Consider the following 55598-nt stretch of genomic DNA (forward strand, 5'->3'; position numbering starts at 1 on the left):
ATTGCTCGGCAGGGCCTGCAGGCTGGTGCGGCCGTTGTTGCCGGTCGTGCCGTAGGCGCTCGGTGTCGGGCCGTAGCGGTATTCGATGCCCTCGGCCTTGCCCATCTGGGCGGCCGTGGCCACGTAGGCAGCCGAACTCAGGGGTCCGGGGCTCTCCACCACCGTGCCGCTGCCAGCCGACGTGCCGCTGCCCGTCGTGGTCGAAGTCCCGACCGAGCCAGCTGCCGCGAGCGCGCCCAGGCCAGCGCCGCCCCCTCCGCCACCGCCACCGCCGCCACAGGCGGACAATCCACAAGCGGCGACAAGCAGAAGAACCGCGCATTTATATGGAACATTCAACAAAAAACACCTCCAAAATAACAAGTTGTGCTTTTTAGTGGGAGTGGTCCTACAGGGCAACTCTTATTTCAAATGCTTTCTTCATGTTCTTTACCCCCTATGGACTCGCTTACAAAGGTATCGAATAGTGACGTTATGACCGCAAATCATCAAGCCCCACGTCGAGTAGCTCTTTCTACTTATATAGGCGCCGACAGCATCGCCATCGTTCCGACCTCGCCGGAGCGCCAGCGCAACCGCGACAGCGATTTCCTGTACCGGCACGACAGCTACTTCTATTACCTGACCGGCTTCGCCGAGCCGAACGCGTGGCTGGTGCTGTCGGGCGACGGGCGCTCCACGCTGTTCTGCGCGCCCAAGGACCTGGAACGCGAGATCTGGGACGGCTACCGTCTGGGCCCGGAAGCGGCGCCCGCGGCTCTCGGAGTGGACGAGGCCTATTCGATCGACGAGCTCGACGCCCGGCTGCCGCGCCTGCTGGAGAACAAGCGCGTGGTCTGGTTCCCCTTCGCCACCCACAAGGGGCTCGAGACCCGGGTCGACGGCTGGCTGTCGGCGGTGCGCTCGCGGGTGCGCTACGGGGCCCTCTGTCCCGAGGAGCAGCGCGACCTCTGCGGCCCGCTCGACGAGATGCGGCTCGTGAAGGACGCCCACGAACAGGACGTGATGCGCCGCGCGGCCCAGATCAGCGCCCGGGCCCACATCCGCGCGATGCAGACCTCGGCCCGCATGCTGCGTGAAGGCCGGGAGGTGCGCGAATACCACCTCGACGCCGAACTGCTGCACGAATTCCGCCTCGGCGGCTCGCAATACCCGGCCTACGGCTCGATCGTCGCAGCGGGCGCCAATGCCTGCGTGCTGCACTACCGCGCCGATGCCGCGCCGGTGCGCGATGGCGAACTGGTGCTGATCGACGCCGGCTGCGAGCTCGACGGCTATGCCAGCGACATCACCCGAACCTTCCCGGCCAACGGGAAGTTCAGCGGTCCGCAGCGCGCCCTCTACGACCTCGTCCTGGCCAGCCAGGAAGCCGCCGTGGCCGCCACGCGGGCCGGGCAGCGGTTCACCGATCCCCACGAAGCCACCGTGCGGGTGCTGTCGCAGGGCATGCTCGACCTCGGCCTGCTGAACGCCGACAAGGTCGGCAGCGTCGACGACGTGATCGAAAAGCGCGCCTACTTCCCTTTCTACATGCACCGCACCGGCCACTGGCTGGGCATGGACGTGCACGACTGCGGCAGCTACATCGAGCCGACCCAGGTCGGCGAAGTGAGCGAGCGCCGGGATCCGCTGTCCAACGAGCTCATCCAGAACCGGCCCAGCCGGATCCTGCATCCGGGGATGGTGCTGACGATCGAACCCGGCATCTACGTGCGGCCGGGCGAGGGCGTGCCGGAACAGTTCCACAACATCGGCATCCGCATCGAGGACGATGCGATCGTCACCGAGACCGGATGCGAGCTGATTTCGCGCGGGGTACCGGTCGATGCCGACGAAATCGAGGCATTGATGCGCGCCTAGCGCAGGACCGACCCATGCGCGCACGTTTCTGGATTCCGCTCGTCCTGCTCTTGCTGGCCTGGTCCTACTTCGCCCGTCCGGTCTACGATTTCGCCTGGGTCGCCGCGGGCCGGCTCTGGGACATGGCCGGCGCAAGGATCGGGTCCCCGACCCTGCGCCCCTCGCGCGAGGCCGAGGTCGGCCGCAGCCTGGCGCAAGGGGAGGAGATCGCCGGCTATCTCCGCGGCCTGCGCCGCGCAGCGCCCGACGCGCTGACTGTTGCCGGCGCCCCCGAGGCCGCGCGTGAGCAGCTGCGCCGGAGCCTGCGTTACCCGCCGCCAGGTTTCGACACGCCGAGCACCGAAGCGGTGGTCGAAACCCTCGTTGGCGAGGATGAATTCGCGACCTACCGCGAGCTGAAGGTTCCGGTCCTGCCGGGCGTCTACGCGACCGGCATGTACCTGCGGCCCAAGACCGCGGACCCGGCGCAGAAGCTGCCGCTGGTCATTTCAGCGCATGGCCGGGGCGGGATGCCCTCCGAGACCGCGGATGGCAAGCTTCCGGGCCTGCGCAAGTCGCGCCGCGATCTCGCCTGGGATGCGCTGAAGCATGGCTACGCGGTCTGGCTGCCGGTCTACGTGCACTACAACCAAAACGGCAGCGATTTCCGCGATCGCCTGACGGCCCGGGCCTGGCAGGCGGGCACCTCGCTGCCGGCGATCGAGATCGCCAAGACGGTGAAGGTGCTGGACGCGCTGCTGAAGCGTCCTGACATCGATGCCGGGCGGGTCGCCATGATGGGCCATTCGTATGGCGGCTTCTACACGCTTTACACCACCGCCCTCGACCCGCGCATCCGCGTGGCGGTGGTGGCCGCCTATTTCAACGACCGCGAAGCGGTGCTGGACGGATCCGAGCCGACCGGCTTCCTGGACTGGCGCTTCCCCGACTCGCTGACGCTGTGGCGCGACCCGTCGGTCGCGGCGCTGGTGGCGCCGAGGCCGTTGCTGATCGAGGCCGGCAACCAAGACCAGCTGTTCCCGATCGCCGGCGCGCGCAAGGTGGCGCCGGAGGTCGAACGCGTCTACCAGCGCCTGGGCGTCGCCGATCGTTTCGAGTTCAGGGAGTTCGTCGCCCGGCACGACTTCGATGGCGAGGCGGCGATGAACTTCATCGACCTACACCTCAAGCCGTCCCCGCGAGGTGCCCGCGAGTGAAGGCCTCCTCGAAGATCGAATAGCCGGACCAGTCGGCGTGCGCAAACGCCAGGCGGCCAGCGACCACCCGCCGAGGCGCCCCCAGCGTCGCGAGCAGGCCCGGGGCCGGGATCGCCATCGCATGCCCGTAGCGCGTGATGTCGATGCGGGTCGCGAGCCCGGCCAGGTCCGGATGCGGCACCGACAGCTCGGCCAGCAGTTCGTCGCGCCAGCCGCTCCAGGGCCGTTCGAGCAGCAGGCGCCGGCTGTCGATGCCGTCCCAGCCGCTCGGGCCCAGCGGCCGGTACCAGCTCAGCACCGTGGGGCCCGGCGTCGGATCGAGCGCCTGGTGCCGGGCATCGACATAGCCGAGGCCGCGGCTGCCGTGGATCACGTTGTCCCATGACGGCGCGGCGCCCGGCCGGTCGGCGAGCGCCGCGCGAAGATGGATGTTGGCGACCAGCCAGGGCGCATGGCGCAGCGCCGCCGCGGCCTGGCGCAGCCGCTCGGGAGGAGCCTCCACCACCCGCGCGGCAACGAACACCGGCAGCGCGACGATGCACCGCTCGGCCTGCCAGCGCAGCCGCCTTCCGCTCGCGGCATCGACCGCATCGACCTCGACGCCGCTGCGCTGCTCGGCGATGCGCGTGACCGCGTGGCCGGTGCGCAGCCGGTCGCCGAGCGGCTGCGCGAGCCGGCGGGTCAGCCAGGCGTTGCCTTCGGGCCAGGTGAGCACCGCGTCGCGGACGCTGTCTTCATCGCCGGGCGCGTGGAAGCCGTGCCGGCTCGCGAAGTAGTGGATGCCGGCCCAGGCCGACACATGCGCCAGGCCGGCGCCGTAGTCGTCGCGGCAGCAATAGTCCAGATACCAGCGCAGCTGCGGGTCGGAGAAGCCTTCGCGCCCGAGCCAGGCCTCGAAGGACTGCGCGTCGAGTTCCAGCAATGCCGGTGCGACGGCCGTGCGCAGCGTCGGGATCGTGAAGCGCCCCTCGCGCCCCAGCGCCTCGACGCGCCTGGAGAAGCGCCGGTACTGGGCCAGCGTCGCTGCGCCCACGCCTTGCAGCGGCAGCAGGCCGTCCTGCCAGCTGCCCTGGAAGAACAGGCGTTCCTGCGGGCTGTGGCACAGCTGGCGCTCGTCGTACTCCCAGCGGCCCGACACGCGGCGGCGCAGGCCCAATTCCTCCAGCAGGTCCTGCACCTCGTGCGCGTCGTCGCCGGGCAGCGGCAGGTAGTGCGCGCCCAGCGGACAGGCGATGCCCTGCACGGCGCCGGCGCGGCTGTTGCCGCCGGCCGTGTCCTCGAGTTCGAGCAGCACGAAATCCTCGACGCCGGACAGCCGCAGCGCCCGTGCCGCCGCCAGGCCGGCCACGCCGCCGCCGGCGATCACGACGCGGGTGCGCCGCGCAGCCTCGGGCGCGGCACCGGCCGGCAGCGCGCCGTCGCGCCAGGCATGGCCACGCGCGACGTCGATCCCGGTGAACCCGCCCTCGATGTCGTGGCGCGCACTGCAGCCCGCCAGGACCGCGGCGGCCGGCATGCCGAGGAAGGCGCGCCGCTTCATCGGCCCCACTCGTGCTCGTAGGTCGTCACCAGGGTCTGGTTCGACAGCCGGTTGACCTCGGCCGGCACGCGCGCCATGTCGCGCGGGAAGTCGAACAGCAGCGGCAGCGTCGGGATCGACAGGAAGCGCAACCCTTCGGGCAGGGCCTCGGGCATCCGGAACGGCCGTCGGCTCGCGACGATGAAGCCCCACTCGCCGAAGCTCGGCACATGCGCGTGGTAGGGCGTCGCCGTGAGCCCGGTCGATTCGATGGTCGTCGCCACGGTCCAGAAACTCTTGCGCGCCACCAGCGGCGACGTGGTCTGCACGACCGCATAACCACTGGCCGCCAGCCGCTGGTCGAGCAGCGCATAGAACGAGTTCGTGTAGAGCTTGCCGATCGCGAAGTTGGTCGGATCGGGAAAGTCGACCACGATCACGTCGAAGAGCTCGCCCGGCTGCTGCAGCCACTGGAAGGCATCGGTGTTGACGATCGACAGCTTGGCGGAGCTCAGCGCGTGGCCGTTCAGCGCCGCCAGCGTCTCGTGCTCGCGGAACAGGCGGGTCATGTTGGGGTCGAGTTCGACCAGCGTCACGCGTTCGACCGACGGGTACTTGAGGATCTCGCGCACCGCCATGCCGTCGCCGCCGCCGAGCACTGCCACCTTGCGCGGCGCGCCGTGGGCGGCCATCACGGGATGCACCAGCGCCTCGTGGTAGCGGTACTCGTCGCGTTCGGCGAACTGCAGGTTGCCGTTGAGGAACAGCCGATGCCCGGCGGCGCCGCGCGTGACCACGATCCGCTGGTAGGGCGAACTCTCGCTGAAGACGATGCGGTCCTGGTAGAACTTGTCCTCGGCCAGCGTCGTGATGCGGTCGGCGAAGACGAAGGCCGCCAGCAGCGCGGCCAGTGCCAGGCCGCAGGCCACGGCATGCGCGCCGACGCGGCGCAGCTCATGGCGGAACAGCCACAGGGCCCAGAGCGCGACCGCGGCATTCATGAAGCCGAACAGGAGGCCCGTGCGGATCATGCCCAGCTGGGGCACCAGCAGCAGCGGAAAGGCAATCGAGACCGCCAGTGCGCCCAGGTAGTCGAAGGTCAGCACCTGCGACACCAGGTCCTTGAGCGCGACATTGCGCCGCAGGATCCGCATCACCAGCGGGATCTCGAGCCCGACCAGCGTGCCGACCACCAGCACCAGACCGTAGAGCAGCAGCCGGAACGCCCCGGGGACATAGGCGTTGGCGATGAACAGCAGCGCCGGCAGTGCGCCGCCGACCAGCGCCACCATGAGCTCGATGCGCAGGAAGTGCGCCGGCAGCTGGCGCTCGAAGTAGCGCGACAGCCACGAGCCCACGCCCATCGCGAACAGATAGGTGCCGATGATGGTGCTGAACTGCAGCACCGAGTCGCCCAGCAGGTAGGAGCTCAGCGCCGCCGCGCTGAGCTCGTACACCAGCCCGCAGGCCGCGATGACGAAAACGCTCGCGAGCAGCGCGATCTCGACCGGCTGGGGACCGCGCCGATCGACCGGAAGCGCGGACAAGGCCGCCCCCGTCAATGGATGGCCGCGGCGACGATGATGCAGATGCCGAGGCTCATCGCGGCCACCACCAGCCCCAGGGCCATGTTCTGCTTCTCGACGATCTCCTGCCACAGGTCATAGGGCGTGAGCTTGTCGATGAGCAGGAAGGCCAGCCAGAAGACCGCCAGGCCGATCACCGCATAGATCAGCGATCCAAAGATCACGTCCGGCTTCAACCATTCAATTCCCATGATGAGAACCTCCGAAAAAAATCGTCACTTGTGGCCGCCGCCACTCGAATAGCCGCCGTACGAGCCGCCCGCGCTGCGGGAGCCGCCGGAGCCGCTCCCGCTGCTGCAGGTGCTGAGGATGATCAGCAGCACGATGATCACCACCACGATCAGCACGATGGTGCCGCAGCCCAGGCTCGACGCCGCGCTCACCGGCAGCGCGTCGGCGCGCTTGAACATGTCCTTCCTGCGATCGAGCTTGAAGGCCGCGGCGACCGCGGCGCTGTCGATCCGGCTGCCGGACGACCAGGTCAGCTCATTGGCCGAGCGCTCCATCGACAGCAGCGCGCTGCCGTTGGCGAAATCGCGGTTGAAGGTTTTCTGGCCGCGCTCGACCTGCCAGTAGAACTCGCCCGCCACATAGCTGGTCTCGGCGTTGTAGGCGTATTGCTGCTGGTAGGTCTTGCCCAGGTAGGTCGCTCGCGCGCCGCTCTCGGCCATGGTGGGCGCGCCCGTGGTCGGCTTCACGAGGCTCCAGCCGTCTTCGGCATCGACCAGGAAGCTGAAGCCGCGCTTCTTGTTGTAGAGCAGGTATTCGCTCCAGCCGAAGTGCTCGTCGTCGCCGGGCGCGACGCCCATGCGGTGCTGGAAGCCGACCACTTGCCAGTCGGCGCCCTGCAGCTGGCCGATGCTGCCGAGGGCGATCAGCGGCTGCACCGGCTCGTGCTGGGCCGCATGCCGGAGTTCGCCGCCGATGCCCTGCGACAGGTCGATGATCTCGTTGCATGAGCGGCAGGTGATGCTCTTGCTGTCGGCCAGGTTGACCGTCACCGGCGAACCGCAGTTGGGGCAGTTGAAGCTGCGGCCCTTCTCGTCCTTGGCCGATTCGTCGCGCAGCCCGGTGAGCTGCAGGTCCTCCAGGCGCACCGAGCGGCCGAGCCAGGCGCTTGGCGGATGGGTGTCGTAGTCGAGGCTGAGCACCTGCCCCTGGTCGTTGCGCAGTTCCACCGCCGCGAACGACCGGCCGAGCTCGGGCAGGCGCGGCAGTTCGCCCTGGGCCGAGACCAGCGCCACCTGCTCGTTCGACGCCACCGTGTAGTTCCGGCCGTTGAACGCGGTGGTCGCGCCGACCCGCAGGTCGGCGGCCGCAGGCGCCGCGCGCTGCAGTTCGAACGGCGAAGCGAACACGAAGGCGCCGTTGTCCTCGCTCAGCAGCCCGGTGCGCTCGCCATCGAGCGCGGCGATCCACTCGGTCCATCGGCCGCCCGGCGCGCTGTACTGCAGCCGCCCGACCAAGGTGAAAGGCTGTCCGTCGATGCGGCCGGCGGCGAACAGCTGCAAGGGGCTGAAGTCGTCGAACAGCTCCGCCATCTTGCCGGTGCGCGCCAGCGTCTCGCCCTGGCGCACCACGGTGCTCTGGCAATAGGCGCAGACGGCATGCGTCGACTGCGCCGATCGGAACTCGACCGGCGCACCGCATCCGGGGCAGGGCGCGCGATAGTAGCGCTGGCTGCCGCTGTCCGTCACACGAGTTTTTTCAGCAGCTCCGCCTTCTTGGCGTCGAATTCTTCCTGCGTCAGGATGCCCTTGGCCTTGAGTTCACCGAGCTTCTCGAGCGTGGTCATGACGTCGGCCGGGTTGACCACCGCGATCGCCGGCTGCTGCTGCGCCGCCGCGGGCTGCGGCTGCAGGCCCTGGGCCAGGTTCTGCGCCAGCACCTGGCCCAGCGCGACGCCGGCGCCGAGTCCCATCGCATCGCCCGCGATCCCGCCGCCGCCGCCCGCGCCCTCGGCGAACTTCGGGATCGCCTGCGCGGTCTGGTACTGCATGAACTTGCCCATGTCGTTGCCGACCATGCCCATGCCGATCTTCTGATCAAGGATCTTCTGCAGTTCTTCCGGCAGCGAGACGTTCTGGACCGTGATGCTCTCCAGCTGGATCCCGATCCTGGCGAACTCGGGCACCAGTTGCTTCGCCAGCGCCTCGGCGAACTGGATCTGGTTGGCCGCCAAGTCGAGGAAAGGCACGCCGCTGGCCGCGATCGCATTGCTGATGTTCTGCAGCAGCAGGCCGCGCAGCTGGCCGTCGAGATCGGCCACCGTGTAGAGCTCGCGGGTGCCCGAGATCTCGGTATGGAACAGCTTGGCATCGCCGATGCGGAAGCTGTAGTTGCCGAAGGCGCGCAGCCGGACCGCGCCGAAGTCCTTGTCGCGCACCGTGATCGGCTGCGGCGTGCCCCATTTCTGGTCGACCTGCTGGCGCGTGCTGAAGAAATAGACGTCGCTCTTGAAGGGCGACTCGAAGAGCTTGTCCCAGTTCTTGAGATAGGTCAGCACCGGCAGCGTCTGCGTCGTCAGCTTGTACATGCCGGGACCGAAGACATCGGCCACCTGGCCCTCGTTGACGAACACCGCGACCTGCGACTCGCGAACGGTCAGCGAAGCACCGTTCTGGATTTCCATCTCCGCCATCGGGAAGCGCCAGGCCAGCGTGCCGTCGCCGGTCTCGGTCCACTGAATGATGTCGATGAACTGCTTCTTGATGAAATCCATCAGCGCCATGGTCGCTCCTCGTTCACGGGGTTTTCCGTGGCGGGGATATTGCCACAGGCCCAAAGGACAACCCTGGGGACAGTTCCGGCACAAGCCGGTAGTTGTCCACAGGCCAGGGCACAGCTGCAAAGTTGTTCGCCCTGGCGCGACAGCACCGAAGCGCGGCTGCACACAGCCGGCGGGCTGCGGCAAGCCCTTGTCACAAAAGGAAAAAAGAGCCCTGTCCACAGGGGAGGCGGTCCCTTACTACTACTACTAATCTAAATAAGAAGACTAAGAAGAAAAGATAGGAACAACCGCTTTTCGCGGTGCCGGCCGCGTCGGTCCCTCGCGTCCCGCAGGGCTTGTAGGCGGAGGTCTACAATCGGCGCCCTTTACAAGAAGCGTCCTAGGAGGCACGGTCCATGTCCGATTCGACTTCGCAGATCCCCACGCCCGAAGACAAGCGCGCCGAGCTGCGCCGCGCGGCACTCGAGTACCACGAGCATCCGGTCCCGGGCAAGATCGCGATCGCGGCCACCAAGCAGATGGTCAACCAGCGCGATCTGGCGCTGGCCTACTCGCCCGGTGTCGCGGCGCCTTGCGAAGAAATCGTCAAGGACCCGACCAACGCCTTCAAGTACACGGCGCGCGGCAACCTCGTCGGCGTCATCACCAACGGCACGGCGGTGCTCGGCCTGGGCGACATCGGCCCGCTGGCTTCCAAGCCGGTGATGGAAGGCAAGGGGGTGCTTTTCAAGAAGTTCGCCGGCGTCGACGTCTTCGACATCGAGATCGACGAGAAGGACCCGGCCAAGCTGGTCGAGGTGATCGCCGCGCTGGAGCCGACCTTCGGCGCCATCAACCTCGAGGACATCAAGGCGCCCGACTGCTTCTACGTCGAGCGCGAGCTGCGCAAACGGATGAAGATACCGGTCTTCCACGACGACCAGCACGGCACCGCGATCACCGTGGCGGCAGCGATGCTCAACGGCCTCAAGGTGGTCGGCAAGAACATCGGTGAAGTCAAGCTCGTCACCTCCGGCGCGGGCGCCGCGGCGCTGGCCTGCCTGAACCTGCTGCTCAAGGTCGGCTTGAAGCGCGAGAACGTCTACGTGACCGACCTTGCCGGCGTGGTCTACGAAGGCCGCACCGAGCTGATGGATGACGACAAGCGCCAGTACATGCAGAAGACCGACGCGCGCACCCTCAACGACATCATCGAGGGTGCCGACGTGTTTCTCGGACTGTCAGCGGCCGGCGTGCTGAAGCCCGCGATGGTCGCCAAGATGGCGGCCAAGCCGGTGATCTTCGCGCTGGCCAACCCCAGCCCCGAGATCTCGCCCGAGGACGCGCATGCGGTGCGCGACGACGTCGTCATGGCGACCGGCCGCACGGACTATCCGAACCAGGTCAACAACGTCCTGTGCTTCCCCTACATCTTCCGCGGCGCGCTCGACTGCGGCGCCACCACCATCACCGACGAGATGGAAGTGGCGGCGGTGCATGCGATCGCCGACCTCGCGCAAGCCGAGCAGAGTGAGCGCGTGGCAGCGGCCTACGTCGGCGAGAAGCTCAGCTTCGGCCCCGAGTACCTGATCCCGAAGCCCTTCGACCCGCGGCTCATGATGAAGATCGCGCCAGCCGTGGCCAAGGCCGCGGCCGACAGCGGCGTGGCGCTGCGCCCGATCACCGACCTCGACGCCTACCGCGACAAGCTGCAGACCTTCGTCTACACCTCCGGCACGATGATGAAGCCGATCTTCGATGCCGCCAAGCGGGCGCCGAAGAAGCGCGTGGCCTACAGCGAAGGCGAGGAAGAACGCGTGCTGCGCGCGGCCCAGATCGTGGTCGACGAGGGCATCGCCCGGCCGACGCTGATCGGCCGGCCGGCCATCATCGCGCAGCGGATCGAGAAGTTCGGCCTGCGGCTGAAGGAAGAACTCGACTACGACATCGTCAACGTCGAGCAGGACCACCGCTACCGCGATTTCTGGCAGACCTACCACCGCATGACGGAGCGCAAGGGCACCACGGTGCAGACCGCCAAGATCGAGATGCGCCGGCGCCTGACCCTGATCGGCGCCATGCTGCTGCACAAGGGCGATGTCGACGGCCTGATCTGCGGCACCTGGGGCACCACCGCGCTGCATCTGCACTACATCGACCAGGTGATCGGGCGACGCCCCGGCGGCTGCCCGAGCACGCCGCAGGATGTGCCGATCTACGCCTGCATGAACGGCCTGCTGCTGCCGGATCGCCAGGTGTTCCTGGTCGACACCCACGTCAACTACGACCCGACGCCCGAGGAACTGACCGAGATCACCACGATGGCGGCCGAGGAAATGATGCGCTTCGGCCTCAAGCCCAAGGCCGCGCTGCTGTCGCATTCGAACTTCGGCAGCAGCAACCAGCCGAGCGCGGTGAAGATGCGCCAGACGCTCGACCTGCTGCGAGTCCAGGCTCCGTGGCTCGAGGTCGACGGCGAAATGCACGGCGACGTTGCATTGGATGGCAAGCAGCGCGCCGCCGTGATGCCGCACAGCGCCCTGGCGGGCAACGCCAATCTGCTGGTGTTCCCGAATATCGATTCGGCCAATATCTCCTACAACCTGCTGAAGACGGCGGCCGGCGGCAATATCGCGATCGGGCCGGTGCTGCTCGGCGCAGCCAAACCTGTGCACATCTTGACGCCCAGCGCCACCGTGCGCCGAATCGTGAATATGACAGCACTCACCGTGGCGGATGCCAACGCCGAACGGTAGGCTGAAATTCGATAGCGACTGCTAACTTCAAAAGCGTCGCTTCTCCTCTTCGCCTGCTCAAATATTGAGCAGGCGCTTGCTATTTGCGCGTCGCTGGTGCACACTTGCGGGCTTGAATTTGCGGGTTAACCCCAAGGTTGGCCCCCGGTTCGGTCTCGCTCTTTTCCTTCTGGTGCTCCATGGCGGCTTACGCCTCGATCTCGTCCCCGGTTTCCAAGTTAGCGCTCACCTGCGTTCTGTTGGTGTCTCTGGTGACGGGAGTCCAGGCTCGCGACTGGTTCGGCGTTCGCGCCGGCACATCGGCACAGGAAACGGTGGCTCTGGCCGAACTGCCGGTGCAGGGCCAGCGTACCTATGAGGCCATTTTGAACGGTGGTCCTTTTCGGCACGAGAAAGACGGCACGGTGTTCGGCAACCGCGAACGCCTGTTACCTCAGGAACGGCGAGGCCACTATCGAGAATACACGGTCGATACACCCGGTTCGCGGAACCGGGGCGCCCGGCGCATCGTCTGCGGAGGCGAGCGTGCAACGCCATCGGTGTGCTGGTATACGGCAGACCATTACGCGAGCTTCCGGCGGATCGTGCCATGAGCGAGCAACTGAATTGGAGCGGCGCCCAAAGGCGTCCCGAAGAAATGACGACGACGACAACCATGGAAAGACCAGCGGAGATGACCTTATCCCTTCGTGCAGTGCGACCGAACATCGTGCAGTCGATTCGCGCCTTCCGCGTGAACGACCTGCAGGAAGCGGCGCATGCGGCCGGTCAGCATTTCCTGTACGCCAACCTGGGCAACGCCCAGACGAAGCAGGACGTGCTTGACCTGATCGCCCAGCAGTTCACGTTCCCGCAGCACTTCGGCAAGAACTTCGATGCGCTGTACGACTGCATGACCGATCCCTTGCACAAATCGGGCCCGCAACCAGGTTTCGTCATCGTGCTCGAGCAGATCCCGGCCAATGCCAAGTTCGACAAGGAAGCCCGCGAACAGCTGCTCGACATCTTCCGTGACGCCTCCGACTATTGGGGCGACCGGAAGATACCGTTCAGGTGCTTCTATTCTTTTCTGTAGCCCGTTCTGCACACACCAGCCAAGCAGAACGGGCGAACGAGGCTTCGCAGGACAATGCCGCCGCTCCGGCGCCGGGCGTCGACCTGAATACCGATCCCACCGCCGAGAAGATGCCGACCGACAAACTGGTTGATGTCTCGCCTCTCGCGCTGCGGATGAGCAGTCCCTTCAACGCCGGATACTGGCTCGCAGCAGCCTGAGCCAGCAGCAAAAAGCCCCGCAATGCGGGGCTTTTTCTATTCCGGCACCGACTGCGCCAAGGCAACGTATTCGGCCACGGGCACCTCTTCGGCACGGCGCTGGGTGTCGAAATCGCCGGCGAAGGCGTGCTCGTCCAGCCATTTGCCCAGCGTGTGGCGCAACAGCTTGCGGCGCTGGCTGAAGGCGACCTGGACGATCTCGCCGAGGCGGGCCGCATCGACGGCCGGCGGTTCGGCCAGCGGGACCATGCGCACGACCGCGCTGTCGACGCGTGGCGGCGGATCGAAGCTCTCGGGCGGCACGAACAGCACGTTGTCCATCGCGTAGCGCCATTGCAGCATCACGCTGAGGCGGCTGTAGTCGGACGTCGCCGGGCGGGCGACCATGCGGTCGATGACTTCCTTTTGCAGCATGAAGTGCTGGTCCGCGATCAGGTGGGCGAAGCCGAGCAGGTGGAAGAGGATCGGCGTCGAGATGTTGTAGGGCAGATTGCCCACGACGCGCAGCGGCGCCGGCGAGAACCGGTCGGCCAGCGCGGCGAAATCCACCCTGAGCACATCGGACTCGATCACGTCCAGCTGGCCATGGCCGCGCAGGCGCTGCGCCAGGTCGCGGTCGAGTTCGATCACGGTGAGCCGCCCCAGGCGCTCGACCAGCGGCTGCGTCAGTGCCGCCAGCCCCGGCCCAATCTCGACCATCGCATCGCCGGCCTTCGGCGCGATCTCGCGCACGATGGCGTCGATGATCCCGCCGTCCGTCAGGAAGTGCTGCCCGAAGCGCTTGCGCGCGACGTGCTTCACGAGGCTGCGACCTCGAGGCGCTTCATGTCTGGGGAGCTTCGCGGTATTCGACGTAGGCGCGGGCGCGCACTTCCTGGGCCCAGGTCTCGGTGGCTTGCTCGACCCGCTTCTCGCGCATCACGGCGCGCACGGCTTCGCGCTGCTCGGCCTGGCTCAGCTTGGCTTCGCGCCGGCCCTGGACCTGGATCAGGTGGACGCCGAAACGCGAGACCACCGGGTCGCTGATTTCGCCCGGCGCCAGCCGGTTCATGGCTTCCTCGAACTCCGGAACGAACATGCCGGGCCGCGACCAGCCCAGGTCGCCGCCCTGCTTGGAGGTGCCGTCCTGGGAGTTGTCGCGCGCCAGGCCGGCGAAATCGGCGGTGCCGGCCACCAGGCGCTTCTTGAATTCGGTCAGCTGGGCGACCGCTTCCGCCGTGGTGCGCTTGGGATCGTTGTTGCGCAGCAGGATGTGCCGGACCTGGGTCTGGGTGACGACGGCATCGCTGGCCCCGGGCTGTGACTTGCTCAGCAGCTTGAGCACATGGAAGCCGGCGCTGGAACGGATCGGTCCGGCGATGCCGCCGACCGGCGTCGATTGCGTGGCTTCGACGAAGATGGCCGGATAGCGGTCCGCGCTGCGCACGCCCAGCACGCCGCCACCGGCGCGGTCCGGCGCATCGGAGTTGTCCTGCACCAGTTTGGTGAAGTCTTCGCCGGCCCGGGCGCGCTGCGCCAGGGCCTGCGCGCGCTGCTGCAGCTTTGCCACGTCGGCTTCGCTGGCGTTCTCGGGCACCAGCACGATCAGCTGGGCCATGTTGACGTTCGGCGGGAAGGCAGCGTTGGCGCCGGCGCGCTGCTCCTTGATGAACTGGTCGACTTCGGTGTCGCTGATCTTGATCTTGGCCTCGATCTCGCGATCGCGCAGGCGCGTGAGGATCAGCTGGTCGCGCAGGTCGCGCCGGAACTGGTCCTGCGACAGGCCCTCGGCCGCCACGCGGCGGCGCAGTTCGGTCACGCTGATCTGGTTCTGGCGAGCGACGGTCTGCTCGGCCTGGTCGACCGCCACCTCGTCGACCTTGACGCCGTATTCCTTGCCCATCTGGAGCTGGGCCCGCTCGTTGATGAGCCGTTCGAGCACCATGCGCACCAGGTCGGCGCGGGGAATGCGCTCGGCATCGGGGTTCTCGCGCAGCAGGCGCTCCATGCGGGACTGCACTTCGTTGTTGGTCACCGGCTCGGAGTTGACCAGCGCGACGATGTACTCGGCCGATCGGCGCACCGGTGCGGCCTGAGGACGCGGCTGGGTCGGCATCGGGGCCGGCCCGACCCGGGGGCCGGTGCGCATGATGTCGGTGATGCCCTGCGCGCCCGCCGTGGCGGTCAGTGCCGCGAGGCAGGCCAGGGTGAGGAGGGATCGGATGTGGTTCATGGCGAAGCTCGATCTCAGTCGTAATTGGTAAAGCGGCTCGGGCCGATGCCCGGCTGGCGCATCGGCGTGTAGCGCTGGATGTTCTGCGTCAGCGTGCGTTTCGGGCTCGAGCCGATGCTGGCGAATCCGACCAGCTCGAGCTGGAACATGATTCGCGTGTTGGCTGTGACCTGGCCGGTGGTGACGCGTTCCACCACCACGCGCCCGATCCAGCAGCAACCGTCGTATTCGAAGCCGAGCACCCCGTCGGTCAGTTTGCTCGATTCCAGACTGTAGTTCAAACGGCCTACGGCGTACCAGCGCCCGCCGCCTTGACCCCTTCCGGGGCCCAGGTCCTGGCCTTTGTCGCCCCAGAGGTCGTTCAGCGGCCATTGCCAGGTCACGTCGATCGACCGGTTGCCGTCGTTCGACGTCGGCGTGGTGTCGGCCTGGTAGCGGTAGGCGGCGCTCACCGTGCGGTAGGGCCCGGGGTTGTAGCGGGCGCTGAGCGCGGTGCGGGCCGAGGTCTGGGTGTCGGGGTTGTACTGGACGGTGCCGTCCACGCTCCACTTCGAAGTCCAGTTGATCTGGGCGCCCAGCAGCAGGTCGCTCAGCCGGTCGGTCACCGGCACGCCGCCGGGCATCGTGACCAGCTGGTCGGCGAAGCGCAGTCGCTGGGCAACGCCGAAGCGGGCGGCTTCGGCGCCGGTTTCGGGATCGATCAGCCGGGTCGTCACGCCCAGGGTCAGCAGGTTGCTGTCGGAAATGCGGTCGTTGCCCGAGAAGGCGTTCTCGGTGTAGATGGTCGCGAAGTTGAAGTCGTTCTGCGCCGTGTCGTACACCGGCAGGTAGTTCTGGTTCCGGAACGGCGTGTACACATAGAAGGCGCGCGGCTCCAGCGTCTGGCGGAAGGAGCGTCCGAAGTAGTTCGCGTCGCGCTCGAAGATCAGGCCGCTGTCGAGGCTGAAGGTCGGCACCACGCGGGTCGCCGAGGTCGCGGCGTTGGTCAGCAGCGGCGCGTCGAACTGGTAGGCGGTTGCATTCAGCATCACCTTCGGGGTGATGAAGGTGCCCGGCGTCAGGAAGGGGCGGCTCAGCGAGGCCAGCGAGAAGACCCGCTCGCCGTTGGGCTGGCCCTGCACGAACGGGTTCTTGGCCTCGAAGCGCGTGTAGTCGTTGGCGACCGTGAAGTCGAAGCCGTTCCAGTCGAGCTGGCTGTAGTTCGCCGTGATCTGCGGCATGCGGTCGTAGGGCGGCACGATCGGCGCCGGCGCGTACTGCAGCGTCTGGTAGCTCAGGGCGCGCGCCATGCCGCTCCAGTCGCCCTTGGCCCAGCTGAGCGAGCCGTCGTTGGCCAGCAGGCGCTGCGTCAGCGAAGGCGTGCGGGTGAAGTCGCGCCAGTAGTCGTTGTCGCTCACGCGGTTGATGCTGAGCGTGCCGACCAGGGCGTCGAGGCCGAAGTACTTGGCGTCGAACTGCTGCGAGTGATGGGTCCAGATGCCCCAGCGGTCGCGGTCGCGCAGACGGTCGTCCGGCATGTAGTCGGCCCGGATTTCGCCGCTGTACTTCTCTTCGAGGTAGCGGAACTCGGTGCCCAGGTTGATGCCCCGCTTGCTCATCAGCGTCGGGTACAGGGTGGCGTCGCGATTGGGTGCGATGTTCCAGTAGTAGGGCGTCGTGATGTCGACGCCGTTGACGTTGTCGATGCCGATGATCGGCGGCAGCATTCCGGTCTTGCGGTCGTTGCTGAGCGGAAAGCTCAGCGACGGAAACGGCGGCGTGCTGACGCCCATGAAGGTCAGCCGCGCGTTGGTGGCGACGCCGACGTTGTCCTCGGTGTCGGTGGTCAGGGTGGCGGCACTCAGCAGCCAGGCCGGCATCCAGCCCGGATAGTCCTCGGGCCGGCAGGTGGTGTAGGTGGCCATGCGGGCCACCGACACGTTGCTGTCGACGAAGTCGATGCGCTCGGCGTCGCCCCCGCCGCCGGTGGCGAGGAAGCGGTAGCGGACCTTGTTGAAGAAGCCTTCGAAGGTCTCGATCTTGAGTTCGAGTTCGGGTCCCTCGTAGACGTTGCCGGCCTGGTTGATGCGGACATTGCCGGTGGCGCGCGCGCGATCGTCGGGCTGGTAGTACTCGAGCCGGTCGGCCCTGAGCGAGAGGTCGCCGCGGCGCAGGGTTGCGTTGCCTTCGACCACGGTCTCGAGGTCGGGGCGGCCGGAGATCTTGTCGCCGTCGACGAAGGTCGGCAACTGCCCGCGCAGGGTCGGAGGAATGGTCTCCGCGAGTTGCGGCGTGCGCTTGAGCACGAGCGGCGCGTCCAGGTCCGCATCCTGTGCCCACGCGCCTTGCGCATGCAGCAGCGCCAGCGTCAGCAGCGCCAGGGGCAAGGGCGGGCGGCACCGGCGCCAGGCGGCTCGGTTCAGGTCAGGCATCGGTACGGGACAAATTTCGTCTGGGAGGGGGAAGACGGCGCCGGGGGCCATCAGGTTGCGAAGCTCCGCGCCAGGCGGATTTGTAGAATCGATTATCCATGACAGCCTTCCAGCCACCGTCCGGCGCCGCCGCCCCCCCTACCGAAGCACCGGCCTGGAGCGATCCGGCGCGCGCCAGCGCCTTCCAGCAATGGATGGAGCGCATTTCCGAGCGCCACCACCTGCGGCCCGCGAGCGTGCGCATGGCCTCGGCCGATGCCAGCTTCCGGCGCTATTTCCGGGTCGATGCGAGCGTCGGCGCGCCGACCCGGATCATCATGGACGCGCCGCCCGCGCAGGAAAACAGCGCGCCCTTCGTGCAGGTCGCCCAACTGATGGCCGAAGCCGGCGTGAGCGCGCCGCAGGTGCTCGAATGGGAAGCCGCCGAAGGTTTTCTGCTGCTCGACGACCTGGGCCGGCAGACCATGCTGGATGTCATCGACCCGGCGAATCCGCAGGCGGCACGGCCCCTCTACGACCAGGCCGTCGACGCCCTGATCCGCTGGCAGCTGTCATCGAAGCCCGGCGTGCTGCCGCCCTATGACCGGGCGCTGCTGGAGCGCGAACTGGCGCTTTTTCCGGACTGGTACATCGCGCGTCACCGCGGCGTGGCGGTCGAAGGCCGGATCAAGGAGCGGCTCGAGCGAAGTTTCATGGCCATCGTCGAGAGCAATCTCGCCGCCGCGCCGGTCTACGTTCACCGCGATTTCATGCCGCGAAACCTGATGGTCGGCGATGGCGACGCGCTCGGCGTGCTGGACTTCCAGGATGCGGTCTACGGGCCCGTCACCTACGACATCGCGAGCCTCATGCGCGATGCCTTCCTGAGCTGGGACGAGGAGTTCGTGCTCGACGTCACGGTGCGCTACTGGCAGCGAGCCCGCAAGGCCGGGCTGCCGGTCGACGACGACTTCGGCGCCTTCTATCGCGCCGTCGAATGGATGGGCCTGCAGCGCCACCTGAAGGTGGCGGGCATCTTCGCCCGGCTGACCTTGCGCGACGGCAAGCCGAAGTACCTCGCCGACACGCCGCGCTTCATCGCCTACATCCGGGCCACCGCCAGCCGCTACAGCGAACTGACGCCGCTGCTGCGCGTGGTCGACGAGGTCGAAGGCACGACGGCCCTGAGCGGCTTTGCCTACGGACGGATGTGACTGCGCGATTCCATTGCGAGGTGGCGGTCAGCGCCGACAGCGACCTGCTGCTGCCGGCCGGCGCGGCGCGCCATGTCCAGGTGCTGCGGATGCAGCCCGGCGATGCCCTGACCCTGTTCGACGGCCACGGCGGCGAGTACGCAGCCACCGTCGAGCGCATGGGCCGCAGCGAGGTCGCGGTGCGGGTCGGTGCCCACGCGGCGGTCGAACGAGAGGCCGGGCGGGCGATCCACCTGGCGGTCGGCATGCCGGCCAACGAACGCATGGATTGGCTGGTCGAGAAGGCCACCGAACTCGGCGCGGCCAGCGTCCAGCCCCTGATGACCGCCCACGGCGTGCTGCGGCTCAACAGCGAGCGCGCGGACAAGAAGCGGGCCCACTGGGAGGCGATCGCGATCGCCGCCTGCGAGCAATGCGGACGCAACCGCGTGCCCCGGATCCATCCGGTGCGGACCTTCGGCAGCTGGCTGGAGGGATTTCAGGAGAAGGCAGAGCGCTTCATCCTGAGCCTGGCGCCTGGCACCCGCGCGCTGGCCGATGCGCGCGCTGCCGCCGACCGCGATGCCTGGGTGCTGAGCGGGCCCGAGGGCGGCCTCAGCGCCGCCGAGGAGCAGGCCGCGATGGCGCAGGGCTTCGCGCCGCTGACGCTCGGGCCGCGTGTGCTGCGCGCCGAGACCGCTGCGCTGGCCGCACTGGTCGGGCTGGCCGGGGGCTGAATCATGCGCTCCGGCTTCCCCTCCCGGCGGCGTGCCGCGGCACTGCTGCTGGTCGCGCTGGCCGCCGGCGACGCGCTGGCGCAGAACGCGGCCGTGGCGCCCACGCCCACCCATGTGCGGCCTGCGGTCGACCAGGCCTATACGCAACTCCTCGCTGCGCCGTCGATGCGCAAGCTCCTCGATGCGCTGAAGGCCGATCACGAGCGCTCGATCGACGACCTGCGGCTGCTGACCGAGATCGAGGCGCCGCCGTTCAAGGAGCAAAAGCGTGCGGAAGCCTTCCTGGCCCGCATGAAGGCGCTCGGGCTGACCGACGCCAGGATCGACGCCGAAGGCAATGTGATCGGACTGCGCAAGGGCAGCGGCAATGGCCCCAGGCTGCTGGTCTCGGCCCATCTGGACACCGTCTTTCCGGCCGGCACCGATGTCCGCGTGAAGGAGCGCGACGGCCGGCTCCACGCGCCCGGCATCTCGGACGACACACGCAGCCTGTCGGTGCTGCTGTCCTGGCTCAAGGTGCTCAACGACCAGCAGGTGCAAACCGTCGGCGACCTGATGTTCGTCGCCAACGTGGGCGAGGAGGAACTCGGCAACCTGCGCGGCATGAAGGCGATCTTCCGCGACCAGCTCGATATCGACGGCATGGTCGGGCTGGAGCCGGCGGCCGACGGCACGGTGCTGGTGCTCGGCACCGCCAGCCATCGCTACGAGGTGAACTTCAAGGCGCCCGGCGGCCACAGCTTCGGCGCTTTCGGCCAGGTGCCGAGCGCGGTCCATGGCATGGGCCGGGCGATCGCCCGCATCGCCGACATCGAGACGCCGACCTTTCCGCGGACCACCTTCACCGTCGGGACCGTGGGTGGCGGCACCTCGGTCAACACCATCGCACCGGACGCGCGCATGACGATCGACATCCGCTCCGACGAGATGGGTCCGCTGCTCGAGACCGAGAAGAAGGTGCTGGCCGCGATCGACGAAGCCGTGGCGGCCGAGAACAAGCGCTGGAACACCACGACACTCAGCGCCTCCGCGAAGCTGATCGGCGACCGGCCCGGCGGACGCACGCCCGCCGACTCGGTGATCGTCGAGGCGGCGGTGCGCTCGAACGCCGCCTTCGGCCACAGGACCCTGCTGGCCGGCGCCAGCACCGATGCCAACGTGCCGATGTCGCTGGGCATTCCGGCGATCATCATCGGCAGCGGCGGCAAGACCGGCGGCTTTCACGCGCTGTCCGAATGGATCGACGTGACAGACGCTTGGCAAGGCGCGCAGAATGCCCTGGTGACCGTGCTCGGGCTGGTCGGCGTGCAGGGCGTGAGCGAACCCCTGCTGGCCAGGCGGCCGCCGCGCACGCGATAGCCCTTCCTCCCACCCTCACTCATGTCAGGAGCCCATCATGGGATTGCTCGATTCGGTACTCGGTCAGGTGCTCGGCGGCGCGCAGCAGCAGCCTCAAGGCGGCGGCGGGCTTGGTGATCTCGGTGCGCTGCTTGGCGGCGCGGGCGGCTCGTCGGGCGATCTCGGCGGCCTCGCGGGCGCGCTCGGCGGCCTGCTCGCCAACAACGGCGAAGTCGGCGGCCTCGGCGGCCTGGTTTCCAAGTTCGATCAGGCCGGCATGGGTGATGTGATCGGCTCCTGGATCGGCAAGGGCGAGAACGCGCCGATCTCCGGCGGGCAGCTGCAGCAGGTGCTCGGGAGCGACGCGATCTCGGGCATCGCGCAGAAGCTCGGCATCAACGTCTCGACCCTGCTGCCGATGCTCGCCGCGCTGCTGCCGACGCTGATCGACCAGCTCACGCCCAAGGGCCAGGCGCCGGCCGAGGGACTGGGCACGCAGGACGACCTGCTGTCGTCCCTGAGCGGCCTGTTGCAGAAGCGCTGACGAAGCTTCGGTTCGTCCGCCGCACCCGGAGGCGCCCGCAAGGCGCCTTTTCTTCTGCCGATCTTCTTTGCCGCCGTGATAGAACGGGCGGTCCAACGCATCCTCGGGCCCCATGAACCGCAACCTCTGGCTGCTCGCCATCTGCCAAGGCCTGTTCCTCACGAACAACGTCACCTTCATCGCCATCAATGGCCTGGTCGGGCTCTCGCTGGCGCCGCGCGGCTGGATGGCGACCCTGCCCGTGATGGGCTATGTGGTCGGCGGCGCACTGGCCACCGGCCTGGTGGCGCGCACGCGGCAGCGCTTCGGGCGCCGGCGCTCGTTCCAGATCGGGATCGCGGTGGCGCTCGGGTCGGCGCTGCTGTGCGCGCAGGCGGCGCTCTGGCAGAACTTCTGGCTGCTGTGCCTGGCCACCGTCGTGGCTGGCTATTACAACGCCAATGCGGGGCTCTACCGCTTCGCCGCGGCCGAGCTCACCGGTCCCGACTGGCGCGAGAAGGCGGTTTCGCTGGTGATGGCGGGAGGCCTGATCGGCGCCGTCGCGGGCCCGAACCTCGCCGCGGTCACGCGCAACTGGTTTGCCGTCCCTTTCGCCGGTGCCTACGTGGCGCTGGCCGCGGTGGCGCTGCTGTCGATGGCGGTCATGAGCTTCATCGACTTCCCGCCACCGCCGCCGCGCGGCGCCGGCCGCGGCGGGCGCCCGCTGGCCGAGATCGCGCGCCAGCCGGTGTTCATCGTCGCCGCGATCTCGGGCGCGCTGGGCTTCGGCGTCATGAACCTGCTGATGGCGGCCACGCCGATCGCGATGCAGGTCTGCAGCCTGCCTTTTAGCGACATTGCGCTGGTGCTCGAATGGCACGTGATCGGCATGTTCGCGCCGGGCTTCTTCACCGGCCACCTGATCCGCCGGATCGGCGTGCTGCCCGTGATGGGCCTGGGGCTGGTGCTCAACCTGGGCTGCATCGCGGTCGCCTTGTCGGGCGTCGACCTGCACCAGTTCCTGCTGGCGCTCTTCATGCTCGGTGTCGGCTGGAACTTCCTCTTCACGGGCAGCACGACGCTTTCGCTCGCGGCCTACACGCCCGAAGAGCGCGACCGCGCGCAAGGGGCGCTCAATTTCTGCGTCTTCGCGACCTTGGCGTTCACTTCTTTCGCATCGGGCGTGCTGGTCACGACACAGGGCTGGCGGCTGCTCAACCTCGGCTCGCTGGTGCCGGTGCTGCTGACGGGCGCCGCGCTGTTCTGGCTCGCACGCCGCCGGCGGGCCGCGGCGGCAGCGGTCCAGGGCGTGAAGACGACCTAGGCGAAACGGGCGTCGAGCCAGTCGCGCAAGGTCTGGAACACCGGCCCGGCCTCGCGCTCGTTGAAGATCTCGTGATAGAGCGCGGGAAAGCAGCGGGCCGTGACCACCGCGGGCGGCGCCGCAGCGGCAAAAGCCTTGCTCCCGGCCGGTTTCACGAGGCGATCGTCACCGGCATAGATCAGCAGCGTGGGCACCTGCCAGGCCGGTGCCGCCGCCTGCACCTCGGCGCCCTCGTCGGCCAGGAAGCGCGCCAGGCGGGCACCGATGCGGTCGTGGCACAGCGGATCGGCCCGGTAGGCCTGCGCCACGCCGGGCTCGTGCGACAGGAAGTCGGCGTCCAGCCCGTTGCCCACGCGCAGGCCGGGCGCCAGGCGCGACAGCGTGGCGACCAGCAGCTTCTGGAAGGCACTGAGCCCGGCGTCGAGCGCCGGTGAGGACAGCACCAGGGCATCGACCGCGCGCACGCCGCGTGCCACGGCGCTCGCCGCCACCAGGCCGCCCAGGCTGTGGCCCAGCAGCACCAGCGGCAGGCCGGGGAAGGCCCGGCGCGTGTCGTCGATCACCAGGGCCAGATCGTCGAGCAGGCGGCCCGTGCTCGGCAAGCCTCCGCGCGCACCGCTCGAGGCGCCGTGGCCATGGTGGTCGGCGGCCCGCACGGCGAAACCCCAGCCGTTGAGCTCGGCGGCGACCCGGTCGTAGCGCCCGGCGTGCTCGCCCAGGCCGTGCACGACGAGGACGATGGCCCTCGGCGTGCCACTGGCGAGCGGCCAGTCGCGCAGTGCCAGCGTTTCGCCGTCGGCCGTTCGAAGCGTCGTCAAGCTGAGGCTGCCGCGCGCCCTGGCGGCAGCGCGGCGATCACCTCGGCCACCGCGGCGGTCAGCTTCTTGGCGTAGGGCACGTGCAGGAACTCGTTCGGGCCGTGGGCGTTGCTCTTCGGGCCCAGCACGCCGCAGACCATCATCTGCGCCTTCGGGAAGCCCTGGCTCAGCATGTTCATGAGCGGGATCGTGCCGCCCTGGCCGATGTAGCCGCAATCGGCGCCGAAATGGGCCTGCGACGCGGCGTTGAGCGCGCGCTCGAACCAGGAGGCGGTTTCGGGTGCGTTCCAGCCGGTGGCGCCGCCGCCGCTGTCGAAAGTGACCTTGGCCTGGTAGGGCGCGTTGTCCTCGAGCAGCTGCTTGAGCTGCTGCACCGCCTGGTCGGCATCGACCAGCGGCGGCAGCCGCAGCGAGAGCTTGAAGGCGGTGTACGGACGCAGCACATTGCCGGCGTCCTTCAGGGCCGGGAAGCCCTCGGCGCCGGTGACCGACAAGGTCGGCTTCCAGGTGCGGTTGAGCAGGGCTTCCAGCGGGTCGGTGGTGGTCGGCAGCGCGAAGGTGGTCGAACCGCCGCAGTCGTAATGGGCCCACGGAAAGCGCTTGTAGACCTCCTCGCCGAGGATCGCGGCGGTGGCGCGGGCCTGGGCCAGCCGTTCGGCCGGCACTTCGCAGTGGAAGCTCTCGGGCAGCAGGCGGCCGGTCTTGCTGTCCTCGAGCCGGTCGAGCACCTGCCGCATGATGCGAAAGCTCGACGGCACCAGGCCGGAGGCATCGCCCGAATGGATGCCCTCGGTCAGGATCTCGACCTTGAGCGTGCCGCTGGCCATGCCGCGCAGCGAGGTCGTGAGCCACAGCTGGTCGTAGTTGCCAGCGCCCGAATCGAGGCAGATGACGAGCGAGACATCGCCCAGCCTCGGCCGCAGCGCATCCACATAGGGCAGCAGGTCGTAGGAGCCCGATTCCTCGCAGGTTTCGATCAGGCCGACGATCCGCGGATGGGCCACGCCCTGTGCCTTGAGCGCCTGCAGCGCGGCGACGCTGGCATACACCGCGTAGCCGTCGTCGGCGCCGCCGCGCCCATAGAGCAGACCGTTCTCGTACTTCGGCGTCCAGGGGCCGAGGTCGTTGCGCCATCCGGTGAATTCGGGCTGCTTGTCGAGGTGGCCGTACATCAGCACGGTCTCGGTCATGGCGGTGCCGGTGGCGGGCACTTCGAAGAACAGCACCGGCGTGCGGCCTTCGAGGCGCACGATCTCGAGCTTGAGGCCCTCGACCTTCTGGGCCTCGACCCAGCTGGCGGCATTGCGCAGCACGGTTTCGAGGTGGCCGTTCTGCGACCAGTCCTTGTCGAATCCCGGCGACTTGGCGGGGATCGCGATGTAGTCGGTGAGCTGCCTGACGATGTCGTGGTCCCACTGGGCGGAGACGTCGGACAGTGCGCGGCCGGCGTCGAGCAGGCCGGCGGGCATTTCACGGTGGAGGGGGGCGTTCATGTGGGAGTCTCCGCGGAGTGGGGAAACGATGTTAGTGCCTACCGAAGCTTCCTGCGCGCAACGCTGTCATCCGGCCCTTGGATGCGATAAAAAGGCGGGCCCCGCCACACCCACCGAAGGCAAGCCATGACAGCGCGCAAGCCAGCAGAAGCCGCTTCGACCCCTCCGCGCATCCGCGTCGGGGTGGGGGGCTGGACCTACGAGCCCTGGCGCGACAACTTCTATCCCGCCAAGCTCCCGCATGCCCAGGAGCTGAGCTATGCGAGCCGGCAGCTCACGGCCATCGAGGTCAACGGCACCTACTACAGCACCATGAAGCCGGTCAGCTTCAAGAAGTGGCACGACGAGACGCCCGAGGGTTTCATGTTCTCGCTCAAGGCCTCGCGCTTCGCGACCAACCGCAAGCTGCTGGCGACCGCGGGCGAATCGATTGCGCGCTTCATCGACAGCGGGATCGAGGAACTGGGTGCGAAGCTGGGGCCGATCGTGTGGCAGATGATGCCGACGAAGGCCTTCGACCCGGAGGACTTCGCGGCCTTCCTCGCGCTGCTGCCCGGGAAGGCGGGCAGCCGGGCCCTGCGCCACGTGATGGATGTGCGGCACGAGAGCTTCAAGTCGCCGGAATACCTCGCGCTGGCGCGCAAGCACAAGGTGGCGACCGTGTTCACCGACTCCGGAAAATTCCCGTCCTTCGCCGACCTGACCGGCGACTTCGCCTACGCGCGCCTCATGAACAGCGAGGCCACCATCGAGACCGGCTACGCCCCGAAGGCGCTCGACGCCTGGGCCGAGCACGCGCGCAGCTGGGCCGAGGGCAAGACGCCTGCCGCGCTGCCGCATGTCGGGGAGGCTTCGTCATCGAAGGCCGGCAAGGAGCGCGACGTCTTCGTCTTCTTCATCAACGGCGCAAAAGAAAAGGCACCCGCGGCTGCGGGTGCCTTGATCGAACGCCTCTCGTGAGGCCTTGCGGGACTGATCAGATGGATCAGGCGGCCGCTTGCAGCGTGGCGCTGGCCGGCTTGGCAGCGCTGCCCGACGATGCCGACGTACCGAAGCTGATCTCGCCCGACAGCTGGCCGCCTTCTTCGACGACGATCTTGCCGTAGCGGATCTTGCCCGTGACCTTGCCGGTCGAATGGATCACGAGCTTTTCGCGCACCGTGAGGTTGCCATCGAACAGGCCGCGGATCTCGGCGATGTCGATCTCGGCCGAGCCCTTGAAAGCGCCTTGTTCGGCGATCTGCATGACGCGCGAATCCATCGTGGCTTCGACCAGGCCCTCGACCACCAGCGTGTCGCAGTCCGTGATCTCGACGCCCTTGAGCTTGATGTTCGGGCCGACGGTGAGCTTGCTGCCACCTTCCTTGGCGACGCTCGCCGCAGCGTTCGCGGCCTGCGTCGTGAGGGTCGACGGGCTGACGGGCGTACCCGAAAGATTGGTGCTCGAACCCATCAGCGGCGCGGGACGGGAGGTGAGATTTTCGGCTTCGCGATCACGTTTGCCGAAGAAGGGGGACTGTGTGGCCAATGGGTAGCTCCTCAAAAGGTCTATCGTAAGAAGCACATTTCGCCTCGCGGCACTTCATTGCGCAAGAGGCGTAACTGAATAAATCGTGGGTTGACACGATTTGCTTACTTTCTCGCTCACTTTGCGTCTCGTTTGGCCTCGCCGCCTGACTTCAGCCACGCAACACGCCCTTGCGCGGCGTCGTCGACCCGGCTAATGAAGCCGGCCGCGACCGGCTCGGGAAGGCTCAGATCGAAGTGCACCATGCTTTCGTGGCGCACCTCGTCGAGCTTCGCGCCTGCGGCCGAGATCTCGCGCCGCAGCAGACCCTCCAGGGCATAGGGCACGGCGCAATGCAGCGTCCGCTGGCGCACCAGCGGCAACCGGGGCGCGTCGATCAGTGTCTGCGCGATGCTGTCGGTGTAGGCCCGCACGAGTCCGCCGGCGCCCAGCTTCACGCCGCCGAAATAGCGCACCACGGTCGCGAGCACACCGTCGAGATCGTGGTGCCGAAGCACTTCGAGCATCGGCCTGCCCGCGGTGCCGCCGGGCTCGCCGTCGTCGTTGGCGGCAGATTGCCCGCCGGCCATCAGTGCCCAGCAGACATGCGCCGCGGCGGGGTGCTCGCGCCGCAGCGCCTCGACCACCGCCTGTGCCGCGGCGCGGTCGGCCACGGGCTGGACGCAGCCGATGAAGCGGCTCTTCTTGATGACGAGCTCGCTGTGGCGCGCGGCTGCGAGGGTAAAGGGCATGGCCTCTGGACCTGGCGGCGAGCCTCAACCCCTCTCGAACTTGAAGACGGCGGTGCTGGCGCGCGCGTTCGGCAGCCAGCGCACTTCGCGGCCGTCCTGCAGGCCGAAGGCATCGAGCACACGCAGGCGGTTCTTGTGCGCCAGCACCTCGAAATCCTTGAAGGTGCCGACGCGGATGTTGGGCGTGTCGTACCACTGGTAGGGCAGCCGCCGGGTCACCGGCATGCGGCCGCGCGCGACGCTGACGCGGTTCGGCCAGTGGGCGAAGTTGGGAAAGGCGACGATGCCGATGCGGCCTACGCGCGCGGTCTCGCGCAGCATGACCTCGGCGTTGCGCAGATGTTGCAGCGTGTCGATCTGCAGCACCACGTCGAAGGAGGCGTCGTCGAACATCGCGAGCCCTTCGTCGAGGTTGAGCTGGATCACGTCGACGCCGCGCCGTACGCACTGCAGCACGTTGCCGTCGGCGATCTCGACGCCATAGCCGCTGCAGCCCCGTTCGCGCTGCAGCAGGTCGAGCAGGGCGCCGTCGCCGCAGCCGAGGTCGAGCACGCGGGCGCCTTCGGGCACCAGGCGGGCGATGAGTTGCTGCGTGGATGTGTCGCTCATACGTCAACCTCCGTGCTACGCACTGCGGTGCGAGCGCCTTCGGGCGGCCGGGCGTCGCTCATGCTTCCACCTCCCCCACCGTGCCGGCAATGCGCTCGAAGTAGGAGCGCACCACGCTCATGTAGCGCACGTCGTCGAGCAGGAAGGCGTCGTGGCCGTGCGGCGCATCGATCTCCGCATAGCTCACGTTGCGGCGGTTGTCGAGCAGGGCCTTGACGATCTCGCGGCTGCGTGCCGGCGAGAAGCGCCAGTCGGTGCTGAAGCTGACCAGGAGGAACTTCGCGCTGGCCTGTGCCAGCGCGGCCCGCAAGTCGCCGCCGAAGGCGCGTGCCGGGTCGAAATAGTCGAGCGCGCGCGTGATCAGCAGGTAGGTGTTGGCGTCGAAGTACTCGCTGAACTTGTCGCCGTTGTAGCGCAGGTAGCTTTCGATCTGAAACTCGACTTCCTGGGTCGAGTAGAGGAACTCGGTGTTCGCGGCGCTGCCCTCGACCGCGCTGCGCAGCGCGCGACCGAACTTCTCGTTCATGACGTCGTCGCTCTGGTAGGTGATGTGGCCGATCATGCGGGCGATGCGCAGGCCGCGCCGCGGGATCACGCCATGCTCGTAGAAGTGGCCGCCATTGAAGTCGGGGTCGGTGACGATCGCGCGCCGCGCCACTTCGTTGAAGGCGATGTTCTGCGCCGTCAGGCTCGGCGCGCTGGCGACCACCACCGCATGCTGCACGCGGTCCGGATACTGCAGCGTCCAGGACAGCGCCTGCATGCCGCCGAGGCTGCCGCCCATCACGGCCGCCAGCCGTTCGATGCCGAGGGCATCGAGCAGCCCGGCCTGGGCCGCGACCCAATCCTCCACCGTCACGACCGGGAAGTCGGCGCCGTAGGCGCTGCCGGTCTCGGGGTTCTCGTGCATCGGACCGGTGGAGCCGAAGCAGGAGCCGAGGTTGTTGATGCCGATGACGAAGAAGCGGTTGGTGTCGACCGGCTTGCCGGGGCCGATCATGTTGTCCCACCAGCCCTCGGACTTCGGCTGGTCGGCGTAGACGCCGGCCACGTGATGGGAGGCATTGAGCGCGTGGCACACCAGCACCGCGTTGCTGCGCTCGGCGTTGAGCCGGCCGTAGGTTTCGTAGGCCAGCGTGTAGTGGCTGATCGACGAGCCGCTGCGCAGTGCCAGCGGGCCCGCGAACTGCATCGATTGCGGAGTGACGACGAAGGACATGAATGAAAAAGACCCGGCCTCGCCAAAAACGAGCCGGGTCCGGCATCCGTCTTTAGCTGCATTTGTAAAGCGCCCGCAAGCTGGAGCAAATCGGCGCGTCGCGGAAGTATATGCCGCTCAACCCCAGCCGATCAACGCGGCGACCCCGAGCACCATGAAGATGGCGGCCGAGATGCCGTGCACGAGCTGGATCGGCACGCGCTTCACGATGCGGTCGCCGAGCCAGACCACCGGCGCGTTGGCCAGCATCATGCCGAGCGTGGTTCCCATGACGACCCACACGTAGGCGTCGACGTAGCGGGCGGCGAGCATCACGGTGGCGATCTGCGTCTTGTCCCCCATCTCGGCGAGGAAGAAAGCCAGCACCGTCGTCCCGAAGACGCCGTAGTGCGAGGACTTGGGAACCTCGTCTTCGTCGATCTTGTCGGGGATCATCATCCACACCGCCATCGCGATGAAGGAGCCGCCGAGGATCCAGCGCAGGATGTCGGGGCCGAGGAACTGGGTGACCCAGTTGCCGACCGCGCCGGCCAGCGCGTGGTTGAGCACCGTCGCCGTGAAGATGCCCGCCACGATCGGCCAGGGCTTGCGGAACCGCGCCGCGAGGATGAGGGCGAGCAACTGGGTCTTGTCACCCATCTCGGCGAGCGCGACCACACCGGTTGCAACGAGAAAAGCTTCCATGAGAAAAAAGGGATTCCTACGGCCGAAGGACGCAATTGACCGCGCAACACCTTCGGCCGAATCCCGAAGTTGCGCGGTCAAAGGTCTCGCCAGGCTGCTGCTGCTTGCGCCATGTGCTGCACGGGTGCAGTACAAGTCTGTTGACGCAAACCCTTCTCGCGATGGAAGGCGGCTACTCCCCAATGACCGGTCGATTGTAGCGTGTCCGGGAGGCTATATGTAAGCAACTGCTTACTTCACATTTATTCGCCGGGCCGCCGACTGCGTGCAAATTCCTACTTGCATTCGAGCCGTTTCACCCATAATGCACGAGCCTCCCTTCAAAATTCGGGGGGGCGAATCGGTGATCGGTCAGTTTCGCGCAACTCGGCGGATGTTTCGCCGTATTGCTGCTCTCGGGACTCCATCGCTTTTCTTGATGTGTTTATAGGAGTCCCTTGATGGGCAACAAACTGTACGTCGGTAACCTGCCTTACTCGGTGCGCGACGGTGATCTCGAGCAAGCCTTCGGCCAATTCGGCGCCGTGACGAGTGCCAAAGTCATGATGGAGCGCGATACCGGCCGTTCCAAGGGCTTCGGCTTCGTCGAAATGGGCAGCGATGCGGAAGCACAAGCAGCCATCAACGGCATGAACGGCCAGCCGCTCGGCGGCCGCAGCGTCGTGGTCAATGAAGCCCGTCCGATGGAAGCCCGTCCGCCCCGCAGCGGTGGCGGCGGCTACGGCGGTGGCGGCGGTGGTTATGGCGGCGGCGGTGGCGGCGGCTATGGTGGTGGCGGCGGCGGCGGTTACGGCGGCGGCGGTGGTGGCCGCAGCGGCGGTGGCGGCGGCTACGGCGGCGGTGGCCGCAGTGGCGGCGGCGGCGGTGACGGCGGCTTCCGCAGCCCCTATGGCGCGGGCCCGCGTGGCGGTGGCGGCGGCGGTCGCGGCGGCTACGGCGGCGGCAATGGCGGCAACAGCGGCTACTGATCGCGCCTCGAACGCGAACCCCGGCAAAAAGGCTCCCCAGGGAGCCTTTTTTCATGGGCGCTCGCTACGCCTCGTTCTCGCGCCGCTTGCGGCCGCGGCCCTCGAAGACCCGGTCGAACAGCGGGTTCGGCAGCATGCGCATGAGCTTGGCGATCACGCCCATCTGCCAGGGAATCACGCGGTAGCTGGCGCCGGCCCGGATCGCGTCGAAGGCACGATCGGCGAACTCCGCCGGTTGCAGCAGGAAGGGCATGCTGTAGCGATTGCCTTGCGTCAGCGGCGTGTCCACGTAGCCTGGGCACAGCGTGACCACCTTGACCCCGCTGGCCCGCAGTTCGCCGCGCAAGCTTTCGCAGTAGGCGACCACGCCGGCCTTGCTGGCGCAGTAGGCGCCGTGTCCCGGCAGGCCGCGAATGGCCGCCACGCTGCCGATCCCCACCAGGCGGCCGCTGCCGCGCCCGGCCATGGCGGCGACGAAGGGATGGAAGGTGGCCGCCAGGCCGAGGTTGTTGGTGGCGAAGGTGCGCGCCATCACATCGAGGTCGCCGCGCACCGCGCTGTCCATGCCGATGCTGATGCCGGCGTTGGCGATGACCACCGCGGGCAGGCCCTGCTGCGCCATGCAGGCGGTGCCCGCGGCGACGATGCTGTCGACATCGGCCACATCGGCGCCATAGATCCGCCAGCGGCCGGGGTCGAGCCGCCGGGCAGCGGCCCAGGCCTCGACCTCGGACGTGCGCCGTGCCACCAGGGCCAGGTCGTAGCCGGCCGCGTAGAAGCGCTCGGCCAGCGCCTGTCCGATGCCGCTGGAGGCGCCGGTGACGAAGAGCAGGGGATTCGGGCTGCCCATGCGCTCAGCGCTTCGGGCCGGGCGGCGCCGGCATCAGCAGCCCGCGCACGCGGCCCTTGAGGTTGGCGACGCCGCTCAGGCTGTCGTAGTCCATGGAGTCGGAGGTGAACTGGTCGCTGCCGCGGATCAGCGTGACCGGCTTGTCCGATTTCACCCGCTCGGTGTCGAGGTAGGCATGCAGGAACTCGCCGCGGAACTCGAGCCGCGGCAGCGGCGTGCCGGTGGGCGACTTGGCGGCATCGCGAATCACGATCGCATTGCCGAAGAGTTGGATCTCGGTGCCGTCGCCGTTCGAGACGCCGCGGTCGGCCGAGCCATGCGTGACCAGTCCCTCGGGCGAGATGGAGCGCCAGCGCACCTGGTCGACCTCGAGCGTGTCGGTGTCGGGGTAGTGCCGGCCTTCCTTGCCGAAGACTTCGGTGCGCAGGTCGCCGTTGGGAAGGAAGTTCTTCACCGAGAAGTTGCGCATGAAGTAGTCGGGCTCGTGCGTCGGCGCCTCCTGGGCCTGGGGCGCCAGCATCTCGGGCGCGTTGCGCACCAGCCAGTAGGTGCCCAGCGCGAGCACCGCGGTCAGGATGATCGGCAGGTAGATCGTCAGGCGATCGAAGGCGTCGCGCAGCATGCGCCAGGCGGACTTCATTCGGCGAGGCCCCGCGCCTGGTCGAGCAGCCGGCGGTAGTGCCCGCCGGCGGTCAGCAGCAGATCGCAGAATTCTCGTGCCGCGCCTTCTCCGCCGCGGGCAGCCGTGACGTGGCGCGCGATGGCGCGCACCTCGGCATGGGCGTTGGCCGGCGCCGCCGCGAAGGCGACCCGCAACAGCACCGGCAGGTCGGGCCAGTCATCGCCGATGGCGGCCGCCTGCGACCAGTCGAAGCCCAGCTGCGCGAGCATCGCCTCGGCGGCGGGCAGCTTGTCCTCGGTGCCATAGCGCACGTGCGTGATGCCCAGCGCCTCGAGCCGCAGGCGCAAGGGCTTCGAATCGCGGCCGGTGATCACGGCCGGCGTGATGCCGGCCAGGCGCAGCAGCTTGAGGCCGTAGCCGTCGAGGATGCTGAAGCGCTTGAGCGTCTCGCCGTGCTCGGTGAAGTACACGCCGCCATCGGTCAGCACGCCGTCGATGTCGAAGAAGGCGATCCGGATGTCCTGGGCGGCGAGCAAGGTCTCGGGCCTGAAGTCGACACCCATCAGATGACTTTCGCGCGCATCAGGTCGTTGATGCTGAGGGCGCCGATGAGCAGGCCGGCCGGATCGACCACCAGCACGCTGGTGATGCGGTGCTGCTCCATGAGGTCGGCCGCCTCGGCCGCCAGCGCATCGGCGCGCAGCGTGCGCGGGCCCGCGTGCATCACGTCGCTGGCCTTGAGGGCGCGCAGGTCGTCGCCGGTCTCGACCTTGCGGCGCAGGTCGCCGTCCGTGAAGATGCCGATCGCGCGGCCATCGGGCCCGACCACGGCGGTCGCGCCGAGCCCCTTGGAACTCATCTCGCGCATGATCTCGCTGAGGCCGGCCTCGGGTCCGACCCGCGGCACGTCGTCGCCCGAGCGCATGACATCGCTGACATGGGTCAGGAGCTTGCGGCCGAGGGCGCCGCCGGGATGCGAACGCGCGAAGTCCTCGGTGCCGAAGCCGCGGGCATCGAGCAGGGCCACCGCGAGCGCATCGCCCATCGCCATCTGGGCGGTGGTGCTGGCGGTCGGAGCGAGGTTCAGCGGACAGGCTTCCTTCTCGACGCCGCTGTCGAGCACGATGTCGGCATGGCGCGCGAGGGTGGAGTCCGCGCGCCCGGTGAGCGCGATCAGCGGAACGCCCTGGCGCTTGACCACCGGCAGGATGGTGGTGAGTTCCTCGACCTCGCCGCTGTTGGAGATGGCCAGCACCAGGTCGACGGACTTGATCATGCCGAGGTCGCCGTGGCTGGCTTCGGCCGGATGCACGAACATCGCGGGCGTTCCGGTCGAGGCCAGAGTGGCCGCGATCTTGCGGCCCACATGGCCGCTCTTGCCCATGCCCATCACGACCACGCGGCCGCGGACATCGAGGATCTTCTGCACTGCAGCAGGAAAGCTGGCGCCCAGGCGGTCCTTGAGGCCGAGCACCGCTGCCGCCTCGATGTCGAAAGTCGTGCGGGCGCGCGCCAGCAGCGCTTCGGAATCGATCGTGGGGAGGTGGGAGCTCATCGGCGGATTTTATCGGCCGGCCGGTCCATGTCCGAAGAGAGGACGATTTCGCGCCGGGGCGGGCAAGCGTGTTGCTAGCATGCGGTCATGTCTTCGCTCGATCTCACGCTGATGTACCTGCTCGCTGCGGTGATCGGCGTGGTGATCTGCCGGTCGCTGCGGCTGCCGCCGATGCTCGGCTACCTGTCGGCCGGCGTCCTGATCGGGCCGCATGCGCTGGCCCTGGCGCAGAACTCGGAGGGCATCCGGCACCTGGGCGAGTTCGGCGTGGTCTTCCTGATGTTCGTGATCGGCCTCGAGTTCAGCCTGCCCAAGCTGCGGGCGATGCGCCGGCACGTGTTCGGCCTCGGGCTGCTGCAGGTGCTGCTGACGATCTCGGTGGCCACCGGCGGCGCCTTGCTGGTCTCCACCTGGCTGCCGCCGGCCTGGCGGCTCGACTGGCAGGCCGCGCTGGTGTTCTCCGGCGCGCTCACGATGAGCAGCACCGCGATCGTCGTCAAGCTGATGGCCGAACGCCTCGAACTCGACAGCGAGCACGGCAAGCGCGTGATGGGCGTGCTGCTGTTCCAGGATCTGGCGGTGGTGCCGCTGCTGGTGCTGATCCCCGCGCTCGGCGCGCCGCCGGAGACCCTGCTGAAGGCCCTCGGCTTCGCCCTGCTGAAGGCCAGCTTCCTGATCACGCTGCTGCTCTACGGCGGGCCGCGCGTGATGCGCTGGTGGCTCACGCTGGTGGCGCGCCGGCGCAGCGAGGAGCTCTTCATGCTGAACCTGCTGCTGATCACGCTGGGCCTCGCCTGGCTGACCGAGCTGGCGGGCCTGAGCCTGGCGCTGGGCGCCTTCGTGGCCGGCATGCTGGTGTCGGAGACCGAGTTCAAGCACCAGGTCGAGACCGACATCCGGCCTTTCCACGACGTGCTGCTCGGGCTCTTCTTCATCACCATCGGCATGTCGCTCGACTGGCACGTGATGGTCGAGCGCTGGGCCCTGGTCGCGGTCCTGCTGCTGCTGCCGCTGGCGTTCAAGCTGGTGCTCGTGACGCTGCTGGCGCGCCTGCTCGGCGCGACCAGCGGGGTGGCGCTGCGCACCGGCCTCTACCTGGCGCAGGCCGGCGAGTTCGGTTTCGTCTTGCTGGCGCTGGCCCAGGGTCAGGACCTGCTGCCGGCCTGGCTGGCGAATCCGGTGCTGGCCTCGATGGTGCTGTCGATGTTGTCGACGCCCTTCATCATCATGTACAGCAACCGCATCGTCCGCAAGCTGGTGGCCAGCGACTGGCTCCAGCAATCGCTGCAGATGACCACGATCGCGCGCAAGACCATCAACACGGCGCGCCACGTGATCATCTGCGGCTACGGGCGCTGCGGCCAGAACCTGGCGCGGATGCTGGAGCGCGAAGGCATTCCCTACCTGGCGCTGGACCTCGACCCGGACCGCGTGCGGCAGGCCGCCGCGGCCGGCGACTCGGTGGTGTTCGGCGATGCCTCGCGGCTGCAGGCGCTGATGGCCGCCGGGCTGGCGCGCGCCAGCGCCCTGGTCGTGACCTACCAGGACGTGCCCGGTGCGCTCAAGGTGCTGGCCAACTCCCGCGCCCATGCGCCCCAGGTGCCGGTGATCGTCCGGACCCAGGACGACCGCGACCTCGAGAAGCTGCAGGCGGCCGGTGCGACCGAGGTGGTGCCGGAGGCGATCGAGGGCTCGCTGATGCTGGCCAGCCACGCGCTGGCGCTGGTCGGCGTGCCGATGCGGCGCGTGATCCGTGTGGTGCAGGACCAGCGGGACGAGCGCTACAACCTGCTGCGCGGCTATTTCCACGGCGCCGACGACGACAACGCCGACGAGATCGACCACGAAAGGCTCAACAGCTTCACGCTGACGGCGGGCGCGCGCGCGATCGGCCAGCCGCTGGCGGGCCTGGCGCTGGCCGGGCTGCAGGTCCGCGTCGCCAGCCTGCGCCGGCGCGACGGCAAGGCGGCCGATGCCGCTGACGACACCGTGCTGGCAGATGGCGACACGCTGGTGCTGTCGGGCAAGCCCGGCGCGCTGGCCATGGCCATCGACAAACTCCAGAAGGGCTGAGCGCCAGCTCGCCGCTCAATTCAGCAGCGTCGGATTGCGCCTTTCCTCCTCGACCTGCTGCTGGCGGCGTACCGCGTCGCACTGGGCGTGCGAGCGGAGTTCGGGCTTGGCGCACTGCGCCGCCAGGCACTGGGCGCGGGCGATGAAGTTGAGGCCGGCGCACAGCGCCTGCGGGCTCGGCGCAGGGGCAGGAGGCGGCGCCGCCGGCTCGGGGGGCGGCGCCGCGACCACGACGGGCGCGGGTGCGGCCGGCGGCGGCGCCGGCTTGCGGATCTTCGGCGGCGCGGGTTTCGCCGCGGCGACCGGCGGCGTCGGCGTCGCCGCTGGTGGTGCTGGCGGTGCTGGCGGTGCTGGCGGCGGCGGTGGCTCAGGCGTTGGCGTCGGCGTCGGCGTCGGCGTCGGCGCCGCAGGCAGGCTGATTGCGGCTGAAGGCGTGGCTGCCGGTTCCGGCTGCGGCTGCGGCTGCGGCGTCGGTGGCTCCGCCGGCAGCGGGAGAGGCGCTGCGGACGCGAGGGCGGCCGGTGGCTGGGCCGAGGTCTCGGGCGCCGCAGGCTGGACCGGTGCGGCGGGTGCGGGCGATGTCCGGGCGGTCGAGCCGGTGCCGTGAGGACCGGAGGAGAAGAACCAGCCGGCAGCAGCGGCGACCCCACCGACGATCAGCAGGGCGATCACGGCCGTGCGCATCGGGTTCGCGGGCGGCGGCGGGGCGGCGACCCTTCGTGGCGCGCTCATCTTGGGTGCCGGGGCGACCTTGCGGCTGGCCGCTGCGGGAAGCGGCGCCGTCGATCGGCGTCGGCGCGGGGACGGCGGAAGCCGCAGATCGGACTCCATCGGCATTCGCTGCGTCGCGGCCCATTCGTCGTCGGCGCCCGGCAAGCCGGGCACGCCGGTCAGCGGCGCGGGACCGGGCAAGACCAGGCGCCGGCCGCATCCCTTGCAGAACCTGGCGCCGTCACGGTTCTCTGTGCGGCAGTCGGCGCATGCCTGGATCATCGTCCGACTTCAGGTCACTGCCACCCGCTTGGGCTTGTTCACCATCCGCTTGGCGATGACCGCGCCGAGTCCCATCGTGAGTTCCAGTGCGAGATTGGGTTGGCGGTTCGACAGCTCGGCGAAGCGGATGGCGCTCAGCCGCCAGACACGGGCGGCACCCGTGGCGACCACATTGGCCGAACGCGGCGCGCGCGAGAAGAAGGAACCCTCGCCCACCACCGAGCCCGGATTCAGGATCGCCAGTTGCATTTGCCCCTTGTCGCCGATCAGGTGCACGCTGAGCGCTCCGCTTTCGATGAAGAAGACCGTCCGGTCGTGGGTGCCCTGGTCGATCAGGACCTGCCCCGCGGCAAGGTCGAAAGGCTGCAGATAGCCGGCCACCGTTTCCCACTGCTGCGCATTGAGCGCCGGCGCGAAGGCATCGTAGCTGGTGTTCTGCGAGATGGCTCGGCAAAGATCCTGAATGCTGGATGACATTGTTCTAACCCTGCTGTGCTCGCGCAGTATCCGCGATTGCTCAAATTTGCGGTGACAGATGTCACAAAAAGCCACACTTCGAGTTACTTGCCGATGCAAAAACGGGAAAAGATCACGCCCAGCAGATCGTCGGCGCCGAACTCGCCGGTGATCTCGTTCAGCGCGTTCTGCGCCAGCCGCAGCTCTTCGGCCAGCAGGTCCAGCAACTGCGCGTGGGCCGCCAGATGGGCCGATGCGAGGGCGATGTGTTCCTCGACCCGCGACAGCGCCTGCACATGCCGGGCCCGCGCCAGGTAGACGCCTTCGGGCACGGCCTGCCAGCCGGCCACTTCGAGCAGTTGCCGCCTCAGGGTCTCGATGCCGGCGCCGGTGCGGGCCGAGAGGCTGACCCCGCGATCAGGCTGCGGCGCATCGGCGGGCGCCGCATCCAGCTTGCTCCAGACATCGATCACCGGCACGCTGGCGGGCAGCCGGGTGGCCAGGAGGCCGGCGATATCGGCGTCGTCCCGCACATAGGCGGGCGACGCGCTGCGCGTCAGGTCGTGCAGGAACAGCACCGCGTCGGCGCCCTCGATCTGGCCCCAGGCGCGCGCGATGCCGATCTGCTCGACCTCGTCGGCGCTCTCGCGCAGGCCCGCCGTGTCGACCACGTGCAGCGGCACGCCCTGGATCTGGATGGTCTGGGAAACGACGTCGCGGGTGGTGCCCGCGACCGCGCTGACGATCGCCAGCTCGGCCCCCGCGAGCGCATTGAGCAGCGAACTCTTGCCCGCATTCGGCTGTCCGGCGATCACGACCTTGATGCCTTCGCGCAGCAGGGCGCCCTGGCGGGCCCGCTGCTGGACCGCGGCCAGCTGGACCTGCAGCGCGACCAGTTGGCCCGCGGCATCGGCCTCCTGCAGGAAGTCGATTTCCTCGTCGGGAAAGTCCAGCGTCGCCTCGACCAGCATGCGCAGGCGAACCAATGCCTCGAGCAGGGTGTGGATCTCGTCGGAGAAGGCGCCCGACAGTGAGCGGCTGGCGCTGCGCGCCGCGGCTTCGGTGCTGGCGTCGATCAGGTCTGCAATCGCCTCGGCCTGTGCCAGGTCGATCTTGCCGTTGAGGAAGGCGCGCTGGCTGAATTCGCCGGGCTCGGCCACCCGCATGCCGGCCAGGCGCGGCAGGCCGGTCGCCGGATCGGTTTCGGCGGCGGCCGCCAGGCAGCGCGCCAGCAGCAGCTGCAGCACGACCGTGCCGCCGTGGGCCTGCAGCTCGAACACGTCTTCGCCCGTGAAGGAGTGGGGTGCCGGAAAGTGCAGCGCCAGCCCGCGATCGATCGGCGAGCCGTCGGCGTCGAGGAAGGGCAGGTAGCTCGCTTCGCGCGGCTTCAGCGGGCGGCCGCACAGCGCCTGCACCAGCGGTGCCAGTTCGCGGCCCGAAACCCGCACGATCCCGACCGAGCCACGGCCCGAAGCAGTGGCGATGGCAACGATCGGATCGGCGGTGCGCGAAAGCATGAGGGGACGATTCTTCCAGCAAAAAGGGCCGCTTTCGCGGCCCTCGGGGTTCGGCGGCCGAAGCCTTACTTGGCCGGCTTCGCCAGCTTCGGCGTCTTGGACGGGTTGCCCAGCACGCCGAGGCGCTTGTTGATGAACCACTGCTGCGCGATCGACAGCACGTTGTTGGTGATCCAGTAGAGCACCAGGCCAGCCGGGAAGAAGATGAACATCACGCTGAAGGCCAGCGGCATGATCCACATCAGCTTGGCCTGCATCGGGTCCGGCGGCGTCGGGTTGAGCCAGGTCTGGAACAGCGAGGTCGCGGTCATGACCACCGGCAGGATGAACCACGGGTCCGGTGCCGAGAGGTCATGGATCCAGAGGATCCACGGCGCATGGCGCATCTCGACCGAGGACAGCAGCACCCAGTAGAGCGCGATGAACACCGGGATCTGGATCACGATCGGGAAGCAGCCGCCCATCGGGTTGACCTTCTCCTCGCGGTAGATGCGCATCATCTCCTGCTGCATCTCCTGCGGCTTGTCCTTGAGCCGCTCGCGCATCTCCATGATCTTCGGGTTGATGGCCTTCATCTTGGCCATGCTCGCGTAGGCCTTGGCGTTGAGCCAGTAGAAGGCCGCCTTCAGCAGCACCACCAGCGCGACGATGGCCCAGCCCCAGTTGCCGAGGATGCCGTGCAGCTTGTTGAGCAGCCAGTAGAGCGGCTTCGAGATGATCGCGAAGATGCCGTAGTCCTTGACCAGGTCGAGGCCGGGCGCGATGGCCTCGAGTTTCTTCTCTTCTTCGGGGCCGGCGAACAGGTTGCTGTCGACCGTCTGCGCTGCGCCCGGCGCCAGCTGGGGCAGCTTCAGCACCATCGCCACCGAGAACAGGTTGTTGCCGAGGTCGGCGACGCGGAATTCGCGCTGGATCGCGTCGCTGCCCGGCACGTTGAGCAGCCAGGCCGACACGAAGTAGTGCTGGACCATCGCCACCCAGCCGTTGTTGGTGGGCGCCGGCAGTTCGACCTTGCCCTTCGTGATGGCGCTGAAGTCGATCTTCTGGAACTTCTTCTGCTCGGTGTAAATGGCCGGGCCGGTGAAGGTGTTGGTGCCGAACATGGTGCCTGCGGCCACCGTGCCGTGGCGCGTGAACTGCAGGTACAGCTGCGGATCGAGCGGCTTGTCGCTGACGTTGACGACCTGGTGGTTGACGCGGATCGAATAGTCGCCGCGCAGGAAGGTATAGGTCTTGACGTACTTCAGGCCGCCCACCGGCTGCGACTCGAACACCACCTCGAGCTTGTTCTGGCCGTCGGCCAGCTCGCGCGGACCGGGCCGCGCCGTCATGAGGCTCAGATGGTTCGGGAAGCGATCGCCGGTATCGACCGTGTTGAGCAGGCCGGTCTGGGCCACGTAGCGGGTGGCGGGCGAACCGTTCTCCATCAGCAGCACCGGCCGGACCTCGTTCTGCGGCACCGGCAGCCCGACCAGGCGGCGGAACCACTCGACCAGGCCGCCGTGGTTGGTCTGGTCGAGGAATTGCAGCAGCTGCAGTTCCGACAGCGTGCCGCCTTCACCGTCGATGGTCGCCTTGAAGAGGTCGGTGGAGACCGTGACCTTCTCGCCGATGGCGGGCGCCGAACCCTGCACCGGCACGGCGCCGGCGGCCGGCGCGGCGGCCGCGGGGACGCCGTTGGCGTTCGCGGCGGCGGGTGTCGCCGCCGGATCGGCCGGCGCGCTGCTCTTGGTCGAGGGCAGGAAAGTCGGCTTGTTGCCGTTGTAGACCTGCCATTGGTCCCACAGCAGCACCAGCGAGAAGCCAAAGATCACCCACAGGATGGTGCGGCGGATATCGTTCATGAAGATGACTTCTTGTCGTCGGAAGAGAGAAAGGCGAACAGCGACCCGCGCCTGGGCATCGGCCGCTGTGTCTTCGGGGGAACCGGATCGTGGCCGCCCTGGCACCAGGGCTGGCAGCGGGCGATGCGGTGCAGCGTGAGGTAGCTTCCCTTGGCCGCGCCGTGCTGCTCGAGAGCGCCGATGGCGTACACGGAGCAGGTTGGCTCGAAGCGGCAGGACTGGCCGAGCCAGGGGCTCAGCAGCAGTCGGTAGCCCTTGACCAGGCCGATCAGGAGGCGCCGCATCATGCGCGCGCCGTTGCGGCCCGCTCCAGCAGCTGCTGGAGTTCGGCGCGGACGGCGGCCTTGAGCTTGTCGGATGACGCGCTGACGAATTGCTTGCGATCGAAAGCCGCGCGCAGGCGCACCACGTGTGCCGCGCGCGGCAACGTTGCGTCGGGCGCGGCGGCGCTCACGGTGTAGATCTGGCGTTTGATCGCGTTGCGGGTGACCGCGCGGCGGGCCCAGCGCTTGGGAACCATCGCGCCGAGCCACACGTCCTCGGTGGTGAACAGCGGCTCGGCCCCGGCCGGCGCGGCGAGCGCGCAGCGGTGCAGTGCGAAGTGGGCTGTTCGCGCCACGGTGGCACCTGCGAGGACGGCCTGGAACTGCGCGCGGGTCTTGAGCCGCTGCATGGAAGCCAACCGCGGGACGCCGTCGGACGGTGAGGGCGGCAGCGGGTCGACTGGCAACGGTGCCGGCGAGTCTTGGACTTAGACGGCCAGGCGCTTGCGGCCCTTGGCGCGGCGTGCGTTGATCACGGCGCGGCCACCGCGGGTCTTCATGCGGACCAGGAAGCCGTGGGTACGGGCGCGGCGGACTTTGGAAGCTTGGTAAGTGCGTTTCATGATGATTTTCCTGGTTCACCGGCAAGGCCGGCGTTTGAGCCTCCGGGCCCCGAAGGCCGTCGGCAGTTTTATCGGGCGAGGAGGCTCCCCGTGTGTGCCCAGATTCGATTTACCCCAAAACACACAAGAAGGTTTTCAGGGAAACCCGCGATTATCGCAAAGATTCAGCTGCGCGACAATGTCAAGCGGCTTTGCGGGTTACTCGCAGGGCTTCGAAGCCATGTGGATAAGGTTTTGACAAGTTAGAATCCAGGGCGCATCGCGGGTGCGACTATCCACAATACAAAGACGATAAATGGCTGAGGGACAAACCACTTTTCAGAGCGCCCATGCCGGGTGAAGGCATCGGTGACAGCCTCTGGCAGGCCTGTGTCGACCAGCTCGCCCAGGAACTGTCCGAACAGCAGTTCAACACCTGGATCAAACCCCTGACCGCCAAGGTCACGGACGATCTCTCGCGGGTCACGGTCTTCGTGGCCAACCGCTTCAAGCTGGACTGGATCCGGGCCCAGTATGCCGGCAAGATCGCCTCGATGGCCGAGAAGCTCTATGGCCAGCCAGTCATCATTGAGTTAGCGCTCGCTCCTCGGGAGATCGTCAACCGGCCTGCTTCCATGGCCATCGTTTCCGAAACCGATGTGCCGCGCGACATGGCACCTTCGGGCGAGGACCTGGCGGCCGCGGCGTTCAAGAACCGGCTCAACTCGGGGCTCACCTTCGACACCCTGGTGGAGGGCACGGCGAACCGCATGGCGCGGGCCGCGGCAATGCACGTGGCCGGAATGCCGGGGCATCTCTACAACCCGCTTTTCATCTACGGCGGCGTCGGCCTGGGCAAGACCCACCTGATGCACGCGGTGGGCAACCGCCTGCTTGCCGACCGGCCGGATTCCAAAGTTCTCTACATCCATGCGGAGCAGTTCGTCTCGGATGTGGTCAAGGCCTATCAGCGCAAGACTTTCGACGAGTTCAAGGAACGCTACCACTCGCTCGACCTGCTCCTGATCGACGACGTGCAGTTCTTCGCCAACAAGGACCGCACGCAAGAGGAATTCTTCAACGCCTTCGAAGCCCTGCTGGCCAAGAAGTCGCACATCGTGATGACCAGCGATACCTATCCCAAGGGTCTGGCGGACATCCACGAGCGGCTGGTCTCGCGCTTCGATTCGGGGCTCACGGTGGCGATCGAGCCGCCCGAGCTCGAGATGCGGGTCGCGATCCTGATCAACAAGGCACGCGCCGAGAGCGCCGAGATGCCCGAGGAGGTCGCCTTCTTCGTCGCCAAGAACGTGCGTTCCAATGTGCGCGAGCTCGAAGGCGCGCTGCGCAAGATCCTCGCCTACTCGCGCTTCAACCAGAAGGAGATCTCGATCGCCCTGGCGCGCGAGGCGCTGCGCGACCTGCTGTCGATCCAGAACCGGCAGATCTCGGTCGAGAACATCCAGAAGACGGTGGCCGACTACTACAAGATCAAGGTCGCCGACATGTATTCGAAGAAGCGGCCGGCCTCGATCGCGCGGCCGCGCCAGATCGCGATGTACCTGGCCAAGGAGCTGACCCAGAAGAGCCTGCCCGAGATCGGCGAGCTGTTCGGTGGCCGCGACCACACCACGGTGCTGCATGCGGTGCGCAAGATCTCGGGCGAGCGCCAGCAGCTCACCGAGCTCAACCAGCAGCTGCACGTGCTGGAGCAGACCCTCAAAGGATGACAGTGAGCGCCTCGTTCAGAATGCGCAGTCCCTGTCAACGGACAACTCTGGGGACAGTTCCGGCACAAGAGGGTGCTTGTCCACAGGCTGCAGCGGCGGGCCGAAGTTGTGCGCCGCGCGGCGACAGCGCGAAAGCATGGCTACGCACAGCCGGCGGGCTGCGGCAAGTCCTTGTCACGAAAGCGGAAAACGACGCTGTCCACAGGACGGTGCGTCCCTTATCTACTACTACTAATTTGAATTAAAGAAATAAGGAAGAGGTAAGACAATGATCGTTTTGAAGGCAACACAGGACAAAGTCCTCGCCGCGCTGCAGTCGGTGGCGGGCATCGTCGAGCGGCGCCACACGCTGCCGATCCTGGCCAACGTGCTGATCCGCAAGACCGGCGGCCAGTTGCAGCTCACCACCAGCGACCTCGAGATCCAGATCCGCACCCACGCCGAGCTCGGTGGCGACGAAGGCAACTTCACCACCACCATCGGCGCCCGCAAGCTGATCGACATCCTGCGCACGATGCCGGCCGACCAGACCGTGAGCCTCGAGTCGAATGCCAGCAAGCTGGTGCTCAAGGGCGGCAAGAGCCGCTTCACCCTGCAATCGCTGCCGGCCGAAGACTTCCCGCTGGTGCAGGAGTCGGCCAATTTCGGCCCGGTGTTCAGCGTGCCGCAGAAGACCTTGAAGGACCTGCTGGGCCAGGTGTCGTTCGCGATGGCGGTGCACGACATCCGCTACTACCTCAACGGCATCCTGTTCGTCGCCGAAGGCAAGCAGCTGAGCCTGGTCGCCACCGATGGCCACCGGCTGGCCTTCGCCTCGGCCACCCTCGACGTCGAGGTGCCGCGCCAGGAGGTGATCCTGCCGCGCAAGACCGTGCTCGAGATGCAGCGTCTCCTGTCCGACGCCGAAGGCGCGATCGAGATGCAGTTCGCCAACAACCAGGCCAAGTTCAGCTTCGGCGGCATGGAGTTCGTCACCAAGCTGGTCGAGGGCAAGTTCCCCGATTACAACCGCGTGATCCCCAAGACCCACAAGAACACGGTCACGCTCGGTCGCGCGCCGCTCCTGGCCAGCCTGCAGCGCACCGCGATCCTGACCAGCGAGAAGTTCAAGGGCGTGCGGCTCAACATCGAGCCCGGCACCTTGCGCATCGCCTCGAACAATGCCGAGCAGGAAGAGGCCCAGGACGAGCTCGACATCGACTACGGCGGCGACGCGATCGAGATCGGCTTCAACGTGACCTACCTGATCGACGCGCTGGCCAACATGAGCCAGGACATGGTCAAGCTGGACCTGGCCGATTCCAACAGCTCGGTGCTGATGACGATTCCCGAGAACGCTTCGTTCAAGTACGTCGTCATGCCGATGAGGATTTAGCCCACCCCCAGGTTGGCTCACTTCGTGTAGCCGCCCACCCCCTTGCAGGGGGCGATACCAGCGGCCCGGCAGCGCCGGTTCCGCGGTATCTCCCGAACAGACGGCGCCCAGCCCGGTGCCGAGAGAGAAAGACAGTGATGAGCGAAGAAAACAAGCCGGACGTACCGCACACCGAGCCGGTTTACACCCCTGAGATCGACAGCGCGATTCCGATCGAGGTGACACCGGCCGGCGACACCTCCTACGGCGAAGGCTCCATCACGATCCTCGAAGGGCTGGAGGCGGTGCGCAAGCGGCCGGGCATGTACATCGGCGACACGTCCGACGGCACCGGCCTGCACCACCTGGTGTTCGAGGTGGTCGACAACTCGATCGACGAGGCGCTCGCGGGCTACTGCGACGACATCGTGGTCACGATCCACACCGACAACTCGATCTCGGTCACCGACAACGGCCGCGGCATCCCGACCGGCGTCAAGATGGACGACAAGCACGAGCCCAAGCGCTCGGCGGCCGAGATCGCGCTGACCGAACTGCACGCCGGCGGCAAGTTCAACCAGAACAGCTACAAGGTCTCGGGCGGCCTGCACGGCGTCGGCGTGAGCTGCGTCAACGCGCTCAGCAAGATGCTGCGCCTGACAGTGCGGCGCGAGGGCAAGGTCCACACGCTCGAGTTCAGCAAGGGCTTCGTGCAGAACCGCATCGTCGAGACGGTGAGCGGCGTCGAGGTGTCGCCGATGAAGATCACCGGCGAGACCGAAAAGCGCGGCACCGAGGTGCACTTCCTGCCCGACAACGAGATCTTCAAGGAAAACGCCGACTTCCATTACGAGATCCTCAGCAAGCGCCTGCGCGAGCTGAGCTTCCTGAACAACGGCGTGCGGATCCGGCTGATCGACGAGCGCAGCGGCAAGGAAGACGACTTTTCGGGCGCCGGCGGCGTCAAGGGCTTCGTCGAGTTCATCAACAAGGGCAAGACGGTGCTGCACCCCAACGTGTTCTACGCGATGGGCGAGAAGCCGGCCGACACCTACGGCGGCATCCCGGGCACGCACATCGGCGTCGAGGTCGCGATGCAGTGGAACAGCGGCTACAACGAGCAGGTGCTGTGCTTCACCAACAACATCCCGCAGCGTGACGGCGGCACCCACCTCACCGGCCTGCGGGCCGCGATGACCCGGGTCATCAACAAGTACATCGAAGAGAACGAGTTCGCCAAGAAGGCCAAGGTCGAGGTCACCGGCGACGACATGCGCGAAGGCCTTTGCTGCGTGCTGAGCGTCAAGGTGCCCGAGCCCAAGTTCTCGAGCCAGACCAAGGACAAGCTGGTGTCGAGCGAGGTGCGCGCGCCGGTCGAGGACATCGTCGGCCGCCTGCTCACCGACTACCTGCAGGAGCGTCCGAACGACGCCAAGATCATCTGCGGCAAGATCGTCGAGGCGGCGCGGGCGCGCGAAGCCGCTCGCAAGGCGCGCGAGATGACGCGCCGCAAGGGCGTGCTCGACGGCATGGGCCTGCCCGGCAAGCTGGCCGACTGCCAGGAAAAGGACCCGGCGCTGTGCGAGGTCTACCTGGTGGAGGGCGACTCCGCCGGCGGCTCCGCCAAGCAGGGCCGCGACCGGAAGTTCCAGGCCATCCTGCCGCTGCGCGGCAAGATCCTGAACGTCGAGAAGGCACGCTACGAGAAGCTGCTGACCAGCAACGAAATCCTGACCATGATCACCGCCCTGGGCACCGGCATCGGCCGCGCCGGCGCGACGACCTCGGGCGGCGGCGCCGACGACTTCAACGTCGCCAAGCTGCGCTACCACCGGATCATCATCATGACCGACGCCGACGTCGACGGCGCCCACATCCGCACCCTGCTGCTGACCTTCTTCTACCGGCAGATGCCGGAGCTGGTCGAGCGCGGCCACATCTACATCGCGCAGCCGCCGCTCTACAAGGTCAAGGTCGGCAAGGAAGAGCAATACCTCAAGGACGGCCCGGCGCTCGATGCCTTCCTGCTGAAGGTGGCGCTGAAGGATGCGAGCGTGTCGACCGGCGGTGCGAGCCCGACCACGCTCGGCGGCGACACGCTGGCCGAACTGGCGCGCAAGCACCAGCTGGCCGAAGCCGTGATCGCGCGGCTCGGCGTGTTCCTCGATGCGGCGGCGCTGCGCGCGATCGCCGACGGCGTGTCGCTCGACCTCGACACCACGGCCAGCGCCGAGGCCTCGGCCGTGGCGCTGCAGAAGAAGCTGCGCGAGCTCAACACCACCGGCGCACCGGCCGAAGTGTCGAGCGAGTTCGACACCCGCACCGACAAGCCGCTGCTGCGCATCAGCCGGCGCCACCACGGCAACATCAAGAGCAGCGTGCTGACGCAGGACTTCGTCCATGGCGCCGACTACGCCGCCCTGGCCGAGGCCGCCAAGACCTTCCGCGACCTGCTCGGCGAAGGCGCCGTGGTCAAGCGCGGCGAGGGCGAGCGCGCCAAGGAAGAAAAGGTCAACGACTTCCGCGAGGCGATGCGCTGGCTGATCGGCCAGGCCGAGAACGCCACCGCGCGGCAGCGCTACAAGGGCCTGGGCGAGATGAACCCCGAGCAGCTGTGGGAGACCACGATGGACCCGGCGGTGCGCCGCCTGTTGCGGGTGCAGATCGACGACGCGATCGAGGCCGACCGCGTGTTCACGATGCTGATGGGCGACGAGGTCGAGCCGCGGCGCGAGTTCATCGAGCAGAACGCGCTGCGGGCGGCGAACATCGACGTTTGAGCGAGCCTCGGCGAAGTTCAGCTGCGGACAAAGGCGAGCAGCAGGCGATGGTCACCCTGGTCTGCGGCACGCAGGGCGGCCAAGTATTGCGAGCGCGCATGGTTGGCGGCCACGAGGTCGCCGCCGCCTCCCCAGGAGAACGCAGGCTGGCCAAGGCTGCGCAGCAGCGCGTCGGCCATCATGCGTGCGTGTCGCCCGTTGCCATTGGGGAACGGGTGAATCCAGACGAGGTCACGGTGACAGCGCGCCGCGATCTCGTCGGGTGGAAACGTGGCGTTGTCGACCCACCAGCGCGTGTTGTCGAACAGGTCCTTGAGTCGCACCGCAACTTGAGTCCATTCGCAGCCGATGTTCTTGTCTGAGCGGCGGAAGGTGCCGGCCCACGCCCAGGTCTTGCCGAACATTTGTTGATGCAACCCCCGGCAGAAGCCCTCGCTGAGCACGTCCGGCGAACGCGCTCGCTTCAGCCAACGCACGGCGCTCAGGATGTTCTCCTGCTCCCAGTCGTTCAGTTCGCTCTTCGTGGCTAGGTGGTCCGGGATGAGCCCAGCCTTCTCATCCGGGTCCAGGGGTGTCTGGCCATCCTGCTCGTCGAGATCTATCGCCATAGGTCCGACCAGCGCCCGCGCAGCAATTCCGCGGTCCTGCGTTCCACCTGCTTGCGAAGTCGCTCTGCGGCGGGGCGCTGGTCCTCGAGGCTCATGGTGTGGGCCACTGCGCCGACTTCTTCGATGGCGATGGCGCGGGCGCGGTCCTGGACCATGTCTGTCAGTGGGCGACGGGGCACCAGGGAGTAGACCAGCTCGCATTCGAGTCCGTCTGCGAGCTTGCGCAATTGGCCAAGCGTGATTCGGTCGTCCGCTTCCGACTGCTCGGACTTGTGCAGCGTCGGCCCCGAGATGCCCAGGCGTTGGGCTTGTTGACGTTCCGTGCGCCCCAGCGCTTCTCTGATCAGTTTCAGCCAGCCGCGCGACGGCCGAGGTCGTTTCGCCATGTCAGCGTAGGTGGACACGGTGGCTTGCAGTTGCTCAAGTCGAAGCTGGCCGAGCTCAGAGGACATTTGCTAGCTCATAGGCTTATATGAAGTGGCTCAATGATAGCCTATGATGCAGCAAATTGAAATGATATGCTTCCCCATCAGGAAGCAACGTGAAATACATTGGCTCCTGATGGCCGAGCGGCGGCGCTCAGCCGCCTTCGGTCGAGGCCGCCAGCGCGGCCCGGCCGGGCGCTCGTCCGAGCCCACCCACGATCACCGCGGCCACCAGCACCAGCGCGCCGCTCAGCAGCATCGCGGTCGAGATGCCCCAGCCGTCGACCGCCAGGCCGCCCAGCAGGGCGCCGGTGGCGATCGCCACCTGGAATCCGCTCACCAGCAGGGCCTGGCCGGCCTCGGGGGCATCGGGAACGGCCTCCATCATCCAGCCGGTCAAGGCGACCGGGATCATGCCGAAGGCGAGGCCCCAGGCGACCACCACCACGGCGCCGGCGATGAAGCCGCTGCCGACCAGCGTCGACAGCAGCAGCGCGCTCGCCAGCAGCACGGCCGCCAGCAGGGTGGCGGCGCGCACGCTGCGCGCAACGAGGCTGCCGCCGATGAAGGTGCCCGCGAAGCCGACCGCGCCATAGGCCAGCAGCAGCGCCGTGACCGCGCCCGAGCCGAGCCCGAAGACCTGTTGCAGCAAGGGCTTGAGATAGGTGTAGGCAGCGAAGTGCCCCGCCACCAGGAACAGCACGGCCAGCAGACCGACCTGCGCCATGCGCCGGGTCAGCGGCGTCAGCAGGTCGCGCGGCCTGATCGCGCGCGCCGGCGGCATCGCGGGCAGCAGCCAGACTTGGATCGCCAGCACGATCACCGCCAGCGCGCCGGTCAGTCCGAAGGCGGCGCGCCAGCCTGCCAGCGTGCCGACCAGGGCGCCCGCCGGCACGCCCAGCACGGTCGCCGCCGAGACGCCTGCCAGCACCAGCGACATCGCCCGGGCCCGGGAGGCCGGTGCCACCAGCTGCGTGGCGGCGGTCGGCGCGAAGGTCCAGAAGCCGCCGATGCAAAGGCCCAGCAGCAGGCGGGCCACCAGCATCGTGCCGAAATTGGGCGCGAAGGCGGCCAGCAGGTTCGACGCCACGAGCATGGCGGTGAGCGTCACCATGACGGTGCGGCGGTCGAGGCGGCCGGAGGCGACGATCAGCGCCGGCCCGGCGAAGGCGGCCAGCACACCGGGCATGGTGACCATCAGGCCGGCCGTGCCGTCGCTGACCTGAAGTCCGGCGCCGATGTCGGTCAAGAGGCCGATCGGCAGGAATTCGGTCGTGACCATCGCGAAGGTGCCGACCGCGATGGAGCCGACACCGAGCCAGGTGGCGCGGGAGGTGGGGTGGCCGGCGTCGGCCAGTGCCTCGACGCAGGGGGAGCAGGGTGCGTTCATGTGGCGATCCACAGGGGTTGCTGTTGCGAGGGGCTCGAGTCTGGCGGCGCCGGGGCGGGCTCGGAGCCGCCCTGCGGAACATCTCTATTTCCGCTTCGCCAACAATGAAAACCGTCGTTGCTCATGCGCTTTCCGTTCCACGGTCGTCGCGCCCATGCCACTTCGCGTAAACGCTATTCCTAGCCCGACTCTTGCTAAGCAGAATTGCCGGCGATACGTCGCCACTTTCGAGCAAGGACAGCACAGCAATGAACCCGACCCGGTTTTGGCGGCCCGCCGCGGCCCTGGCGATCTTCGGCATCTTCACTTCGGCGCAGGCGCTCACCAATCCGCCGATCCGGATGGCCCAGGGCATCGAGTACATGTGCGGCGGCAAGAGCAGCGCCGAAGCGGCGTTCATGCAGACCGTGGCGCCACGCTGGGCTGCCACCCTCGAATTCGCGGTCAGCCGTGGCCGGCCGGGCCAGTTCCCGGGCGATGTGAGCGTGGTGGTGCGCGACCGCTATTCGGGCCGCCTGGTCATGGAGGCAGCCACCGGATCGCCGTTCATGCTTGCCCGGCTCGATCCCGGCGCCTACGAGGTCGAGGCCACGCTGGGCGGCATCACGCTGCAGCAGTCGCTGACGGTGTTCAACGGGACGAGCTCGAAGGCCCAGTTCGTCTGGCCGTCGAACGTCGATTTCGCGTCGGCGATGGGCTTGCCGCGGCCCGAACAGCAGGCTGCGGTGCAGACCGGCCGCTGAGACTGCACTTTCCGGGTGCACCCAGGCTGCCCTCGGTTCTTTTTTTGAGAGTTCGCTGAAGACGGCGCCAGATCGGGCGTGGGAAAATCCCCGGTTGCCTTTGCATGGCACGCACCTTGAATGTGGGTGGTGTTGCTCGCACATGGTGTGTCCGGGCGCAGCCCGTCTTCCTAGGCCCCGATGCCGCTTCGCCCCCTCATCTTTCTCACCACGCTGCTGCACGCCTACATCGGGCTGCGCCTGCTGCCCGCGTTGGCGGGCCTGCCGTTCGCGTTGCCGCTGCTGGGGCTAGCGCTGCTCGTGTCGGCGCTCACCATGCCCCTGCCCTTCATCGGCATGCGCTCCGGGACACGCCAGGTTGCCGATGTCTGGAAATGGATCGGGCTCATCAGCATGGGCTGGTTCTCGTCGATGCTGGTGCTCACGCTGGTGCGCGATGCCGGCCTGCTGCTGGCCTGGATCGGGACCTCGGCGTCGGGCGCTACCGTCGACTGGGCGCGCTGGCGCTTGCTGAGCGCCGCCGGCGTGCCGGCGGTGGCGACCGCGACCTCGCTGATCGGCCTGCTCAACGCGCGCCGTACCGCCGGCGTGGTGCGGGTCGACGTGCCGATCCGCGACCTGCCCTCGGCGCTGAGCGGTTTCACGATCGCGCAGCTGAGCGACATCCACGTCGGGCCGACCATCAAGCGCGGCTACATCCAGCGCATGGTCGACGCGGTCAATGTGCTGGGCGCCGACATGATCGCGATCACGGGCGACCTGGTCGACGGCACGGTGGCCGAGCTGCGCGAGCACATCGCGCCGCTGCAGCAGCTCAAGGCGCGGCATGGCACCTTCGTGGTGACCGGCAACCACGAGTACTACGCCGGCGCCCACGCCTGGATCGAGGAACTGCGCCGGCTCGGCCTGCGTGTGCTGCTCAACGAGCACGTGGTGCTGCAGACGCGCAACGTGAAGGGTGCACAGACCGACGAGGAGGTGCTCGAAAGCGCGCTGCTGGTGGCCGGCGTGACCGACTACACCGCCGGGCATTTCGATGCGGCGCACGCCAGCGACCCGCATCGGGCGCTGGCCGATGCGCCGCCGCTGGTGCATACGCGGGTGCTGCTGGCGCACCAGCCGCGCAGTGCGGCGGAGGCAGCCGACGCGGGCTATCACCTCCAGCTCTCGGGCCATACGCATGGCGGCCAGTTCTTCCCGTGGAACCTGTTCGTGCCGCTGCAGCAGCCCTTCACGGCCGGCCTGCACAAGCTGCGCGAGATGTGGGTCTACACCAGCCGGGGCACCGGCTACTGGGGTCCGCCGAAGCGCTTCGGGGCGCCCTCCGAGATCACCCTGCTGCGGCTGATGCGCGAATGAGCCTCAGGCGGGCTTGATGTTGCGCGCGCTGCCGAGCAAGGTGGCGCACAGGGTCTCGTTGCCGTCGGCGTCGATCGCGAACACGTCCGCGGCGCACACCGTGAGCAGCTTGCCCGCGCTGACCACGCGCCCGCGGGCGCGCAGGGCAGCCCCGGTGGCGGGCGCCACCAGTTTCAGCGTGGCGTCGACGGTGGCGTTGACCCAGCCCTCGGGCAGCACGCTGCCGGCCGCGCCGACCGCGGCGAAATCGGCTGCCGCGAAAACCGGCGTGGCCTGGAGCTGGCCGGGCCTGAAGGTGAACGGCTCGGTGATCGGGATCTCGAGCTCGACCCGGCCCGGTTCCAGGCGCGTGAAGCGCAGGCCCAGCGTGCGCGCCATCGGCATCGCGAGCACGGTCCGTTCCAGTTGCTGCAGGTGGGAAGCGGTCATTTGCGGTCCTTTCGGGCGGCCGTCTTCGGCCAGGGTGAGGCGGGTCGGGCAGGAGCGCGTTTCGGCTTGCGCTCCTGCTCGCGCAGCCAGGAGACGTGTTCGATGACCTGCTGGTGCTGGGCCTGCAGCTCGGCAATCTGGCGCTCGAGCGCGGCGGCGCGCTGCTGCAGGGCGTCGGTCATGGTCGCGATCGCGAGCCGCCCGGTGCGATAGGCCGGCAGCAGGTCGGCGATGGCCTGGAGCGAGAAGCCGATCCGGCGCGACATCGCGATGAAGACGACCTCGCGGCGCATCGATTCGGGATAGTCGCGGTACCCGGAGGCGGTACGCGCGGGCTGCAGCAGCCCCAGGCGCTCGTAGTGGCGCAGCGCATGCACCGTGACGCCGGTGCGGCGGGCAAGCTCGGAGATCCGCATGCGCCAAGGCTAGCAAGCCTCGCGCTGCACGAAGCTTCGGGCAGCGGAAATTAATTCGCTGCCGCGGGCGAGTGCCTTGTCAGTCCTGCCCGGCGGACAGCCGGCGGGCGTTCGACGTGGTCTTCGCGTGGATCGGCTTGAGTCCGCGCTGGACGATGCGCGCGCTCGCGCTGGACAGCTGGCTCACCGCTTCGGCCGAGCGCGTGGCGGCGCTGCCGAAGGCTTCGGCATGGCCGACCGCTTGCGCCGGGGTGGTGCTGGTGGCGAGCGAGAACAGGGCCACGCCACTGCCCAGCCAGTGCTTCACCGCCCGGTTCACGAGCGCGAACTGCGTGGTGTGCAACTGGTTCGCCATGGCAACGCCGGATTCGCTGACCGCCGCCAGCTTCTCGTGGCTCATGAGCTGGAATTCGGCCATGTCGACGTCGTTGGGCGAGAGGCCGGCCTTTGCCATGCGCTCGGTGCGCAGCTGGATCACCGATCCGGCCGACAGCAGCATCTCCTGCGTCTTCAAGGCCACGTCGACCCACAGCATGAGCGGATTGAAGAAGCGCGGGGAGGAGAGGCTGGGGGTCATGGGGAGTCTGGTTTGTGCGAGGAGCCAACCCGACTATAGACCTCCAACGCCACTTTTGCTGCACTGCAACAATACTTTGGGGGCGCCGTCCTACTCGGAGCTCGGCGGAATCGACAACGACCGAGGCACACAAGTCTTGCCATGCTTGTTACATTGCCAATCGCAACGCGTGTGAAGACGAATGAACTACAAGTCACGCCTCGCCAAGATGCTGCTGTTCGCAGGATGCCTGTCTCTGTTCGTGGGCGCTGCGGCCGCCGGCATGGACGGTGCACCGGGTGCCTACATCGACCTGGGTGCCACGGCACGAAGCCGCGGAGATGCCGAATCGTTCACCCTGGGCGTGGTGTTGCCCTGGAGTCACGGCGAACAGCCGGTCCAGCCGCGTGCACTGTCGTTCTACTGGGATTTCTTCCTCAGCCAGTGGCGGGCGCCCAATCCCGACGGTGCGGACTGGAGCAGCTACACCCAGCTTGGCGTGATCGCCAACTGGCGCTACCGCTTCGACCAGGGCGCCTCGCCCTGGTTCGTCGAAGCCGGCGTGGGCGGCACGGTGATGGACAGCCTCTACCGCACGTCCGGACGGGAGTTCAGCACCACCTTCCAGTTCACCGAGCAGATCGGGCTCGGGCGCAGCTTCGGCTTGCAGGGCGAGCACGAGCTGTCGCTGTGGCTGCAGCATTTCTCGAACGCCGGCATCAAGGAGCCGAATCCGGGCGAGAACTTCGTGCGGCTTCGCTACCTCTATCGCTTCTGAGTGCGGTTCGCGCGGGCGGCGTACCGAAGATTCCCCGATAGCCGTCCAGCGTGGCGGCGCGGGGCGTGCCGGGCCCGAACTCGAGCAGATGCCCGTCCCAGCGCACGCTCAGCTCGGGGGTCAGGATCGCCCACCGCAGCGGCGCCAGGCGGCGCGCGAAGAAAGGCGCCACCGCCTCGACGATGTGATGGTCGGGGTCGAACCAGGCCAGGTGCAGGGCGTCGATGCCCGGCGCTTCGTCGACGACGCTGAAATGGATGAGCGCCTTCATCTTGTGCATGTCGCGGCGCACCGCCTGGGCCATGTGGAGCGCCTGCACGCGGTCGGCATCGAGCGGATTGCGCTGCAGGCCCGGCTCATGGACCAGCCGCCACAGCAGGCGATAGAGCAGGCCGAATCGCAGCGGCGCACTGTGCAGGATCACCGTCTCGCAGAGCGACATGAACGAGCGCGGCACCAGCGGGTGGGTGATGCCGGCAGGGGCGGAGCCGCGTGCTACGGCGGCATCGCCGGCCCTGGAGAAGCGCTCCGTCGCCGCCTTGCGGTCGATGACCCAGCTCACCTCTTCCGGCGCCACGAGTGCCGACAGCAGCGACCGTGCGCCGCGCCGGAAGCCGGGTGAATCGGTCTCGCCCGCGAGGGTGATGGTGTGCAGGGCCATGAGCCGACGCTAGGCGCGGCCCGGTGCATCGCCTGTAGGCGTTCAGGCGTAAAGCGCAGAGGCCTTCGCTGGCGTGGCCGTGCCGGCCAGGTCAGCGCGAGGCGGACAGCCGGCCGTCCCGAAGCCTCCTGGCGCGAAGCTCGGTGGCCACGTAGGCCATCGCTGCGATCAGCAGCGGCAGGAGGTAGTAGAGGGCCCGGTAGGCCAGCAGCGCGCCCAGGAGCGTGCCCTGCGGCAGCCGGTGGCCGAGCAGCGCCAGGAACACGGCCTCGAGCACGCCCAGTCCGCCCGGCACATGGGTGATGACGCCGGCGACGGCGGCGACCAGCATCACGGCCAGCACCTCGGGATAGGGGAGCTGGCGCTGCAGCAGCAGCCAGATCACGCCGCCGATCAGCGACCAGTTGAGCATCGACATCGCGAGCTGGAGCCAGGCCATGCGCAGCGAGGGCGTGTCCAGTTCATGGCCGCGGATCTGCCAGGTGTGCTGGCGCGCGATCGCGCACAGCCCGAGGTAGGCGACGCCCGCGGCCAGCAGCACCGCGCCGAGGATGCGCAGTCCCTCGCCGTCCATCTTCCAGTCGGGTGGAAGCTGCATCGGGAAGAAGCAGAAGACGGCACCGGCGAGCACTAGGTAGCCGAGCCAGTTGGTCAGCATGCTGAAGCCGAGCACGCGCGTGATCGTCAGGTTGTCCAGGCCCAGGCGCGAATAGAGGCGATACCTGAAGGCGACGCCGCCGACCAGGGCGCCCAGATTGAGATTGAAGGCGTAGCTGATGAAGGTGACGCGCATCACGACCGCGCTGCCGAGCCGGTGTCCGGTCATGCGGCGGCCCAGCAGGTCGAAGGTGCTGTAGAGCAGGTGGCTGCCGGCGGCGAGTGCGGCGGCCGCCAGCAGCGCCTGGAGCGGAATGGCGCGCAGCGA

General features: G+C 67.9%; 54 protein-coding genes and 1 riboswitch (1 of these 55 running past the window's edge). Of the genes, 20 read left to right on the forward strand and 34 right to left on the reverse strand.

Annotated elements, in window-relative coordinates:
• Nucleotides 1-474 precede the first annotated feature (474 nt).
• Nucleotides 475-1860, forward strand: coding sequence for an aminopeptidase P N-terminal domain-containing protein (locus QTI45_RS28175; RefSeq protein WP_286656705.1), 1386 nt, complete (start codon nt 475-477; stop codon nt 1858-1860).
• Nucleotides 1861-1874: 14 nt separating this feature from the next.
• Nucleotides 1875-3056 carry an alpha/beta hydrolase family protein gene (locus tag QTI45_RS28180; protein WP_286656706.1) on the forward strand — a complete coding sequence of 394 codons (1182 nt, stop codon included), beginning with the start codon at nt 1875-1877 and terminating at the stop codon, nt 3054-3056.
• Here the strand turns inward: QTI45_RS28180 and QTI45_RS28185 are convergent.
• From QTI45_RS28185 to QTI45_RS28205, 5 genes are read right to left on the reverse strand one after another with little or no spacing between them, the layout of a single operon-like run.
• Complete coding sequence (locus tag QTI45_RS28185) at nt 3025-4596, reverse strand: FAD-dependent oxidoreductase (RefSeq protein WP_286656707.1); 1572 nt, start codon at nt 4594-4596, stop codon at nt 3025-3027. The genes QTI45_RS28180 and QTI45_RS28185 overlap by 32 nt on opposite strands.
• Nucleotides 4593-6122 carry a polyamine aminopropyltransferase gene (locus QTI45_RS28190; protein ID WP_286374383.1) on the reverse strand — a complete coding sequence of 510 codons (1530 nt, stop codon included), beginning with the start codon at nt 6120-6122 and terminating at the stop codon, nt 4593-4595. The genes QTI45_RS28185 and QTI45_RS28190 overlap by 4 nt, the downstream gene beginning before the upstream one ends.
• Before the next feature lie 11 nt (nt 6123-6133).
• Nucleotides 6134-6352, reverse strand: a complete 219-nt coding sequence (locus QTI45_RS28195) for a DUF350 domain-containing protein (RefSeq protein WP_286374384.1) — start codon at nt 6350-6352, stop codon at nt 6134-6136.
• Between the two features lie 24 nt (nt 6353-6376).
• A complete protein-coding gene (locus tag QTI45_RS28200) occupies nt 6377-7858 on the reverse strand; it encodes a DUF4178 domain-containing protein (protein ID WP_286656708.1) in 1482 nt (493 codons plus the stop codon).
• Nucleotides 7855-8892 carry an SPFH domain-containing protein gene (locus QTI45_RS28205; RefSeq protein WP_286656709.1) on the reverse strand — a complete coding sequence of 346 codons (1038 nt, stop codon included), beginning with the start codon at nt 8890-8892 and terminating at the stop codon, nt 7855-7857. Before QTI45_RS28205 ends, QTI45_RS28200 begins: the two co-directional genes overlap by 4 nt.
• Before the next feature lie 395 nt (nt 8893-9287).
• Between QTI45_RS28205 and QTI45_RS28210 the strand changes: the two genes are divergently transcribed.
• The 4 genes from QTI45_RS28210 (at nt 9288) to QTI45_RS28225 (ending at nt 12902) form a co-directional block, all read left to right on the forward strand.
• Nucleotides 9288-11627 carry an NADP-dependent malic enzyme gene (locus tag QTI45_RS28210; protein WP_286656710.1) on the forward strand — a complete coding sequence of 780 codons (2340 nt, stop codon included), beginning with the start codon at nt 9288-9290 and terminating at the stop codon, nt 11625-11627.
• Between the two features lie 179 nt (nt 11628-11806).
• Nucleotides 11807-12220: a guanyl-specific ribonuclease gene (locus QTI45_RS28215; protein ID WP_286374388.1), complete on the forward strand. Its 414-nt coding sequence runs from the start codon at nt 11807-11809 to the stop codon at nt 12218-12220.
• Nucleotides 12221-12282: 62 nt separating this feature from the next.
• The gene (locus tag QTI45_RS28220; protein ID WP_444813229.1) at nt 12283-12702 is read left to right on the forward strand and encodes a barstar family protein; all 420 of its coding nucleotides are present in this window, start codon (nt 12283-12285) and stop codon (nt 12700-12702) included.
• Complete coding sequence (locus tag QTI45_RS28225) at nt 12681-12902, forward strand: hypothetical protein (protein ID WP_286374389.1); 222 nt, start codon at nt 12681-12683, stop codon at nt 12900-12902. Before QTI45_RS28220 ends, QTI45_RS28225 begins: the two co-directional genes overlap by 22 nt.
• A 36-nt stretch (nt 12903-12938) precedes the next feature.
• Here QTI45_RS28225 and rsmA read toward each other — a convergent pair whose 3' ends face one another.
• From rsmA to QTI45_RS28240, 3 genes are read right to left on the reverse strand one after another with little or no spacing between them, the layout of a single operon-like run.
• Nucleotides 12939-13703, reverse strand: a complete 765-nt coding sequence (gene rsmA, locus QTI45_RS28230) for a 16S rRNA (adenine(1518)-N(6)/adenine(1519)-N(6))-dimethyltransferase RsmA (RefSeq protein WP_286656711.1) — start codon at nt 13701-13703, stop codon at nt 12939-12941.
• A gap of 22 nt (nt 13704-13725) precedes the next feature.
• On the reverse strand, nt 13726-15114 hold the full coding sequence (locus tag QTI45_RS28235; protein ID WP_286656712.1) for a peptidylprolyl isomerase: 1389 nt from the start codon (nt 15112-15114) through the stop codon (nt 13726-13728).
• 14 nt (nt 15115-15128) lie between these two features.
• The gene (locus tag QTI45_RS28240) at nt 15129-17525 is read right to left on the reverse strand and encodes an LPS-assembly protein LptD (protein ID WP_286656713.1); all 2397 of its coding nucleotides are present in this window, start codon (nt 17523-17525) and stop codon (nt 15129-15131) included.
• Between the two features lie 98 nt (nt 17526-17623).
• Here QTI45_RS28240 and QTI45_RS28245 point away from each other — a divergent pair, with 98 nt between their 5' ends.
• The 5 genes from QTI45_RS28245 to QTI45_RS28265 all read left to right on the forward strand — a co-directional run bounded on the left by QTI45_RS28245 (nt 17624) and on the right by QTI45_RS28265 (nt 22619).
• On the forward strand, nt 17624-18718 hold the full coding sequence (locus QTI45_RS28245; RefSeq protein ID WP_286656714.1) for an aminoglycoside phosphotransferase family protein: 1095 nt from the start codon (nt 17624-17626) through the stop codon (nt 18716-18718).
• On the forward strand, nt 18715-19434 hold the full coding sequence (locus QTI45_RS28250; RefSeq protein ID WP_286656715.1) for a 16S rRNA (uracil(1498)-N(3))-methyltransferase: 720 nt from the start codon (nt 18715-18717) through the stop codon (nt 19432-19434). Before QTI45_RS28245 ends, QTI45_RS28250 begins: the two co-directional genes overlap by 4 nt.
• Nucleotides 19435-19437: 3 nt before the next feature.
• Nucleotides 19438-20793 carry a M20/M25/M40 family metallo-hydrolase gene (locus tag QTI45_RS28255; protein WP_286656716.1) on the forward strand — a complete coding sequence of 452 codons (1356 nt, stop codon included), beginning with the start codon at nt 19438-19440 and terminating at the stop codon, nt 20791-20793.
• Between the two features lie 37 nt (nt 20794-20830).
• Nucleotides 20831-21316, forward strand: a complete 486-nt coding sequence (locus tag QTI45_RS28260) for a YidB family protein (protein WP_286656717.1) — start codon at nt 20831-20833, stop codon at nt 21314-21316.
• A gap of 112 nt (nt 21317-21428) precedes the next feature.
• Nucleotides 21429-22619 carry an MFS transporter gene (locus QTI45_RS28265; RefSeq protein ID WP_286656718.1) on the forward strand — a complete coding sequence of 397 codons (1191 nt, stop codon included), beginning with the start codon at nt 21429-21431 and terminating at the stop codon, nt 22617-22619.
• On the opposite strand, the gene QTI45_RS28270 is transcribed toward QTI45_RS28265, so the two are convergent.
• Nucleotides 22616-23437 (reverse strand): alpha/beta hydrolase, encoded by an 822-nt coding sequence (locus QTI45_RS28270; protein WP_286656719.1) that lies wholly within the window; start codon nt 23435-23437, stop codon nt 22616-22618. The genes QTI45_RS28265 and QTI45_RS28270 overlap by 4 nt on opposite strands.
• Nucleotides 23434-24930: a M20 family metallopeptidase gene (locus QTI45_RS28275; RefSeq protein ID WP_286656720.1), complete on the reverse strand. Its 1497-nt coding sequence runs from the start codon at nt 24928-24930 to the stop codon at nt 23434-23436. Before QTI45_RS28275 ends, QTI45_RS28270 begins: the two co-directional genes overlap by 4 nt.
• A gap of 126 nt (nt 24931-25056) precedes the next feature.
• On the opposite strand from QTI45_RS28275, the gene QTI45_RS28280 reads away from it, so the two are divergent.
• On the forward strand, nt 25057-25890 hold the full coding sequence (locus QTI45_RS28280; RefSeq protein ID WP_286656721.1) for a DUF72 domain-containing protein: 834 nt from the start codon (nt 25057-25059) through the stop codon (nt 25888-25890).
• Nucleotides 25891-25915: 25 nt separating this feature from the next.
• On the opposite strand, the gene QTI45_RS28285 is transcribed toward QTI45_RS28280, so the two are convergent.
• The 5 genes from QTI45_RS28285 to QTI45_RS28305 form a co-directional block, all read right to left on the reverse strand.
• Complete coding sequence (locus tag QTI45_RS28285; protein ID WP_286374401.1) at nt 25916-26458, reverse strand: bactofilin family protein; 543 nt, start codon at nt 26456-26458, stop codon at nt 25916-25918.
• A gap of 116 nt (nt 26459-26574) precedes the next feature.
• Complete coding sequence (locus QTI45_RS28290) at nt 26575-27189, reverse strand: IMPACT family protein (protein ID WP_286656722.1); 615 nt, start codon at nt 27187-27189, stop codon at nt 26575-26577.
• A 24-nt stretch (nt 27190-27213) separates the two neighbouring features.
• Complete coding sequence (metW, locus tag QTI45_RS28295; RefSeq protein WP_286374403.1) at nt 27214-27798, reverse strand: methionine biosynthesis protein MetW; 585 nt, start codon at nt 27796-27798, stop codon at nt 27214-27216.
• A gap of 58 nt (nt 27799-27856) precedes the next feature.
• Nucleotides 27857-29017, reverse strand: coding sequence for a homoserine O-succinyltransferase MetX (metX, locus tag QTI45_RS28300; protein WP_286374404.1), 1161 nt, complete (start codon nt 29015-29017; stop codon nt 27857-27859).
• Nucleotides 29018-29134: 117 nt separating this feature from the next.
• Nucleotides 29135-29701 (reverse strand): TMEM165/GDT1 family protein, encoded by a 567-nt coding sequence (locus QTI45_RS28305; RefSeq protein WP_286374405.1) that lies wholly within the window; start codon nt 29699-29701, stop codon nt 29135-29137.
• Between the two features lie 18 nt (nt 29702-29719).
• Nucleotides 29720-29894: riboswitch (yybP-ykoY riboswitch) on the reverse strand.
• Between the two features lie 247 nt (nt 29895-30141).
• Here QTI45_RS28305 and rbp point away from each other — a divergent pair.
• Nucleotides 30142-30669, forward strand: a complete 528-nt coding sequence (rbp, locus tag QTI45_RS28310) for an RNA-binding regulator (protein ID WP_286656723.1) — start codon at nt 30142-30144, stop codon at nt 30667-30669.
• 64 nt (nt 30670-30733) lie between these two features.
• Here rbp and QTI45_RS28315 read toward each other — a convergent pair whose 3' ends face one another.
• From QTI45_RS28315 to QTI45_RS28330, 4 genes are read right to left on the reverse strand one after another with little or no spacing between them, the layout of a single operon-like run.
• On the reverse strand, nt 30734-31519 hold the full coding sequence (locus QTI45_RS28315; RefSeq protein ID WP_286656724.1) for an SDR family oxidoreductase: 786 nt from the start codon (nt 31517-31519) through the stop codon (nt 30734-30736).
• Between the two features lie 4 nt (nt 31520-31523).
• Nucleotides 31524-32159, reverse strand: a complete 636-nt coding sequence (gene lptC, locus QTI45_RS28320) for an LPS export ABC transporter periplasmic protein LptC (RefSeq protein ID WP_286656725.1) — start codon at nt 32157-32159, stop codon at nt 31524-31526.
• Nucleotides 32156-32704 (reverse strand): KdsC family phosphatase, encoded by a 549-nt coding sequence (locus QTI45_RS28325; protein ID WP_286372342.1) that lies wholly within the window; start codon nt 32702-32704, stop codon nt 32156-32158. The genes lptC and QTI45_RS28325 overlap by 4 nt, the downstream gene beginning before the upstream one ends.
• Complete coding sequence (locus QTI45_RS28330; RefSeq protein ID WP_286656726.1) at nt 32704-33696, reverse strand: KpsF/GutQ family sugar-phosphate isomerase; 993 nt, start codon at nt 33694-33696, stop codon at nt 32704-32706. Before QTI45_RS28330 ends, QTI45_RS28325 begins: the two co-directional genes overlap by 1 nt.
• 87 nt (nt 33697-33783) lie before the next feature.
• On the opposite strand from QTI45_RS28330, the gene QTI45_RS28335 reads away from it, so the two are divergent.
• The gene (locus QTI45_RS28335; RefSeq protein WP_286372340.1) at nt 33784-35769 is read left to right on the forward strand and encodes a cation:proton antiporter; all 1986 of its coding nucleotides are present in this window, start codon (nt 33784-33786) and stop codon (nt 35767-35769) included.
• A gap of 15 nt (nt 35770-35784) precedes the next feature.
• On the opposite strand, the gene QTI45_RS28340 is transcribed toward QTI45_RS28335, so the two are convergent.
• The 7 genes from QTI45_RS28340 to rpmH all read right to left on the reverse strand — a co-directional run bounded on the left by QTI45_RS28340 (nt 35785) and on the right by rpmH (nt 41465).
• Nucleotides 35785-36681, reverse strand: a complete 897-nt coding sequence (locus tag QTI45_RS28340) for a hypothetical protein (protein WP_286656727.1) — start codon at nt 36679-36681, stop codon at nt 35785-35787.
• Nucleotides 36682-36771: 90 nt separating this feature from the next.
• Nucleotides 36772-37239, reverse strand: coding sequence for a cyclic nucleotide-binding domain-containing protein (locus QTI45_RS28345; RefSeq protein ID WP_286372338.1), 468 nt, complete (start codon nt 37237-37239; stop codon nt 36772-36774).
• An 83-nt stretch (nt 37240-37322) separates the two neighbouring features.
• The gene (mnmE, locus tag QTI45_RS28350) at nt 37323-38735 is read right to left on the reverse strand and encodes a tRNA uridine-5-carboxymethylaminomethyl(34) synthesis GTPase MnmE (RefSeq protein ID WP_286656728.1); all 1413 of its coding nucleotides are present in this window, start codon (nt 38733-38735) and stop codon (nt 37323-37325) included.
• A gap of 65 nt (nt 38736-38800) precedes the next feature.
• The gene (gene yidC / locus QTI45_RS28355; RefSeq protein ID WP_286372336.1) at nt 38801-40579 is read right to left on the reverse strand and encodes a membrane protein insertase YidC; all 1779 of its coding nucleotides are present in this window, start codon (nt 40577-40579) and stop codon (nt 38801-38803) included.
• The gene (yidD, locus tag QTI45_RS28360) at nt 40576-40866 is read right to left on the reverse strand and encodes a membrane protein insertion efficiency factor YidD (protein ID WP_286372335.1); all 291 of its coding nucleotides are present in this window, start codon (nt 40864-40866) and stop codon (nt 40576-40578) included. Before yidD ends, yidC begins: the two co-directional genes overlap by 4 nt.
• On the reverse strand, nt 40863-41252 hold the full coding sequence (locus tag QTI45_RS28365; protein ID WP_286656729.1) for a ribonuclease P protein component: 390 nt from the start codon (nt 41250-41252) through the stop codon (nt 40863-40865). The genes yidD and QTI45_RS28365 overlap by 4 nt, the downstream gene beginning before the upstream one ends.
• A gap of 78 nt (nt 41253-41330) precedes the next feature.
• Nucleotides 41331-41465, reverse strand: a complete 135-nt coding sequence (rpmH, locus tag QTI45_RS28370; RefSeq protein ID WP_007834827.1) for a 50S ribosomal protein L34 — start codon at nt 41463-41465, stop codon at nt 41331-41333.
• A gap of 329 nt (nt 41466-41794) precedes the next feature.
• On the opposite strand from rpmH, the gene dnaA reads away from it, so the two are divergent.
• The 3 genes from dnaA to gyrB all read left to right on the forward strand — a co-directional run bounded on the left by dnaA (nt 41795) and on the right by gyrB (nt 47308).
• Complete coding sequence (dnaA, locus tag QTI45_RS28375) at nt 41795-43174, forward strand: chromosomal replication initiator protein DnaA (protein ID WP_286372333.1); 1380 nt, start codon at nt 41795-41797, stop codon at nt 43172-43174.
• A gap of 268 nt (nt 43175-43442) precedes the next feature.
• Nucleotides 43443-44549, forward strand: a complete 1107-nt coding sequence (gene dnaN / locus QTI45_RS28380) for a DNA polymerase III subunit beta (RefSeq protein WP_286656730.1) — start codon at nt 43443-43445, stop codon at nt 44547-44549.
• A gap of 134 nt (nt 44550-44683) precedes the next feature.
• Nucleotides 44684-47308 (forward strand): DNA topoisomerase (ATP-hydrolyzing) subunit B, encoded by a 2625-nt coding sequence (gyrB, locus tag QTI45_RS28385; RefSeq protein WP_444813196.1) that lies wholly within the window; start codon nt 44684-44686, stop codon nt 47306-47308.
• Nucleotides 47309-47325: 17 nt separating this feature from the next.
• Here gyrB and QTI45_RS28390 read toward each other — a convergent pair whose 3' ends face one another.
• The 3 genes from QTI45_RS28390 to QTI45_RS28400 all read right to left on the reverse strand — a co-directional run bounded on the left by QTI45_RS28390 (nt 47326) and on the right by QTI45_RS28400 (nt 49731).
• A complete protein-coding gene (locus tag QTI45_RS28390; protein WP_286656731.1) occupies nt 47326-47916 on the reverse strand; it encodes a mobile mystery protein B in 591 nt (196 codons plus the stop codon).
• Nucleotides 47907-48368 (reverse strand): mobile mystery protein A, encoded by a 462-nt coding sequence (locus QTI45_RS28395; RefSeq protein ID WP_286656732.1) that lies wholly within the window; start codon nt 48366-48368, stop codon nt 47907-47909. Before QTI45_RS28395 ends, QTI45_RS28390 begins: the two co-directional genes overlap by 10 nt.
• Nucleotides 48369-48495: 127 nt before the next feature.
• Nucleotides 48496-49731, reverse strand: a complete 1236-nt coding sequence (locus QTI45_RS28400) for an MFS transporter (protein WP_286372330.1) — start codon at nt 49729-49731, stop codon at nt 48496-48498.
• A gap of 248 nt (nt 49732-49979) precedes the next feature.
• Here QTI45_RS28400 and QTI45_RS28405 point away from each other — a divergent pair, with 248 nt between their 5' ends.
• Both QTI45_RS28405 and QTI45_RS28410 read left to right on the forward strand, forming a co-directional pair.
• A complete protein-coding gene (locus QTI45_RS28405) occupies nt 49980-50474 on the forward strand; it encodes a hypothetical protein (RefSeq protein ID WP_286372329.1) in 495 nt (164 codons plus the stop codon).
• A 180-nt stretch (nt 50475-50654) separates the two neighbouring features.
• The gene (locus QTI45_RS28410) at nt 50655-51833 is read left to right on the forward strand and encodes a metallophosphoesterase (RefSeq protein ID WP_286656733.1); all 1179 of its coding nucleotides are present in this window, start codon (nt 50655-50657) and stop codon (nt 51831-51833) included.
• A 3-nt stretch (nt 51834-51836) separates the two neighbouring features.
• On the opposite strand, the gene QTI45_RS28415 is transcribed toward QTI45_RS28410, so the two are convergent.
• From QTI45_RS28415 to QTI45_RS28425, 3 genes are all read right to left on the reverse strand, one after another.
• A complete protein-coding gene (locus tag QTI45_RS28415) occupies nt 51837-52262 on the reverse strand; it encodes a PaaI family thioesterase (protein WP_286372327.1) in 426 nt (141 codons plus the stop codon).
• Entirely contained in the window at nt 52259-52678 is a 420-nt protein-coding gene (locus QTI45_RS28420; RefSeq protein ID WP_286656734.1) for a MerR family transcriptional regulator, read from the reverse strand. The genes QTI45_RS28415 and QTI45_RS28420 overlap by 4 nt, the downstream gene beginning before the upstream one ends.
• Before the next feature lie 79 nt (nt 52679-52757).
• On the reverse strand, nt 52758-53255 hold the full coding sequence (locus QTI45_RS28425) for a polyhydroxyalkanoate granule-associated phasin (protein ID WP_286372325.1): 498 nt from the start codon (nt 53253-53255) through the stop codon (nt 52758-52760).
• 181 nt (nt 53256-53436) lie between these two features.
• Between QTI45_RS28425 and QTI45_RS28430 the strand changes: the two genes are divergently transcribed.
• On the forward strand, nt 53437-54012 hold the full coding sequence (locus QTI45_RS28430) for an acyloxyacyl hydrolase (RefSeq protein WP_286656735.1): 576 nt from the start codon (nt 53437-53439) through the stop codon (nt 54010-54012).
• Here QTI45_RS28430 and QTI45_RS28435 read toward each other — a convergent pair.
• Together QTI45_RS28435 and QTI45_RS28440 are read right to left on the reverse strand one after the other, a co-directional pair.
• The gene (locus QTI45_RS28435) at nt 53954-54673 is read right to left on the reverse strand and encodes a DUF4130 domain-containing protein (protein ID WP_286656736.1); all 720 of its coding nucleotides are present in this window, start codon (nt 54671-54673) and stop codon (nt 53954-53956) included. The two genes, QTI45_RS28430 and QTI45_RS28435, sit on opposite strands and share 59 nt — an antisense overlap.
• 91 nt (nt 54674-54764) lie before the next feature.
• Nucleotides 54765-55598 carry the 3' portion of a lysylphosphatidylglycerol synthase domain-containing protein gene (locus QTI45_RS28440; protein WP_286372322.1) on the reverse strand. The gene runs 123 nt beyond the window's last position, so 834 of the gene's 957 nt are visible here — the last part of the coding sequence; the start codon falls outside the window, past its right edge; it ends in the stop codon at nt 54765-54767.

The sequence above is a fragment of the Variovorax saccharolyticus genome (genome assembly GCF_030316765.1).
Lineage (GTDB): Bacteria > Pseudomonadota > Gammaproteobacteria > Burkholderiales > Burkholderiaceae_C > Variovorax > Variovorax saccharolyticus.

Coding starts and splice junctions, on each gene's coding strand:
- dnaA (WP_286372333.1), top strand. CDS start 41,795: ATGCCGGGTGAAGGCATCGGTGACAGCCTCTGGCAGGCCTGTGTCGAC.
- QTI45_RS28435 (WP_286656736.1), bottom strand. CDS start 54,673: ATGGCCCTGCACACCATCACCCTCGCGGGCGAGACCGATTCACCCGGC.
- QTI45_RS28185 (WP_286656707.1), bottom strand. CDS start 4,596: ATGAAGCGGCGCGCCTTCCTCGGCATGCCGGCCGCCGCGGTCCTGGCG.
- QTI45_RS28210 (WP_286656710.1), top strand. CDS start 9,288: ATGTCCGATTCGACTTCGCAGATCCCCACGCCCGAAGACAAGCGCGCC.
- QTI45_RS28290 (WP_286656722.1), bottom strand. CDS start 27,189: ATGCCCTTTACCCTCGCAGCCGCGCGCCACAGCGAGCTCGTCATCAAG.
- QTI45_RS28325 (WP_286372342.1), bottom strand. CDS start 32,704: ATGGGTGTCGACTTCAGGCCCGAGACCTTGCTCGCCGCCCAGGACATC.
- metW (WP_286374403.1), bottom strand. CDS start 27,798: ATGAGCGACACATCCACGCAGCAACTCATCGCCCGCCTGGTGCCCGAA.
- QTI45_RS28220 (WP_444813229.1), top strand. CDS start 12,283: ATGGAAAGACCAGCGGAGATGACCTTATCCCTTCGTGCAGTGCGACCG.
- lptC (WP_286656725.1), bottom strand. CDS start 32,159: ATGAAGTCCGCCTGGCGCATGCTGCGCGACGCCTTCGATCGCCTGACG.
- QTI45_RS28410 (WP_286656733.1), top strand. CDS start 50,655: ATGCCGCTTCGCCCCCTCATCTTTCTCACCACGCTGCTGCACGCCTAC.
- mnmE (WP_286656728.1), bottom strand. CDS start 38,735: ATGCTTTCGCGCACCGCCGATCCGATCGTTGCCATCGCCACTGCTTCG.
- rbp (WP_286656723.1), top strand. CDS start 30,142: ATGGGCAACAAACTGTACGTCGGTAACCTGCCTTACTCGGTGCGCGAC.
- QTI45_RS28365 (WP_286656729.1), bottom strand. CDS start 41,252: ATGCAGCGGCTCAAGACCCGCGCGCAGTTCCAGGCCGTCCTCGCAGGT.
- rpmH (WP_007834827.1), bottom strand. CDS start 41,465: ATGAAACGCACTTACCAAGCTTCCAAAGTCCGCCGCGCCCGTACCCAC.
- QTI45_RS28195 (WP_286374384.1), bottom strand. CDS start 6,352: ATGGGAATTGAATGGTTGAAGCCGGACGTGATCTTTGGATCGCTGATC.
- QTI45_RS28245 (WP_286656714.1), top strand. CDS start 17,624: ATGACAGCCTTCCAGCCACCGTCCGGCGCCGCCGCCCCCCCTACCGAA.
- dnaN (WP_286656730.1), top strand. CDS start 43,443: ATGATCGTTTTGAAGGCAACACAGGACAAAGTCCTCGCCGCGCTGCAG.
- QTI45_RS28425 (WP_286372325.1), bottom strand. CDS start 53,255: ATGACCCCCAGCCTCTCCTCCCCGCGCTTCTTCAATCCGCTCATGCTG.
- QTI45_RS28180 (WP_286656706.1), top strand. CDS start 1,875: ATGCGCGCACGTTTCTGGATTCCGCTCGTCCTGCTCTTGCTGGCCTGG.
- QTI45_RS28400 (WP_286372330.1), bottom strand. CDS start 49,731: ATGAACGCACCCTGCTCCCCCTGCGTCGAGGCACTGGCCGACGCCGGC.
- QTI45_RS28260 (WP_286656717.1), top strand. CDS start 20,831: ATGGGATTGCTCGATTCGGTACTCGGTCAGGTGCTCGGCGGCGCGCAG.
- yidD (WP_286372335.1), bottom strand. CDS start 40,866: ATGATGCGGCGCCTCCTGATCGGCCTGGTCAAGGGCTACCGACTGCTG.
- QTI45_RS28275 (WP_286656720.1), bottom strand. CDS start 24,930: ATGAACGCCCCCCTCCACCGTGAAATGCCCGCCGGCCTGCTCGACGCC.
- yidC (WP_286372336.1), bottom strand. CDS start 40,579: ATGAACGATATCCGCCGCACCATCCTGTGGGTGATCTTTGGCTTCTCG.
- QTI45_RS28395 (WP_286656732.1), bottom strand. CDS start 48,368: ATGTCCTCTGAGCTCGGCCAGCTTCGACTTGAGCAACTGCAAGCCACC.
- QTI45_RS28415 (WP_286372327.1), bottom strand. CDS start 52,262: ATGACCGCTTCCCACCTGCAGCAACTGGAACGGACCGTGCTCGCGATG.
- QTI45_RS28430 (WP_286656735.1), top strand. CDS start 53,437: ATGAACTACAAGTCACGCCTCGCCAAGATGCTGCTGTTCGCAGGATGC.
- QTI45_RS28215 (WP_286374388.1), top strand. CDS start 11,807: ATGGCGGCTTACGCCTCGATCTCGTCCCCGGTTTCCAAGTTAGCGCTC.
- QTI45_RS28345 (WP_286372338.1), bottom strand. CDS start 37,239: ATGTCATCCAGCATTCAGGATCTTTGCCGAGCCATCTCGCAGAACACC.
- metX (WP_286374404.1), bottom strand. CDS start 29,017: ATGTCCTTCGTCGTCACTCCGCAATCGATGCAGTTCGCGGGCCCGCTG.
- QTI45_RS28335 (WP_286372340.1), top strand. CDS start 33,784: ATGTCTTCGCTCGATCTCACGCTGATGTACCTGCTCGCTGCGGTGATC.
- QTI45_RS28205 (WP_286656709.1), bottom strand. CDS start 8,892: ATGGCGCTGATGGATTTCATCAAGAAGCAGTTCATCGACATCATTCAG.
- QTI45_RS28390 (WP_286656731.1), bottom strand. CDS start 47,916: ATGGCGATAGATCTCGACGAGCAGGATGGCCAGACACCCCTGGACCCG.
- QTI45_RS28265 (WP_286656718.1), top strand. CDS start 21,429: ATGAACCGCAACCTCTGGCTGCTCGCCATCTGCCAAGGCCTGTTCCTC.
- QTI45_RS28305 (WP_286374405.1), bottom strand. CDS start 29,701: ATGGAAGCTTTTCTCGTTGCAACCGGTGTGGTCGCGCTCGCCGAGATG.
- QTI45_RS28255 (WP_286656716.1), top strand. CDS start 19,438: ATGCGCTCCGGCTTCCCCTCCCGGCGGCGTGCCGCGGCACTGCTGCTG.
- QTI45_RS28315 (WP_286656724.1), bottom strand. CDS start 31,519: ATGGGCAGCCCGAATCCCCTGCTCTTCGTCACCGGCGCCTCCAGCGGC.
- QTI45_RS28240 (WP_286656713.1), bottom strand. CDS start 17,525: ATGCCTGACCTGAACCGAGCCGCCTGGCGCCGGTGCCGCCCGCCCTTG.
- QTI45_RS28280 (WP_286656721.1), top strand. CDS start 25,057: ATGACAGCGCGCAAGCCAGCAGAAGCCGCTTCGACCCCTCCGCGCATC.
- QTI45_RS28420 (WP_286656734.1), bottom strand. CDS start 52,678: ATGCGGATCTCCGAGCTTGCCCGCCGCACCGGCGTCACGGTGCATGCG.
- QTI45_RS28405 (WP_286372329.1), top strand. CDS start 49,980: ATGAACCCGACCCGGTTTTGGCGGCCCGCCGCGGCCCTGGCGATCTTC.
- QTI45_RS28330 (WP_286656726.1), bottom strand. CDS start 33,696: ATGAGCTCCCACCTCCCCACGATCGATTCCGAAGCGCTGCTGGCGCGC.
- QTI45_RS28175 (WP_286656705.1), top strand. CDS start 475: ATGACCGCAAATCATCAAGCCCCACGTCGAGTAGCTCTTTCTACTTAT.
- QTI45_RS28235 (WP_286656712.1), bottom strand. CDS start 15,114: ATGAACCACATCCGATCCCTCCTCACCCTGGCCTGCCTCGCGGCACTG.